We start from the raw sequence: 56,796 nt of genomic DNA, 5'->3' as shown, positions 1-56,796 counted from the left end.
GAAGTAGTAGTCCCGGCGAAGATGCTGCCCGGCAATGACTAGCGCCGGGCAGCCTCTCAGGAGTAGTGACCTTGACCACCATGGAACGGAGACCCTCTGGGGACCAGCGGCAGAGTCATGACGACCCGCTGCTGGACGGCCTCCTCATCCTCTGCAAGCTGCATGACTGTTCGGCCAGCCGCGCCAGCCTTACGGCCGGCCTGCCTCTGCCTGAACAGCGGCTGAGCGCCAACCTGCTGCCACGCGCAGCAGCACGCGCCGGATTGCAGGGGCGCATCCTGCGCCGCGAACTGGGCGCCATCTCGCCACTCAATCTGCCAGTCCTGCTGCTGCTCAAGGATGGTCGCAGTGCGGTGCTGCAGAAGATCGGCCCGAAGAACCAGATGCTGATCCTGCCCTGCGAGGCGGACGGCGGTGAGCAATGGGTGAACCCAGAGCATCTGGCCCTCGAGTACAGCGGCCAGGCGCTATTCGCCAAACCACAACATGAGCTGGAGGAAGCTCGCACACCGCTGGTACCGAGGGTCGAGGCCTGGTTCCGCGACACCCTCAAGCTGTCGCGCTGGCTCTACACCGACGCGGTGCTGGCCAGCCTGTTGATCAACCTGCTGGGCCTGATGGTGCCGCTGTTCGTCATGCAGACCTACGACCGCGTGGTGCCCAACCAGGCCACCTCGACCCTCTGGGTGCTGGTCATCGGCCTGTTCGTCGGCACCTGCTTCGACCTGTTGCTGCGCGTACTGCGCGCCTATCTGCTGGACGTAGCGGGCAAGAAGACCGACGTGGTCCTCTCCGCCACCCTGTTCGAACGCATCACCGGCATGTCGATGGCCGCGCGCCCGGCCACTGTCGGCGGCTTCGCCCAGAGCATTCACGATTTCCAGGGCCTGCGTGAGTTCCTCACAGCGGTAACCCTGACCAGCCTGATCGACCTGCCCTTCTCGCTGCTGATGATCGTGGTCATCGGTCTGCTCGGCGGCTGGTTGGTGATCATCCCGCTGCTGGCCTTCCCCATCACCGCCGTGTTCGCCCTGATCATCCAGGCGCGCCTGCGCGATACGGTGCAGAAGAGCCTGGCCCTGGGCGCCGAGCGCCAGGCCCTGCTGATTGAAACACTCAGCGGCCTGGAAACACTCAAATCCTGCAGCGCCGAGAGCGAACGCCAACACCGCTGGGAAAAGACCCACGGCGCCCTCACCCGCCTGGACAGCCACGCTCGCTTCCTCGCGGCCCTGGCCACCAACGGCACCATGTTCCTGCAACAGTTCGCCGGCATGGCCACCATAGTCGCCGGCGTCTACATCATCATCGCCGGCAAGCTCAGTGTCGGCGCGCTGGTAGCCAGCTACATGCTCGGCAGCCGGGTGCTGGCGCCGCTGGGGCAGATCGCCGGGCTGATCACCCGCTACCAGCAGGCACGCCTGACCATGACCAGCACCGACGCGCTGATGGGGCTGCCGCAGGAGCGCCAGGCCAAGCAACGACCGCTGGAGCGCACTCACCTCAAAGGTGCGCTGGACCTGCGTCAGGTCAGCTTCAGCTACCCGGGGCAAAGCTCGCCGGCACTGAACAAGGTCAATCTGAAAATGGCTGCCGGCGAGCGGATTGGCATCATCGGTCGAAGCGGCTCAGGCAAGAGCACCCTGGCCCGCCTGCTGATGAACTTCTACACGCCGAGCGAAGGCCAGATCCTCCTCGACAACCTCGATCTGCGTCAGCTGGACGTCGCCGACCTGCGCCACCAGATCGGCTATGTGGCCCACGACCTGCCGCTGCTCTCCGGCAGCCTGCGCGACAACCTGACCCTGGGCGCTCGCTATGTCAGCGACGCGCGCATGCTGGAGGTGGCCGAGCTGACCGGAGTGACCGAGCTGGCTCGCCAGCATCCGCAAGGCTTCGACCGCCCGGTGGGCGAGCGCGGCCAGCTGCTTTCCGGCGGCCAGCGCCAGGCGGTGCTGCTGGCTCGGGCACTGTTGCTGGACCCGCCGATCCTGCTGCTGGACGAACCGACCAGCGCCATGGACAACACCAGCGAAGACATCCTGCGCAACCGCCTGCAGACCTGGTCCCAGGGCAAGACCATGCTGCTGATCACTCACCGTACCTCGATGCTCAGCCTGGTCGATCGCCTCATCGTGCTGGACTACGGGCACGTGGTCGCCGACGGGCCGAAGGAAGCAGTGATCGACGCCCTGCGCCGTGGCCGTGTCGGCCCGGCGGCCAGCTAGCGGAGCCCCGACATGGAACTGAGCCAATCCCTGCGCGACTACTTCGGCAGCCTGAAGCGTGACAAGCAGGACACCGAGTTCATGCCCGAGGTGGACGGCGCCATCCTCGAAGACTCGCCCTGGCTGGCCCGCGCCACCGTCTGGGCGGTCAGCGCCTGCCTGATAGTGGCACTGATCTGGGCCAAGTTCGCCGTGCTGGAAGAAGTCACCACCGGCGAGGGCAAGGCGATTCCCTCCAGCAAGGTGCAGGTGATCCAGAACCTGGAGGGCGGCATCGTCACCGAGATATTCGCGCGCGAAGGCCAGGTGGTGAACAAGGGCGACGTGCTGCTGCGCTTGGATGCCACCCGCTTCATCTCCAACAAGGGCGAGACCGAGGCGGATCGTCTGGCCCTGGTAGCCCGCGTCGAGCGCCTGAGCGCCGAGGCCGAAGGCCGCCCGCTGGCCCTGCCGGAAGAGTTGGTGAAGGAAGCACCGCAACTGGCCGAGGATGAGATGGCCCTGTATCGCTCCCGCCAGCAACGCCTCGCCAGCGAGCAGAACACCCTCAAGGAACAGCTGCGGCAGAAGACCCAGGAGCTCGCCGAGTTCCGCGCCAAGGCCGGTCAGTACCGTTCCAGTCTCGGCCTGATCCAGCAGGAACTGAACATGTCGCAGCCGCTGGTCGGCACCGGCGCCATCTCCGAGGTGGAGATCCTGCGTCTGCGTCGCAGCGCGGTGGAAATGCGCGGCTCACTGGATGCCACCACCCTGGCCATCCCCAGGGCCGAGTCGGCCATGCAGGAAATCGAAAGCAAGCTCAACGAATCGACCCTCGCCTTCCGTACCGAGGCACTCAAGGAGCTCAACGAGGTGCGCACCGAGCTGACCAAGATCACCTCCACCAGCGTGGCCATTCAGGACAGAGTCAGCCGCACCACGGTGAGCTCGCCGGTGCACGGCGTGATCAAGCTGCTCAAGGTCAACACCATCGGAGGCGTGGTGCAGCCCGGTGACCCCATGGTGGAAGTAGTGCCGCTGGAGGACAACCTGCTGATCGAGGCACGCATCCGCCCGCAGGACGTGGCCTTCCTGCACCCCGGGCAGAAGGCCATGGTCAAGTTCACCGCCTATGACTACACCATCTACGGCGGACTCAAGGCCCAGCTGGAACTGATCGGCGCCGACACCATCACTGACGAGGAAGGCAACAGCTTCTACCTGATCCAGGTGCGCACCGACAAAAGCCACCTGGGCAGCGACGAGCACCCGCTGCTGATCATCCCCGGCATGGTCGCCACGGTGGACATCGTCACCGGCGAGAAGAGCGTGCTCGACTACCTGCTCAAGCCCGTGCTCAAGGCCCGCTCCGAGGCCATGCGCGAACGCTAGCCCGCAGTCATGCCTGCCAGTGCGCCCCCGGCCCCTGCTCTGCCAGTTGGTCGCCGGGGTTACGCAGCGGGCAGGCCTCCAGTGACAAGCAGCCACAACCGATACAACCGTCCAGCTGGTCGCGCAGCAGCTGCAACTTGGCGATTCGCTGCTCCAGATCCTCGCGCCAGCGCGCCGACAAAGCCGCCCAGTCCGCCGCGGTGGGATTGCGCCCTTGCGGCAGGCTGCTTAGCGCTTCGGCTATTTCCGCCAGCGGGATACCGACCCGCTGCGCCACCTTGATCACCGCCACCCGGCGCAGCGCCTCACGTGGATAGCGGCGCTGGTTGCCGGCGTTGCGCGCACTGACGATCAGGCCCTTGGCCTCGTAGAAGTGCAGCGCCGACACAGCCACTCCGCTACGCCGGGCCAGCTCGCCCACGCTCAGGTCCCGAACCATCTTCTCGTTATCGCTCACGGCGCTTGACCTCAAGTTATGTTGAGGTTTTACCCTGGCGCCGCATTCGAGTTCAAGACCGGGAGAGCCCCATGAACGAGGTTTCGCCACACGAGTCGGCCAGCTTCACCCTGCTGATCGCCATCGAATCCCGCCCGGATTGCCGCGCCGAGCTGGCGCGCCACCTGGGTGAATATCTGGAGCGGATACGCCAACACTTCGGCGAGAACCAGGGCTGCCTCGGCGCAGAGCTGAAGCTGGAGCCAGCACGCCTGATCGGTCGCCTGGACTGGCGCCGCAAGGAGGACTGGGAGACGGCCTGGGACTGCCGGCACAGTGGCGCCGAACTGCTCGGCGACAGCCTGATGCGCCTCGGCGCGCGCAGCATCCGCTTCGACAGCGCCTCGTCAGCGGCCTGAAGAGCTGCCGTGGTTGCGGCGGAAGGTGTCTTCGCCCATGGCGGCTATCTGCCCCTCGATCAGCGCATCGAAGGGCCTGAGCAGATCGTCGAAGCAGCTTTCCGGCTCCTGCAGCCGCAACGCATGGGCAATCGCCTCGATGGTCGCCAGGGCGCCCTCGCCCGGCGCCTTGCGCAGGCGATAGCGCGATTGCAGGCCCTCGGGCAGGCACACACGCGGCAACGCCGCCAACTGCGGGTTGAGATGCAGCAGCTTGCGCGCCTTGCGCCAGGTGCCGTCCGGCACCACCAACAGCATTGGCCGGCCATCGGCCTCGGGGGCCAGGGGTAGCGATTGTGCCGTCTCGCCGGGGAACAGCAGGCAGGCTCGGTAAGCAGGGTCCAGCTGCAGGTCGGTGAAGTCCTCACCCACTATTAGCTCGGCATTGGCCAGCCCCAGGGCTGCCAGGCGCGCCGTGTTCAGCGCATGGCCGACTTCATCCGGGTGCTGCAGGATCAGCACCCGGGTGCGGCTTTGCAGACGCGGGATCAGATGGCAGAGACAGTGGGTCTGCGGCCTGGCACAGCGCTCGCAGCGCGCTCGGGACATGGTGTTTTCCTCCGGCCGCGCAGTGTGCCACAGACAGCCGGAGTCTGATTCAGTGGCTGAGCTTCTGCAGCGCGCTGGCCAGGTCGCCGATGCGCTGCTTGGTCTCGTTGACCAGGCCGCCGATCTCGTGGGCCGAGTCCGCCGAGCGCTTGGCCAGGGTGCGCACCTCGTCGGCCACCACGGCGAACCCCCTGCCCTGCTCACCGGCGCGCGCCGCCTCGATAGCCGCATTCAGCGAAAGCAGGCCGGTCTGCGCCGCAATGCTGTCGATCACCGAGACGATCTGGCCAATGTGGTTGCTCGAGGTCAGCACCGCATCCATGGCCGTGTTGGTGGTGTCACGCGACTCGTGCATGGCACTGATGTCCTTGACGAACGCGGTGTAGGCGATCTTGCCTTCCAGGCGAATCTTCGCCAGCGCCAGGTTGCCCCACAACCGACCACCGTCCTTGCGCTCGATCTGCACATCGCGGCTGGTGCCGACGATCTTGTCGTGCCCGGTAGTGCGGTTGGCATTGACGTAGCCATCGTGGTTGGCCTGGATCATCTGCGGCACCAGCATCTTCACGTTCTGCCCCACCACTTCGCGGCGGTCATAGCCCCACAGGCGTTCGGCGGCGCTGTTGAAGAAGGTCACGCAGTTGTGTTCGTCGATGGTCACCACCGCGTCCAGCGCCTGCTCCAGGGTCTGGTCGATGATCTCGCGCGCTTCGTGCTCACGAGTGATGTCCTTGACGAAGGCGGTGTAGATGATCTTTTCGCCACTGCGCACCTTGGACAGCGACAGGCTGGCCCACACCCGGCCACCGTCGCGGCGCTCGATCTGTACCTCGCGGCTAGTGCCGACGATCTTGTCCGCACCGCCGTGGCGGTTGGCGTTGACGTAGTTGTCGTGGTTGGCCTGAATCATCTGCGGCACCAGCATCTTCACGTTGTGGCCAATCACCTCCTGGCGGCTGTAGCCCCACAGCCGCTCGGCGGCGGCATTGAAGAAGGTCACGTTATTGTTGTGGTCGATGGTCACCACCGCATCCAGCGCCTGCTCCAGGGTCTGGTTGATCGCCTCGCGGGTCTCGCGCTCGCGGGTGATGTCTTTGACGAAGGCGGTGTAGATGATCTTCTCGCCCAGGTGCACCTTGGACAGCGACAGGTTGCCCCACAGCTTGCTGCCGTCCTTGCGCTCGATCTGCACATCGCGGCTGGTGCCGACGATCTTGTCGCGCCCGGTAGTGCGGTTGGCGTTGACGTAGTTGTCGTGGTTGGCCTGGATCATCTGCGGCACCAGCATCTTCACATTGCGCCCCATCACCTCGTCCCGGGTGTAGCCCCAGAGCCGCTCGGCCGCCGTATTGAAGAAGGTCACGTTGTTGTGCTGGTCGATGGTCACCACCGCGTCCAGCGCCTGCTCCAGGGTCTGGTCGATGGCCTCGCGGGCCTCGTGCTCGCGCGTGATGTCCTTGACGAAGGCGGTGTAGAGCATTTTGCCGCCGACCTGCACCTTGGACAGCGACAGGCTGCCCCAGACGATGCCGCCATCCTTGCGCTCGACCTGCACCTCGCGGCTGGTGCCGACGATCTTGTCCGCACCACCATGACGATTGGCGTTGACGAAGCTGTCGTGCTGGGCCTGGATCATCTGCGGCACCAGCATCTTCACGTTGCGCCCGAGCACCTCCTCCGGGCGATAGCCCCAGAGGCGCTCGGCGGCGGCATTGAAGAAGGTCACGTTGTTGTGTTCGTCGATGCTGACCACCGCATCGATGGCCTGCTCCAGTATCTGGCGATACATCTGGGCCGAATGGCCACCCGCGAAAAAGCCCAGGAACCCTGCCTGCGTCCTCATTACCCTTCCCTCCGTGCGTCCCTACGGCGGTCGGGCGTCAGCCCGGCGGCAACGCTTTAACTCAACGGTTGAAACGCTCTGCCAGGCTATGCAGATAAGCGGCCATCTGCTCCAGCTCCTGGCTGATGCCTACACCCTGCTGGGCCTGCCCGGCGCTGTGATCGGAGAGCTGGGCAATGCGGGTGATTTGTCGGCTGATGTCTTCGGCCACGTGCGCCTGCTGCTCGGAAGCCGCGGCCATCTGCTGACTCATGCCGGTGATGCGGGTGACCGCCTGGCTGATGCCATCCAGCGCCTCGCGTACCGCCTCGACGCTGCGCATGCTGTCACGGGAAATGTCCTCGCCGCGGCTGGCGGTATTGACCGCCTTGTCCGCACCGTTGCGCAGCGAGGAGATGATCTGGTGGATCTGCTCGGTGGATTCGCGGGTGCGCCCGGCCAGTGCGCGCACCTCATCGGCCACCACGGCAAAGCCGCGGCCCTGCTCGCCCGCGCGCGCCGCCTCGATGGCCGCGTTGAGCGCGAGCAGATTGGTCTGCTCGGCAATCGAGGTGATCACGTCGGCCACACTGCCGATGGATTGCGTCGATTCGGCCAGCTCGTTCACCGCCTGGCCTATCTCCTGCACCGCGCCGGCCATCTGCTGCATGGCCTGCAGGCTGCCGCCGGCCAGGTCGCGCCCCTGCAGTGCCAGGCGGTCGGCCTCTTCGGCGGCGTGCGTGGTGCTCTGCACGTTGCTCGCCACCTCCTGAATGGTCGCCGCCATCTGGTTGATCGCGGTGGCCGACTGGTCCGTCTCGCTGCGCTGCTGCTCCAGCAGGTCGGCGCTGGAGCGCGACAGGTCGGCGGACTGGGCGGCGCGCTGGCGCACGTTCTCGCCGGCATCCTCCAGGCGCGTCAGGGCGGTCTGCAGGCGCGCCTCCTCGCTGATCATGGCCATGTCCAGCAGCCCCTGGGCGCCGCGGTTGTCGCTGTAGGTCAGCGCCACCAGGGCACTGGTGAAGGCGCGGGGATGTTCGGCCAGGGTGCGGCGAATCATCTGCCGCTTGTTGTACAGCTGGAAGGAGCCGAGGGCGAACATCACCAGCACGATCTGCGGAATCTGCAGTTTTTCCGGCAACAACAACGCGCCAGCCATGATGATCAGCGCGGCGAGTATCACCGGCCAGGAACGGATCAGGTCGTAGGTCCAGTACTCGAGCTTCGGCACCGGCGGCTTGCCGGCTCGCAGGCGCGCGTAGAGGGCTTCGGCGCGGCGCTTCTGCGCCTCATTCGGCAGAGAACGCACCGACTCATAGCCGGCCATCTTGCCATTCTCATAAACGGGTGTGACGTAGGCGCTGACCCAGTAGTAGTCGCCGTTCTTCGAGCGGTTCTTGACCACGCCCATCCACGGCTTGCCCTGCTTGATGGTGTCCCACATGTGGCCGAACACCGCCGGCGGCATGTCCGGGTGGCGCACCAGGTTGTGCGGCTGGCCGATCAACTCCTCGCGGGTGAAACCACTGATCTCGACGAAGGCGTCGTTGCAGTAAGTGATCTTGCTGTTCAGATCGGTGGTGGAGATCAGGCGCTCGTCAGCGGCAAAAGTGCGCTCGCGCTGATTCACAGGCAGGTTCTGACGCATAGGCATACCGTCCTTGGATGTTGGGAGGGGTTACTTCCTGGCCTTGATCATTTGGTCTAGCACATCCGTGCCAAACCGGCACATGGCCAGCACGCAACCCCAAAATCCCAGACGAACGGTAAGGCTTTACTCGCAGACGCCCGAATACTGCCGCCTTCAGACGATCAGGTCGGCCTTGCGCCGGTAGGGGAACACGTCGATCACCTTGCCGGCGCGAATCGCGTCCTGCAGCCCCTTCCAGTAGTCGGCCTCGTACAGATCGCCATGCAGCTGGCTGAACAGCCGGCGCTGGCTCAAATCGACGAACAGGAAGCGCGGGAACTCCTCGGGGAACACGTCGTTCGGCCCCACCGAATACCACGGCTCGCTGGACATCTCGTCCTCCTCGTAGCGTGGCGGCGGGATACGGCGGAAATTCACCTCGGTGAGGTAGCTGATCTCGTCATAGTCGTAGAACACCACGCGGCCGTGGCGGGTGACGCCGAAGTTCTTCAGCAGCATGTCGCCGGGGAAGATGTTGGCGGCGGCCAGCTGTTTGATGGCCAGGCCGTAGTCCTCCAGCGCCTCGCGCACCTGGGCCTCGTTGGCGTGCTCCAGGTAGATGTTCAGCGGGGTCATGCGCCGCTCGGTCCAGCAGTGGCGGATCAGCACGGTATCGCCGTTCTCGATCTCGACGGTGGACGGCGCCACCTCCAGCAGCTCGGCCAGGCACTCCGGGTCGAACTTGGACAGTGGGAAGCGGAAGTCGGAGAACTCCTGGGTATCGGCCATGCGCCCTACCCGGTCGACGCTCTTCACCAGGCGGTACTTCTCGATCACCGTGTTGTGGTCGACATTCTTCGACGGCGAGAAGCGATCCTTGATGATCTTGAACACGGTATTGAAGCCCGGCAGGGTGAACACGCTCATCACCATGCCGCGCACGCCGGGGGCCATGATGAACTTGTCGTCGGTGCCGGCCAGGTGGTTGATCAGGGAGCGGTAGAACTCCGACTTGCCGTGCTTGTAGAAGCCGATCGAGGTGTACAGCTCGGCGATGTGCTTGCCCGGCAGGATGCGCTTGAGGAAGCCGATGAACTCCGCCGGAATCTCCACCCGCACCATGAAATAGGAACGGGTGAAGGAGAAGATGATCGAGACCTCGGCCTCGTCGGTGATCAGGGTGTCGATCTGTACGCCCTGGCCCTCGCGGTGCAGCAGCGGGAACACCAGCGGCCACTGTTCGTCCGGGGTGTAGATGCGCCCGACCAGGTAGGCGCCCTTGTTGCGATACAGGGTCGAGGAGAACAGCTCGATGGTCAGCGCCTGGTCCTTGCACACCCAGTCCGGCAGGTTGGCGCGCAGCTGCTGCTCCAGCTTGGCCACGTCGCGGTCCAGGTCATCGAAGGCCACGGCGTAGCTGTAGTCGGTGAAGATCTGCCGCAGCGCCTGGTTGAGATCACCGCGCGGCTGGTAGCTGCGGGTCTGCGGCGTGCGCTCGTGGGGGCGCAGCGAGGGCCGGGTGGTGTGGATGAACATGCAGCCGTCGCTGATCTGGTCATGGCTGAACAGGCCGCAGAAGATCGAGTTGTACCAGGTCTCGGCCAGCTCATCGTCGTTGCGCAGGTCGATCAGGCCGATGTAGGCGCTCTTGGCCAGCGGCCACAGGTCGATGTCCAGCAGCTGCTCGTCGGCGAAGGCCTGACGCAGGCGGCCGGTGACTTCCGCCACCTTCTCCTCGTACAGGTTGATACGCGCGGCCGAGGCGCTCTGGGCCTCCTGCCACTGGGCCTGCTCGAAGCGGGCGCGGGCGCCGTTGGTGATCTCGCGGAAGTGGGCACGATAGTCATCGAAACCATCGAGGATCATTCGGGCGATATCGGCGGCAGGCCGTTGCTGCGACATGGGAGAGCCTCTGCTGCATGGGCGGAACCGCAGCTTAGCCAGACCCGGCGCCGAGGAAAAGACGAAGCGGCAATCAGTCCACCCGGTCAGAACGCGAACGGCGCTGGCAACCGCACTTTCTGCGGCGCAAAAAAAAGCCCGCCAGGGGGCGGGCCAGGAGAGACCGCTCGCGGGGCGAGCGGTAAACACGGAATCAGACGATCTCGGCGCTGGCCGGCAGCGGGTTCTTGCCGCCGCCATTGAGCTGGCGCTGCAGGGTGTCTTCGTCCAGCTGCTTGCACCACTTGGCGACCACGATGGTGGCCACGCCGTTACCGATCAGATTGGTCAGCGCACGGGCCTCGGACATGAAGCGGTCGATACCGAGGATCAGCGCCAGGCCGGCCACCGGCAGATGGCCTACGGCAGACAGGGTCGCGGCCAGCACGATGAAGCCCGAACCGGTGACGCCAGCGGCGCCCTTGGAGGCGATTAGCAGCACCGCCAGCAGCGTCAGCTGATGGGTGATGTCCATGGTGGTGTCGGTGGCCTGGGCGATGAACACGGCGGCCATGGTCAGGTAGATCGAGGTGCCGTCCAGGTTGAAGGAGTAGCCGGTGGGGATTACCAGGCCGACCACGTTCTTCTTCGCGCCGAGCTTCTCCATCTTGTCCAGCATGCGCGGCAGGGCCGACTCGGAGGACGAGGTGCCCAGCACGATCATCAGTTCCTCACGGATGTACTTGATGAACTTGAGGATGCTGAAGCCGTGGGCGCGGGCGATACCGCCCAGCACCACGAGGATGAAGAACACGCAGGTGATGTAGAAGCACAGCATCAGCTGGCCGAGCTGCACCAGCGAACCGACGCCGTACTGGCCGATGGTGAAGGCCATGGCACCGAAGGCACCGATCGGGGCGACCTTCATGATCATGTTGATGATGCCGAACATCACGTGGGCGATGCGGTCGATGAACTCCAGGATCGGCCGGCCGTAGTCACCCATGCGCTGCAGGGCGAAGGCGAAGATCACCGAGAAGAACAGCACTTGCAGGATGTCGCCATTGGCGAAGGCACCCACCACGGTGGCTGGAATCACGTTGAGCAGGAACGCCACGGTGCTCTGCGACTCACCGGCCTTTGCATAGGCGGCGATGCTGCTGGCATCCAGGGTGCTCGGGTCGACGTGCATGCCGACGCCCGGCTCGACGATGTTGACCACCACCAGGCCGATGATCAGGGCCACCGTGGAGACGATCTCGAAGTACAGCAGCGCGTAGCCGCCGGTCTTGCCCACGGCCTTCATGTCCTGCATGCCAGCGATACCGCTGACCACGGTGCAGAAGATGATGGGGGCGATGACCATTTTGATCAGTTTGACGAAACCGTCGCCGAGCGGCTTAAGCGCTACGCCGGTTTCCGGATAGAAGTGACCGAGCAGAATACCGACGGCGATGGCCACCAGTACCTGGACATACAGGCTCTTGTACAAGGGGGTGCGGGTCATGGCAGTTCCTCTTCGCGGCAAGCACCCGGAGTTCCTTCCGAGCATTGCGGCTATGGCGCTTGCCCCTCCTTTCTGGAGGGTCTTGTTGTTGAGTTACCCGCGAACGGGCTGCAGTCCCAATGGCAAGCGCTGTGCCAAACCCTAGAAACAGAAAATATCCTTATTTTTCATATACTTAAAATCACTCACCATTCATACCCACCACCAACAATGGCGGATTTCCGCCAACACCAGGGCGGAAAGCCGCCCGAATTTCAGTACACATCACGCAGATAGCGCTTCTGGTCCGCGAGCCTACGAATGTACTCGGCGGCTTTTTCATCGCTCAGACCTCCCTGGTCACGGGCCACTTCGCGCAGGGCCGTGTCGACGTCCTTGGCCATGCGACTGGCGTCGCCGCAGACATAGACCTGGGCGCCCTCCTCCAGCCAGCGCCACAGCTCGGCGCCCTGCTCGCGGATGCGATCCTGCACGTAGATCTTCTCGGCCTGGTCGCGGGAGAAGGCCAGGCTCATCTGGGTCAGCAGGCCATCGCGCTGCATCGCCTGCAGCTCGTCGCGGTAGTAGAAGTCGGTCGCCGCGTGCTGCTCGCCGAAGAACAGCCAGTTCTTGCCGGCGTCGCCACGGGCGCGGCGCTCGTGGAGGAAGCCGCGGAACGGCGCCACCCCGGTGCCGGGGCCGATCATGATCATTGGCACGTCACCGTCCTGCGGTACGCGGAAGTGCTTGCTGGTCTGCACGAACAGCGGCACCTCGCCGCCTTCGACGCGGTCGGCGAGGAAGGTCGAGGCCACGCCCTTGCGCTTGCCGTAGCGCACTGCCGAGACGGTCAGGTGCACCTCGCCGGCATGCGCCTTGGGGCTGGAGGAAATCGAGTACAGCCGCGGCTGCAGGCGCTTGAGGCTGCCCAGCAGTTCGCCGGCAGCGTGTTCGCCGGGGAACGCCTGCAGCACATCGGCCAGCTGGCGGCCCCACAGCCAGTCGCTCAGCTGCGCCTTGTTGCCCAGCAGGCCGCGCAGTTCCGCGCTGCCGCTACGTTCAGCGATCAGCGCCAGGGCCTCGTTGCTCGGCCGGGCGATCTCGTAGTGGCTGGCCAGCGCCTCGCGCAGCGGCAGCTCGCCGACCTTGGCCACGCTGACCGGCTGCTCGCCATCCAGGCGCGCCAGCTGCAGCACCTCCTCGACCAGCTCCGGGCAGTTGCGCGGCCACACGCCGAGGGCGTCGCCGGCCTCGTAGGTGAGGCCCGAGTCGCCAATGGCGAAACCAAATTGACGAGTGTCCTTGCTGGATTCAGCCGCGTTCAGGCGCAGGTTGATCACCTGGCGTGCGGCAGCCGGCTGCTCCTTGCTAACCGTCGCCGGCGGGGCGACAGGGGTGGGCGCGACTGTGGCCTGGCTGACCGTGTCGACCGGCCCCAGCAACGGCAGCAGCTCGCTGAGCCAGGCAGCGGCCGGCTCGTCGAAATCGGTGTCACAGTCCAGCCGCGCGCGCAGCGGCGTGGCGCCCAGCTCGGCCAGGCGGGTATCGAGGTTCTTGCCGTGCTGGCAGAACTGGTCGTAGTTGGGGTCGCCCAGGGCCAGCACCGCGTAGCGCAGGTTGTCCAGGCGCGCCTGGCTGCTGCGCAGGTCGTTCCAGAAGCCCTGGCCGCTGTCCGGTGCATCGCCGTCGCCAAAGGTGCTGCTGAGCAGCAGCAGGTTGCTCACGCCGGCCAGCTTGTCCATGGGGTAGCCGGCCATGGCCGCCAGCTCCACGGCGCAGCCAGCTTCCTTGAGCTGACCGGCGAAGCGTTCGGCCAATGCCTCGGCGTTGCCGGTCTGCGAGGCCCACAACAGGGTCACCGGGATCTTGGCGGCGGGCTCCGGCAGCGCCACCACAGCGGCACCGCCCAGGGGCAGCGGCGCGCGGTTGAACATGCCGGCCAGCAGGCCGTCCAGCCACAGGCGGGTCGGTTCGGCCAGCGGCGCCTGGGGCGGCAGGCTGGGTACGCCGCCGCCCGGGTTGGCGCGCAGGCCGCCGATAAAGCCGGCCATATAGGTGCGCTCACTGTCGCTCAATGGCGGTGGCGCGCCCTCGGGCACGCCGAGCAGGCGGGCGAATGCGTCGATATGCGACATATCGAGTTCCTCGGAAAAATGTTCAGAAAGGGTTTCGCAAGGGGGTGCGACGCTCGCCGCGGCGGGCGTCTGCAGGAACTGGTGGTCGATCAGCTCGACGCGGCGCAGGCTGACGGCGCAGAACTTGAATTCCGGCTGCTGCGAAATGGGGTCGACGGCGTCGCTGGTCAGGGCGTTGATCGCCAGGTTGTCGCCGTACAGGTCGTTCCAGTGGAACGGCGCGAAGCAGCCGCCGGGCAGCACGCGGTCGGTGACGACCACCGGCAGCACGGCGTGGCCACGGCGCGAGCGGATCTCCAGGTGATCCTTGTCGCGCACGCCGAGGTCTTCGGCGTCTTCCGGGTGCACCTCGACGAAGGGCCCGGGGTTGAGCTTGTTCAGGGTGGCGACCTTGCCGGTCTTGGTCAGCGTGTGCCACTGGTGCTGCAGGCGCCCGGTGTTGAGCACGAAGGGAAAATCCGCATCGGGCATCTCCGCCGGATCGAGGTGCGGGCGGGCGAAGAACTGCGCCTTGCCGCTGGGCGTGGCGAAGGCAATGGCCGGGGTGCTGCCGTCCTCAAAGAGCTTGAGCTTCTGGCTGATACCGTCATTGAGATAGCGAATGGGCGCGCGGTCATCGCCCTCGTCACTCGCACATGGCCACTGCAGCGGCGTCTGGCGCAGGCGCGCGTGGCTGGCGCCGCGCAGGTCGTAGCCGGTCTTGGGGTTGTGGAAGCGCTTGATCTCCTCGAACACCTCGCCCGCCGAGGCGTAGTCGAAGGCCTCGGCAAACCCCATCTCGCAGGCGACACGAGCGATGATCTGCCAGTCGGCCATCGCCTCGCCGGGCGGTTCCACCGCCTGCGGCATCAGGGTCAGGTTGCGCTCGGAGTTGATCATCACCCCGTCCGCTTCGGCCCACAGGGCACCGGGCAGAAGGATGTCGGCGTAGCGGTTGGTCTCGGTGTCGAGAAAGGCGTCCTGGGCGATCACCAGTTCGGCGACCTTGAGTCCCTCGATTACCTTGCCGCGGTTGGCCATGCTGGCCACCGGGTTGGTGCAGATGATCCAGCAGGCCTTGACCTTACCGGCGGCCATATCCTCGAACAGGCCGACGGTGCCACCGCCCAAGCGGGTATGCAGGGTGCCGGCCGGCACGCCCCAGGCGTTCTCGACAAAGGCGCGGTCGTCTTCGCTCAGCACAGTGCGCTGCCCCGGCAAGCCCGGGCCCATGTAGCCCATCTCGCGGCCGCCCATGGCGTTGGGCTGGCCGGTCAGGGAGAACGGCCCGCTGCCGGGACGGCAGATCTTGCCGGTGGCCAGGTGCAGGTTGCAGATGGCGTTGGTGTTCCAGGTGCCGTGGGTGCTCTGGTTGAGGCCCATGGTCCAGCAACTCATCCACTCCCCTGCTTCACCAATCCACTGCGCGGCCTGGCGGATGGCGGCCTCGGGCAGGCCGGTCAGTTCGGCAACCCTCTCTGGCGTGTATTCGGCGAGGAACTCGGGCATCACCTCCCAGCCTTCGGTGAAGCACTCGATAAAGGCCGGATTGCTATGGCCATTTATATGCAGCAGATGCAGCAAGCCATTGAGCAGCGCCAGGTCGGTGCCGGGTCTGATCTGCAGGAACAGGTCGGCCTTGTCCGCGGTGGCGCTGCGCCGGGGGTCGACCACGATCAGCCTGGCCCCCGCCTTGACCCGATCCATCATGCGCAGGAACAGGATCGGGTGGCAGTCAGCCATGTTGGCGCCGATGACGAAGAACAGATCCGCCTTGTCGAAATCCTGGTACGAGCCGGGCGGGCCATCGGCGCCCAGCGACAGCTTGTAGCCGCTGCCGGCGCTGGCCATGCACAGGCGCGAGTTGGACTCGATCTGGTTGCTGCCCAGGTAGCCCTTCACCAGCTTATTGGCCAGGTACTGGGCCTCCAGCGACAGCTGCCCGGAGACATAGAGAGCAATGGCGTCCGCGCCGTGTTCGTCGAGGATCGCGCGCAGGCGCCGGGCAGCGCTGGCGATGGCTTCAGCCATCGGCGTCTGCACCGGTTCGAGGGCGCGTTCCTCGCGCAGATAGGCATGCTGCATGCGACCGGACTCGGCCAGCGGCTGGTGGCAGGAGCTGCCCTTGGTGCACAGGCGGCCGAAGTTGCTCGGGTGCTGCTTGTCGCCCGTCACCTTGACCACCTTGCCATCGGCCACCTGCATGACGATGCCGCAGCCAACGCCGCAGTAGGGGCATACGCTCCGTATCGTCTTGTCTGCCATGCCCTGCCCGCCCACCAAAAGCAAAGGCGCCATGCCACCCTCCGCTGAAAGCGGGAGCAACACGGCGCCTTTGTCGTGAAGTGGCAATCCACATTGATTGCCTGTGGCAGAGCCATAGCAAGGCACGCGCCAGCCTCGGCGAACACGGCGCAAGTGCAGGCAGCATGCGGCCTACAGATGCCTTGCACGGGAAAACCACCGCGCACCAATGCGATTCACATTGGGGCAGAGCAGCTGCCGCGCGCCTCCTTTTGGGTCTCGAAAAGCTCCAGGGTCGAGTCCATTCGCCAGGCGCAAAGGCCCATGCAACAAGGGCTGCAGCAGCATTCGAAAAAACTGGCACAGCCACTGCATAGACCCCATCGAGCCCGCTGTATCCGGGCGGCCCAGTCGATCAATGGCGATCGAACACATGGGCGACAACGATGCCCCGCGATGGCATCGGACAGAACAGGCAAAGGCGCCTGAGACCGCAAGGTTTCAGGCGCCTTTTTTATTGCCGCGGAAAAACCTGATGAGCTTTGGCCGGGAAACGCTATGAACAGCACAGACGCTACCACTGACAAGCAACGACTGATCGTCGTCGGCAACGGCATGGTCGGCCACAACTGCATCGAGCAACTGCTCGCGGGCGGTGCCCTGGCGCACTACCGCATCGAGGTCTTCGGCGAAGAAGCGCAGCGCGCCTATGACCGCGTGCACCTGTCCGAGTACTTCGGCGGCCGCGACGCCGAGTCCCTGGCCATGAGCGCCGCCTCTCTCTATGAAGCGGAAGGCCTGACCCTGCACCTCAGCGCCCAGGTGCTGGAGATCGACCGCGCCAGGCGCGAAGTGGTCACCGCCAAGGGCCGCCTCGGCTACGACAAACTGGTGCTGGCCACCGGCTCCTACCCCTTCGTGCCGCCAATCGAAGGCGCCGAAGGTGATTCACGCCTGGTCTACCGCACCCTCGACGACCTCGACGGCATCCGCGCTGCCGCCAACGGCAAGCGCCGTGGCGTGGTGGTCGGCGGCGGCCTGCTCGGCCTGGAAGCGGCCAACGCGCTGAAATCCCTGGGCCTGGAAGCCCACGTGGTGGAATTCGCCCCGCGCCTGATGCCGGTACAGCTGGACGACTTCGGCGGCGCCGCACTGAAAGCCCGCATCGAGGACCTCGGCGTCGGCGTGCACCTATCCAAAGCCACCCAGAGCATCTGCGCCGGCAGCGAGTACCGCTACCGCATGAACTTCGCCGGCGACGACTTCCTCGAGACCGACCTGATCGTGTTCTCCGCCGGCATCCGCCCGCAGGACGCCCTGGCCCGCGCCTGCGGCCTGGAGCTGGGCGCTCGCGGCGGCATCAACATCAACGACCAGTGCCTGACCAGCGACGAGCACATCTTCGCCATCGGCGAGTGTGCGGCGTGGAACGGCAGCATCTTCGGCCTGGTCGCCCCCGGCTACCAGATGGCCCGCCTGGTGGCAGCCCAGCTGTGCGGCCAGGAGGGTCAGCCCTTCCTCGGCGCGGACATGTCGACCAAGCTCAAGCTGCTCGGCGTGGACGTCGGCTCCATCGGCGACGCCCACGGCGCGATGCCCGGCGCGAAGAGCTACCGCTACATCGACGAGGCCACTTCCAGCTACCGCCGTTTAGTCGTATCCGCCGACGGCAAGCAGGTGCTCGGCGCCGTGCTGGTCGGCGACAACAGCTACTACGACACCCTGCTGCAGTACGCGCAGAATGGCATCAAGCTGCCGGAAGACCCGGCCAGCCTGATCATGCCGGCCGGCGAAGGCGCCCCGGCGCTGGGCGCCGATGCCCTGCCGGACACTGCCACCATCTGCTCCTGCCACAACGTCAGCAAGGGTGCGATCTGCTCGGCCATCGACGGTGGCTGCAGCGACATCGCCGGGGTCAAGGCCTGCACCAAGGCGGCCACCGGCTGCGGCGGCTGCGCGGCGCTGCTCAAGCAGGTGGTCGAGCACGAGCTCACCGCCCGTGGCGTGGAAGTCGACAAGAGCCTGTGCGAGCACTTCGCCTACACCCGCCAGGAGCTCTACCACTTCGTCCGCGTGGAGAACATCGAGAGCTTCGAGGAGCTGCTGGCCAAGCACGGCAAGGGCCATGTCGGCTGCGACATCTGCAAGCCGGCCGTGGGCTCGATCCTCGCCTCCTGCTGGAACCGCCCGATCATGAACCCGGCGCTGGTGCCGCTGCAGGACACCAACGACACCTTCATGGCCAACATGCAGAAGAACGGCACCTACTCGGTGGTGCCGCGCATCCCCGGCGGTGAGATCACCCCGGACGGCCTGATCGCCATCGGCGCGGTGGCGAAGAAGTACGACCTCTACACCAAGATCACCGGCGGCCAGCGCATCGACCTGTTCGGTGCCCAGCTGCACGAACTGCCGGAAATCTGGGGCGAGCTGATCGCCGCCGGTTTCGAAACCGGCCACGCCTACGGCAAGTCGCTGCGTACGGTGAAGAGCTGCGTCGGCAGCACCTGGTGCCGCTATGGCGTGCAGGACAGCGTCGGCATGGCGCTGCTGCTGGAGGACCGCTACAAGGGCCTGCGCTCGCCGCACAAGATCAAGTTCGCCGTCTCCGGCTGCACCCGCGAATGCGCCGAAGCGCAGAGCAAGGACATCGGCGTGATCGCCACCGAGAACGGCTGGAACCTCTACGTCTGCGGCAACGGCGGCATGCGTCCACGCCATGCCGAGCTGTTCGCCACCGACCTGGATGACGCCACCCTGGTGCGCTACATCGACCGCGTGCTGATGTTCTACATCCGCACCGCCGACAAGCTGCAGCGCACCTCCGTATGGCGCGAATCGCTGGAAGGCGGCCTGGACTACCTCAAGGACGTGATCATCCACGACAGCCTGGGCCTGGGCGACGAGCTGGAAGCGCAGATGCAACTGGTGGTCGACCGCTACGAATGCGAATGGGCCAACGCGCTGAAGGACGAGGAGAAGCTCAAGCGCTTCCGCACCTTCGTCAACGAGCACGGCGGTGACCCGGACATCCACTTCGTCCGCGAACGCGGCCAGCGCCGCCCGGCGCGCGACAACGAACTCGAACTGATTCCCGTGACCATGGAGGCCGTCTGATGAGCGCAGCAACCCAACTCGAAAACGCCTGGCAGCCGCTGTGCAGCGCCGCCGATCTGGTGCCCAACTCCGGCGTCGTGGCCCTGCTCGGCGACCAGCAGGTAGCGCTGTTCTACCTGCCGGAAAGCGAGCAGCAGCTGTTCGCCATCGGCAACCGCGACCCCAAGTCCGGCGCCAACGTGATCGGCCGCGGGATCATCGGCCACCTGCAGGGTGAGATGGTCATCGCCTCGCCGCTGTACAAGCAGCACTTCCGCCTGAGCGACGGCGCCTGCCTGGAGTACCCGGAGCAGCAGCTGCCGGTATGGGCGGTGCGCCTCAACGGCGAGCACGTGGAAGTACGCGTCTGATGCAGCCGCAACGGCCGTTTCGCTCCCAACGGAGCGGCCGTTGAACAGATGCCGCACAAGACATCGCTTGTGCTCATCGGTAATTTTATTGACTTTAAAGTCAGCTTTTGGCCTCATGCGCATCTGACGCCTGATCCGCCATCGCGTTTTCCCAATCTTTTCAGCAACACCCAGGAAACCCGGGCCACCAGCGTTCGCCTATCGCTATATAGATTTATATACAGCGATATGTTGGGATGGCCTCGCTCTCACCAGGAATAACCACAAGCAACCTCGGAGCATCCACATGAACAGATCCACCCTGGCCCTCGCAGTCTCCCTGGCCGCCCTGGCCACGGAAGCAGGCGCCGCCGGCTTCATCGAAGACAGCAAGGCCACTCTCGGCCTGCGTAATTTCTATTACGACCTGAACACCAAGAACACCGCCGACAACCGCGGCGAGGCCAACGAGTGGGGCCAGGGCTTCCTCTTCAACTACAGCTCCGGTTTCACCGAGGGCACCGTCGGCTTCGGTCTGGATGCCGTGGGCCTGCTGGGCCTGAAACTGGATGCCGGCGGTGACGGCGATGTCAGCGACAGCCGCAAGCCAGGCCAGCTGTTCCCGCTGGACAGCGACGGCAAGGCGCGCGACGACTACAGCAAGGCCGGCGTGACCGCCAAGGTGCGTGTGTCGAAGACCGAAGGTCGCCTGGGTACCCTGCAGCCGAAGCTGCCGGTCGTGACCTTCAACGACGGTCGCCTGCTGCCACAGCTGTTCGACGGTGGCCAGGTCACCTCCAGCGAGATCGACAACCTGACCCTGACTGCCGGTCAGCTCGAGCACACCAAGACCCGCTCCTCCACCGACGACATCGGCCTGCGCATCGCCGCACCGACCGGCACCCCGGTAGTCGACAGCAACAAGTTCTACTTCGCCGGCGGTGACTACAAGATCACCAAGGACCTGCTCGCGCAGTACTACTACGGCAACCTGGAAGACTTCTACAAACAGCACTTCCTCGGCCTGACCCACAACTGGGCCATCGGCCCGGGCGCACTGAAGTCCGACCTGCGCTACTTCAACAGCAGCTCCGACGGCAAGAACTCCAGCGCCGCCGGCCGCGCCGAAGGCTACTTCAGCAACGGCTACTGGGAAGCTGGCGACAGCAACCGCGGCGAGGTCGACAACCAGACCTGGAGCGCCCTGTTCACCTACACCCTGGGCGGCCACGCGCTGAGCGGTGGCTACCAGCAGGTCTCCGGCGACAGCGCCTTCCCGTTCCTCAACCAGGGCGACGGTTCCACCGCCTACCTGATCACCGACCGCCAGATCGGCAAGTTCCTCTCCGCCGGCGAGCGCACCTGGCTGGCCGAATACGCCTACGACTTCACCAAGGTCGGCGTGCCGGGCCTGAAGGCCACCGTGACCTACCTGTCGGGCGACAACATCGACGCCGCCGGCGGCGACCGCAATGAATGGGAACGCGACTTCCGCCTCGACTACACCCTGCAGGAAGGCGCTCTGAAAGGTCTCGGTTTCTCCTGGCGTAACGCCTCGCTGCGTGGCAACACCAGCACCGCCGACCAGGACGAAAACCGCCTGATCGTCAGCTACACCCTGACGCTGCTGTAACCGCCATGACCCTCCTCGCCAGCCGCCACACCCTGGAGCAGGAAATCCTGCGTGGGCAGCCTGCCTGTACTGAGCTGCGCACAGCCTTGCGTGAGCTGCTGGCGAGGATCGAGCGCAACGGCCATGCGGTGAATCTCCACAGCCTCGCCACGCACCTCGCCCAGTTCACCCCCGAGCTGCCGCTGGAGCGCGCCGAGGAGTGGCAGGCGCGTGCCCAACAACGCTGGCTGGAAAGCACCAAGCCGGCGCTGATCGACTGCCTGGCCGACTATTTCATTCGCTGAACCCAACCCCTCACAACAAGGAATTCCCCATGATCAAGACCATGCAACGCAGCCTCCTGGCCCTGAGCCTGATGTTCGCCGGCAGCGCCCTCGCCGACCAGGTTCAGGTCGCCGTGGCTGCCAACTTCAGCGCGCCGATGCAGGCCATCGCCGCCGAGTTCGAGAAAAGCAGCGGACACAAGGTGGTGACCTCGGTCGGCGCCACTGGCCAGTTCTACGCCCAGATCAAGAACGGCGCGCCCTTCGAGGTATTCCTCGCCGCCGACGACACCACCCCGGCCAAGCTGGAAAGCGAAGGCGACAGCGTGCCCGGTTCGCGCTTCACCTACGCGGTTGGCTCCCTGGCGCTGTGGTCGCCCAAGGCCGGCTACGTCGACAGCGAAGGCGCGGTGCTCAAGGCCAACCAGTTCAAACACCTGTCCATCGCCAACCCGAAGACCGCCCCGTACGGCCTGGCCGCCACCCAGGTGCTGGAGAAGCTCGGCCTGACCCAAGCCGTGGCCGGCAAGCTGGTCGAAGGGCAGAACATCGCCCAGGCCCACCAGTTCGTCGCCAGCGGCAATGCCGAGCTGGGCTTCGTCGCGCTGTCGCAGGTGTACAAGGACGGCAAAATCAGCGAGGGTTCCGCCTGGCTGGTGCCGGCCGAGCTGCATGAGCCGATCCGCCAGGACGCCCTGCTGCTGAACAAGGGCAAGGACAACGCAGCGGCCAAGGCCCTGCTCGACTACCTGCGTGGCGAACAGGCCGCGACCATCATCCGCGCCTACGGTTACCAGCTGTGATAACGGGCCCCGGCCAACGCCGGGGCCTCCTACAAGGACTTCTCGCCCCATGCCCCTGAGCGGAGCCGACTTCGCCGCGATCTGGCTGACCCTGCAACTGGCCAGCCTGACCACCGTCCTGCTACTGGCCCTGGGTACGCCCATCGCCTGGTGGCTGGCGCATACCCGCTCCTGGCTGAAGGCACCGATCGGCGCACTGGTGGCCCTGCCGCTGGTGCTGCCGCCGACCGTGATCGGCTTCTACCTGCTGGTGGCCATGGGGCCTCATGGCCCGGTCGGGCAACTGACACAGAGCCTGGGCCTGGGCACCCTGCCCTTCACCTTTGCTGGCCTGGTGGTCGGCTCGCTGTTCTACTCCCTGCCCTTCGTGGTGCAGCCGCTGCAGAACGCCTTCGAAGCCATCGGCCGCCGCCCGCTCGAAGTCGCCGCCACTCTGCGCGCAAGCCCCTGGGACTGCTTCGTCAGCGTGGTGCTGCCGCTGGCCCGCCCCGGCTTCCTCACCGCCAGCGTGCTGGGCTTCGCCCACACCCTCGGCGAATTCGGCGTGGTGCTGATGATCGGCGGCAACATCCCGGACAAGACCCGCGTGGTCTCGGTACAGATCTTCAACCATGTCGAGGCCATGGAGTACGCCCAGGCGCACTGGCTGGCTGGCGGCATGCTGCTGTTCTCCTTCCTGATCCTGCTGGTGCTGCACTTCAAGGGCCGCCCACCGATGAAAGTGGCCTGAGCCAATGAGCCTGAAAATCGAGCTGGACCTGCCCTTCGCCGACTTCCACCTGCAGGTCGCGCTGGACCTGCCCGGACGTGGCATCACCGCACTGTTCGGCCCTTCGGGCTCGGGCAAGACCAGCCTGCTGCGCTGCGTCGCCGGCCTGGAACATGGTGCCCAGGGCCGCGTGATGATCGGCGACGAATGCTGGCAGGACAGCACGCGCGGGCACTTCCTCGCCCCGCACAAGCGCGCACTGGGCTATGTGTTCCAGGAGGCCAGCCTGTTCCCGCACCTGTCCGTGCGCGGCAACCTCGAATATGGGCAGAAGCGCATCGCACCCGCCGCGCGGCGCATCGATCTCGACCAGGCCGTGCAACTGCTGGGCATCGGCCATCTGCTCGAGCGCCACCCCGACACCTTGTCCGGCGGCGAGCGCCAGCGCGTCGGCATCGCCCGCGCCCTGCTCACCAGCCCGCGCCTGCTGCTGCTCGACGAGCCGCTGGCGGCGCTGGACAGCAAGCGCAAGCAGGAAATCCTGCCGTACCTGGAACGCCTGCACGACGAGCTGGACATCCCCATGCTCTACGTCAGCCACGCCGCCGACGAGGTGGCGCGCCTGGCCGACCATCTGGTGCTGCTGGACAGCGGCCGTGCGCTGGCCAGCGGCCCGCTCGACGAACTGTTGCCACGCCTCGATCTGCCGCTGGCGCAGAGCGACACCGCCAGCACCGTGCTGCATACCCGCGTATGCGGGCACGACAGCCACTACCAGTTACTGGAGCTGGAGCTGCCGAACAGCGAGCAACGCCTGCGCATACCGCATGCCGCCCTGCCTGCCGGACAGATGCTGCGCCTCAAGGTGCCGGCCCGCGACGTCAGCCTGAGCCTCGAGCCACCGGGCCCGAGCAGCATCCTCAACCGCCTGCCGGTACGCGTGCTCGACCTGGCCGAGGGCGAGTCGCCGGCCCAGGTTCTGGTGCGCCTGGAGCTGGCCGGCCAGCCGCTGCTGGCGCGCATCACCCGCTACTCGCACGACCAGCTCGGCCTGCATCCGGGCCAGGCGTTGTGGGCGCAGTTCAAGGCGGTGGCGCTGCTCGGCTGAACCACACGGCTTGTCTCGGACAAAGGCCACCGCCTAACATCCGCCCAGCCTTAGGACGAGCCCGAGCATGCGCGAACGCACCATCGCCAGCCATTTCATCCGCGCCGCCCTGCGCGGTGCCCAGCGCCAGAACTGCGACTACCTGCCCCTGCTGCGCGAGGTCGGCATCCAGCCGGCGCTGCTCGAGGAGCCGCGCGCACGCCTCGCCCCCGAGCAGTTCACGCGCCTGCTGCAGGGCCTGTGGGCGCTGCTCGACGACGAGTACATGGGCTTCGGCGCCATTCCCAGCAAGCGCGGCACCTTCGCCATGATGTGCCACGCCATCATCCACTGCCACAGCCTGGAGAAGGCCCTGGTCCGCGGCATGCTGTTCTACGGGCTGTTCCCGGATGCACCGCGCGTACAGCTGCAGCGCGACGGTGAACACGTTCGTCTGACCCTGGACAGCTCGATCCTGTGGGACCCGGACCATTTCCTCACCGAGAGCCTGCTGGTGATCTGGCACCGCCTCGGCAGCTGGCTGATCGGCCAGCGCATTCGCCTGGACGAGGCCAGCTTCACCTACCCCGAACCGGCTCACAGCGGCGAATACGACCTGCTCTACCCCTGCCCCCGGCGCTTCGATGCCGAGAGCACCAGCCTGCTGTTCCACAGCCGCTACCTGGCCATGCCGCTGTTGCAGGACGAGCGCACGCTCAAGCAGTTCCTCGAACACTCGCCGGCCGACCTGCTGGCCCGCCCGGACGGTGGCGACAGCCTGACCAGCCGCATCCGCCGCCTGCTCGGCCGCGACTGCGCGCACTGGCCGGACCTGGAAAGCGTCGCCGCCCAGCTACACATCAGCCCGCAGACCCTGCGCCGCCACCTTCGCGAGGAAGGCAGCAGCTTCCAGGAGCTCAAGGACCACCTGCGCCGCGACCTGGCCATCTACCACCTGGGCCGCGACGAACTGTCGATCCAGGACCTGGCCGAACAGCTCGGCTTCTCCGAACCCTCGGCTTTCCACCGCGCGTTCAAGAAGTGGACCGGGCTGACCCCGGGCGCCTATCGGGCCCAGGAAAATTGAGCCAGCACCTGCAGATCGACCGCAGCAACGGGCACCTACGTGTCGGTGGCACGCTCATCACACCGGCCACCACGCCTGCGGAACTCGACGCGACCTTCCGCATCGGCGAAACGAGCCAGGTACAGGTCATGGACCGGCAGGTGCCCTGCCGCTTCGCCTACCTCCAACTGCAGGACCGTCATCTAGGCGTCGCACTGAGCCTGCGCTTCGAGTCGGAGATACTGGTAAGCCTGTTCATCGAACTGAGCGACCCGCAGATTCCGACCGACTTCGACGATGACTTCTACTCATCCATCCCCAAGCGCGAACAACTGCATCGCCAATGGCTGACCGCTCAACTGGGCGAGCAGAACGACTTCCCCTGGGGAACCGCCGGCGTTGCCCGCGACAAGAGCGAGAACGTCTTCATCTACCTGCATAATCGCAACAACGGTTGGGTGTTCGGCGGCTGAAGCCCCCTGCCCTGATGCAGGCACAGCAGCCGGGGCTGAAGGAAGATGCTCCGCCTCGACCCGGCTCATTAGTGGGTTCAGCACATTAGGTGGAATCGCCATGCGCATCGAATGCACTCGCCATGTGGACGCCAGCGAGCCGAATGAAGACGGAGCGTACGACTACCACTACGAGTACGACATCTACCGTTTCAGTAGCGAGGCCCTGCGTCTGGTTGCGCGTAGCTATGTCGACGAAGCGGACGAGGCGCACTTTCTCAATGTCGAGGACAACGGCAGCACGAGGCTGCTGCGCGATGCCGATCTGAACCATCAGTTGTTCGTAGAGGCGGCGGCTCATCTGCGAGCCGCCGGCAAGCTGCGCCTGCGCTGGCTCAGCGGTCGGGGCGACGGCTACGAGCCGGTGCCCTGACGAGCCTGCGCGCAGGCTCGTCCAGGATCACAATTACTTCGGCGCCTTGGCCGTACGCAGGTACGGCAGCTTGATGTCGAGGGCGCCGTACTTCTCGCGCGCCTGCTCGTCGTTGAGCGCCAAAGCGACTATCACGTCCTGGCCGGCAGCCCAGTTGGCCGGGGTGGCCAGGGGCACGTTGTAGGTCAGCTGCAACGCATCAAGAGCGCGCAGGACTTCGGCGAAGTTGCGGCCGACCGACATCGGGTAGGTCATGGACAGCTTGAGCTTCTTGTCCGGGCCGATGATGAACACCGAGCGCACGGTGGCGGTATCGGCCGGGGTGCGGCCTTCAGGCAGGTAGGCCTCGGCCGGCAGCATGTCGAAGGCCTTGGACACGGCCAGGCCCTCGTCGGCGATGATCGGGAACTGCGCCGCCGTGCCGCAGACGGCCTCGATGTCGCCCTTCCAGCGCTTGTGCGACTCGGCGCCATCGACCGAGACACCGATCACCTTGGTGCCGCGTTTGCGCCATTCTTCGGCCAGCTGGGCGACGACGCCGAACTCGGTGGTGCACACCGGGGTGAAGTCCTTGGGATGGGAGAACAGGATGGCCCAGTCGGAGCCGATCCAGTCGTGGAACTTGATCGGGCCCTGGTCGGTTTCGGCGCTGAAGTCCGGTACGAAATCATTGATACGTAAAGCCACTTGGTGTTCTCCAGAATGTGGGGGATGGGGCCTTGCCTGGCCGGCTCGTACGCAGGCAGTCGCTGCCGCGCCCACAGGCGCCCGGCATCGCAGCGCAGGGAGTATAGGCAGCCGTTTTCCCACAAGCCGGCAGCCGTTCGACTCTGGCGCAGATCATGCACTACGGTTGTTACATTCACATCGCCCCGCCAGGGGGCAGCATAGGGACCTGCCATGACCTCCATCGCCCTGCAGCGCTTCATCGACGAGGCCGACGCACGCAGCCACCTGCACGGCATTCCGGCCGATTGCGTGCTGGCCCTGGCACCACTGATGCTGGAGCTGATCGAGCACGCCGGCAGTTTTCTCGAGCCCGAGCACTACCGCAGCAGCCCCGAGGGCTATACCCGCAACCTGATCTACGCCGCGCCGGACCAGAGCCTGTCGCTCTACGCCCTGGTCTGGCTGCCCGGCCAGTGGACGCCGGTACACGATCACGGCAGCTGGGGCGTGGTCGGCGTGGTCGAGGGCGTGCTGGAGGAACGCAGCTACGTGCGCCTGTCGCCGGATCGTGGCGCCGACGAGGACATCCAGCTGGCCCGTGGCGGCACCATCTTGCTGAACCACGGCGCGGTCACCAGCTTCGTGCCCAATCCGGACCATATCCACATCACCGGCGTGCCCCATGAGCGGCCCCGCGCGGTGAGCCTGCACCTCTACGGGCGGGCGATGAACGACTTCAACATCTACGACGTGCAGGCTGGCAGCCGCCAGCGCATCAGCGTCGCGCACAACAAGAGCTAACCGGGCAGGCGTATGCGGAAGCAGGCGCCACCCAGCGCAGAATCCTCCAGCAGCAGCTGGCCGTCGTAGCTGTCGAGGATGTCGACCACCACCGCCGTGCCGATGCCTTGCCCCGGATGCTGGCTGTCCAGACGCTCGCCGCGCTTGAGGATGCGTTCGCGCTGGCTGGCCGGCACGCCGGGACCGTCGTCCTCCACCACCAGCTCATAGCCGCCCTCGTCCTGCCGGGCGCTGACGCGGATCTGCTCCAGGCACAGGCGATAGGCGTTCTCCAGCAGGTTGCCGAGCAGCTCCAGCAGCGCGTCACGCTCCATCGGTACCTGCAGGTTGGCGGGCAGGTCGCGGATCACCTGCACGCGCTTGTCGCGGTAGACCTTGTCCAGCGCGCCGCACAGGGTATCCAGCGCCGCAGCCAGGGGTTCGCGGTGGCGCACCAGGCCGCTCTTGCGCAGGCTGGCGCGCTGCAACTGGTAGCTCACCTGCTGGCTCATGCGCTCGACCTGGTTGCCCAGCACCTGGGCCTGTTCACGATTGCCCGGATTCATCGCCAGCGTCTCGCCGACGCCCTGCAGCACGGCCAGCGGCGTCTTCAGGCTGTGCGCCAGATCGCCGAGTGAATCGCGATAGCGCTCGCGCTGGCGGCGCTCGCCTTCGAGCAGGTGGTTGAGCGAGTCGGTCAGGCGCAGCAGTTCGAGCGGGTGCTCGCGGGTCAGGTGGTCGCGCTTGCCACTCTCCACCTCGTCCAGCTCGCGACTGAGCCCGCGCAGGCTACCGAAGCCCCAGGTCAGCCCCAGCCAAAGCAGGCCGAGCAGCACGAGCAGCGCGCCGCCCAGCCACAGCCAGAGACGTCGGTCGAGGTCGTTAAGCAGAGCCTGGTAGTCACTGGCCGGCTGCATGGTGACGATGCTGAAAGCCGCGGCCTGGCCGCGCAGCAGGTCGACCTCGAGGTCGTAGACGAAGTACTCGATGCCCTGCCCGTTGCGATGCCGAAGGAACTCGTGCCCCTCGCCGTCATAGCGCGGCAAATAGTCCGTCGGCTGGTCGCCGCTGGAGGGCGAGCGCCACACCAGGTTGCCGTCGCGGTCGAAGATCAGGCCGATCAGTTTGGAGTCGAGCAGGTTGAACTCCTCGTCCGGCAACTGCTCGGGCATCGCCAGGCGCTCGCCATCGACCTGGGCGGCGGAGATCAGGGTCGCCGCATCGGCGCCGAGGCGCTGTTCGATGACATTCTCCAGGGCCGTACGAAAGGTGCTCTGCAGCACCGGCAGCAGGGCCAGCATGAACACCACGGCGAGCGCCGTGGCGCCGAGCATCAGGCGCACGCGCAGGGAGCGAATCATCGGCAACGCTCGGTGAACATGTAGCCCTGGCCGCGTACCGTATCGATCGGTTTCAGCGCACAGGCGCCCTCGATCTTGCGGCGCAGGCGGCCGACCAGGACCTCGACGACATTGGGGTCGCGCTCGTCGTCGCCTTCGTACAACTGCTCCATCAGGCGATCCTTGGACACCACCTGCTGCGGGTGCAGCATCAGGTATTCGAGGATGCGGTATTCGTAGGCGGTCAGCGGCAGCGGCTGCTCGTCGACCAGGGCCTGCTTGCGGTTGAGGTCGAGCTGCAGCGGACCGGCCGCGACGCTGGACTGCACCAGCCCCACGGAGCGACGCAGCAGCGCATGCAGGCGCGCCTCCAGTTCCTCGAACTGGAACGGCTTGACCAGGTAATCGTCGCCACCGGCAGCCAGGCCCTCGACCTTGTCCTGCCAGTTGCCACGCGCGGTGAGGATCAGGATCGGCAGGCCGTTGCCCTGCGCCCGCACCTCGCGAATCAGGTCCATGCCGCTCATGCCAGGCAGGCCCAGGTCGACGATGGCGATGTCGTGATTGAATTCGCGCACGCGGTACAGCGCCTCTTCCGCGTCGCCCACCGCATCCACCACGAAACCTCGTTCACCGAGGCGGGTATGCAGGTGGTGGCGCAGCAGCGCCTCGTCCTCGACCAGCAGAATCTTCATGACTGTTCCCCCTTACGGCAGGCCGGGCTGGCGCCCGGCCTTCTCCCTGGTTGGTCAGAACTTGTAGTTGGCGCCGAGGTAGACCTGGCTGGTGCGGTCCAGATCGAGCGAGCCTACCTTGCTGCCGCCATGCTGTGCCATCTCGGTGCTGGCGTTGGTTTTCATGTAACGGTAGCCGGCTTCCACCGAGGCATTCTTGCCCACGTCCTGCAGGATGCCGGCCTGCAGACCGGCAGCCAGGCCGATGTCGCTGTCGCGTTTGTAGCCGCGGCTCTCCTGCTCCAGTTTCACCGCACCGACGGTGGCACCGCCGAACAGCTTGGTGCCGCTGTCATTCAGTGGCAGGAAGGCGTCGTAGCTACCCAGCAGATGCTGCTGACGCAGCTTGTAGCCCTGCGAGTCGTCCGAGACGTTCTCGTAGGTCATGTAGTAGCGGCCGTCCTGGGTTTCCTGGCCGACGCGGATACCCCAGGTGCCGCTGCCGTCGATCACCCGATCCAGGTCAGGATGGCCCAGGTTGCGGTTGAGCGAGCCGGAATTCTCGATGCGGCTGTCGCTCTGTCCCCAGGTCCCACCGACGAAGGTATCGGCAGCCTGGGCCGACATGGCCGCGACGGAAATGGCGGTTACCAGGGCGAGTTTGCTAGCGATGTTTTTCATGGTTTTTTCTCCGAGTTGGGAAAGTTGCTGAACTCGGGGCCTAGGTTGCCCGGCAGCCACTGAACCGCTCCTGAACCCTTGCTGAACCAACACTGAACGAGACTGCGATGCCCGCACTGCCCAACGTCACCGCTTTGCCATAGCCTTGGCAGGCACTCGCCAGGGATTCCCACCATGTTCAAGAACGGCTTCAACTCCATCCTCACCACCTGGCTGGCCGGCCTGCTGGCCCTGCTGCCACTGGCGCTCTCGCTGGCCCTGCTGGGCTGGGTGGTGAGCCTGCTGAACGGCCTGATCGGCCCCTCCAGCACCATCGGCAAGCTGTTCGCCGGGCTCGGCCAGCCCTTCGTCAGCAGCCAGGAGCTGGCCTGGCTGCTCGGCACCCTGGGCCTGATCGTGGCGCTCTACCCTCTCGGCCTGGCCGTGCAGCTGGGCCTCAAGGGCCCGCTGAGCCGCCTGTTCGACCGCACCCTGCGACGCATTCCCCTGCTCGGCAATCTGTATGGGCTGGCCGACCGCTTCGTCGGCCTGCTGGACCAGAAGGACAACGCCGACCTGGGCGCCATGAGCCCGGTGTGGTGCTTCTTCGGCGGCGACGGCACCGCCGTGCTGGCCCTGCTGCCCAACCCGCAGCCGCTGGAGATCGACGGCCGCGCCTACCACGCCATCCTCGTGCCGACCGCACCGGTGCCGGTGGGCGGCGGCCTGCTCTATGTGCCGGTGGAATGGGTCAAGCCGGCGGAGATGGGCATGGAGCGCTTCACCAGCATCTACGTCTCCATGGGCATCACGCCGCCCAAGCCACCGCTGTAGACAGAGCACAGGGATGCAAGTGACGGCAGGCGCATTCGGCTATCGTGGCTACTTCCGCCCAAGGATCAGGAGAACCGTCATGCGCCACGCCCTCTTCGCCCTGCTCTGCCTCGCTGGCCTGGCTGGCACTGCCCAGGCCGCCATCCAGACCCAGGAAATCCCCTACACCAGCGCCGACGGCAAGCGCCTGATCGCCTACCACGCCTGGGACGACGCCATCGCCGGCAAGCGCCCCGGCGTGCTGGTGGTGCATGAGTGGTGGGGCCTGAACGACTACGCCAAACGCCGCGCCCGCGACCTCGCTGCCCTCGGCTACAGCGCCCTGGCCGTGGACATGTATGGCGACGGCAAGAACACCCAGCACCCGCAGGACGCCGGCGCCTTCATGCAGGCCACCCTGTCCGATCCGGCCGTGCCCAAGGCGCGCTTCCTCGCCGGGCTGGAACTGCTCAAGGCGCAGCCACAGACCGACACCACGCGGATCGCCGCCATCGGCTACTGCTTCGGTGGCCGCATCGTGCTGGACATGGCGCGCCAGGGCCTGCCGCTGGCCGCGGTGGTGAGTTTCCACGGCGCGCTGGTCACCGATACCCCGGCCACGCCGGGCAGCGTCAAGGCCAAGGTGCTGGTCGAGCACGGCGCCGCCGACAGCTTCATCACCGCCGAGCAGGTCACCGCCTTCAAGACCGAGATGGACAAGGCCGGCGCCGACTACCGCTTCGTCGAACTGGCCGGCGCCAAGCACGGCTTCAGCAACCCGGACGCCGACGCACACAAGGGCCACGGCCTCGACCTCGGTTACCAGAAGGAAGCCGACGAACGCTCCTGGGCCGACATGCAGGCGCTGTTCAAGCAGGTGTTCTGAGGGCAAAAAAAACGGGAGTCCAGCTGGACTCCCGTACTCGATCAGTAGAGCAAAGCCACGTGGCGACCCGCCTGCGTGACTACAACCTCACCAGCGCCCCAATGGAACGCCTGGCCCATTGTTAACCTAAACCAAGCGTTTGCTCTGTAGCGCTTCGTTGTCGCCGTGCAAAGAAATGTAAACGGCTGGCCCGCCCTAACCGGGCACGGCAGAATGCCGGGCATGACCGTGCATATCCCACCCTTCTGCCGCCTGCACCCCGAGCCCGCGCCGCTGCACCTGCCCGGCACCCAGCTGGTACGCGCCAGTTTCGATGCGACGCAACTGCTGGCCGAAGACTTCCAGTGCAGCGCCATCGAACCGGTGCGCGGCGTGGCCAAGCGCCAGGGCGAGTACCTGGCCGGCCGCCTGTGCGCTCGTGAGGCCCTGCGCCAGTTCTGTGGCCAAGCACTGGTGCCGGGGCGCGACGAGGATGGCGTGCCGATCTGGCCGCATGGCAGCGTCGGCTCCATCACCCACGGCGCCGGCCAGGCTGCTGCCATCGTCGGCAGCGCCGGGCAATGGCGTGGCCTGGGGCTGGATCTGGAGAAGCAGCTGAGCGCCGAACGTGCCGCTAAGCTGGCCGGGGAAATTCTTACCCCTGCCGAGCTGCAGCGCGCCGCCGGGCTGGACGCGCAGGCCTTCGCCCAACGCGTGACCCTGACCTTCTCGCTCAAGGAGAGCCTGTTCAAGGCTCTCTACCCGCTGGTGCTCAAGCGCTTCTACTTCCACGACGCCGAACTGCTCGAGCACGACGCAACCAGTGCACGCCTGCGCCTGCTGCTCGACCTGCACGGCGAATGGCCGGCCGGCAGCGAGCTGCACGGCCACTTCGCCGAGTTCGACGGCTACCTGCTCAGCCTGGTGGCGATTCCCGCGCGCTAGACGAACGCCTGCTCGCCAAAGCCACGCGGCAGACGCTGGCGCCCCGGCAGCGCAGTGAGCCGCGCCTCCCAGGAAGTACGCCAGTCGTTGGCGCCACGGGCGTTCTTCTCGCGGCGCGCCGCCCGCCGTGCAGCATTGCGGGCAGTGCGGCGGGCCTCGGTGAAGGCCTCGGTCTTGCGGCAGTTGCGGCACTTCACCTTGTTCAGCTCAGTGGTGGACGGCAGCTTCGTGCCATGGCTGCCGCAGGCCAGGTGGCCGGCAGTCTTGTAGTGCATGACCATTGCATCGTCTCCTGCTTGTGGGCCTCATGGCCCTACAAGCATTCCGACTCCCCGCGCTGCGCTGGGGTTCAGGACAAAAGATCCCCGGCGCGCCACTCAGGCCAGCTCGGCACGCAACTGCCGCGCGGCCGCCACCATGTTGACCAGCGCCGCCTCGGTCTCCACCCAGCCACGGGTCTTCAGGCCGCAGTCCGGGTTGACCCACAGCCGCTCGGCCGGCACGCGCTGCGCGGCCTTGCGCATCAGGCGAACCATCTCGGCGCTGTCCGGCACCCGTGGCGAGTGGATGTCGTACACGCCCGGACCGATCTCGTTGGGGTACTCGAAGCGCTCGAAGGCATCCAGCAGCTCCATGTCCGAGCGCGAGGTCTCGATGGTGATCACGTCGGCGTCCATGGCGGCGATGGACTCGATCACGTCGTTGAACTCGCTGTAGCACATGTGGGTGTGGATCTGCGTCTCGTCACGCACGCCAGAGGCGGTGAGGCGGAAGGCTTCGGTGGCCCAGTCGAGATAACCCTGCCACTGCGCGCGGCGCAGCGGCAGGCCCTCGCGGAAGGCCGCCTCGTCGATCTGGATGACCTTGATGCCGGCGGCTTCCAGGTCGACCACCTCGTCGCGGATGGCCAGGGCCAGCTGGCGCGCCTGCTGCTTGCGGGAAATGTCGTCACGCGGGAAGGACCACATCAGCATGGTCACCGGGCCGGTCAGCATGCCCTTCATCACCTTGTCGGTGCAGCGCTGGGCGTACTCGATCCAGGACACGGTCATGGCCTGCGGGCGCGACAGGTCGCCATAGATCAGTGCCGGCTTCACGCAGCGCGAACCGTAGCTCTGCACCCAGCCGAAGCGGGTGAAGGCGTAGCCGTCGAGCTGTTCGGCGAAGTACTCGACCATGTCGTTGCGCTCGGCCTCGCCGTGCACCAGCACGTCCAGGCCCAGTTGCTCCTGGATGCTCACCGCATGGCGGATCTCACTGTGCATGGCCTCGGTGTATTCGGCGGTGGACAGCTTGCCGGCCTTGAACGACTGGCGCGCCAGGCGGATCGCCGAGGTCTGCGGGAAGGAGCCGATGGTGGTGGTGGGGAACGGCGGCAGGTCGAGCAACGCGCGCTGCTTGGCGATGCGCTCGGCAAACGGCGACTGGCGCTGGCTGTCGACGGCAGTGATAGCGGCCAGACGCGCCTGCACGGCCGGTTTGTGGATACGCGGCGACTGCGCCCGACTGGCCTGCACCGCGCTGCTCGCAGCCAACGCGGCCTGCACCTCGGCGGACTGCGGCTCGCGCAGGGCCTGGGCCAGCACGGCGACCTCCTGGCACTTCTGCACGGCGAAGGCCAGCCAGCTCTTCAGCTCGCTATCCAGTTTATCTTCGCGACCCAGATCGACCGGGCTGTGCAGCAGCGAGCAGGATGGCGCCACCCACAGACGTGACCCCAGGCGCTCATGGGCCTGCTGCAACACGGCCAAGGCGGCCTGCAGATCGGTGCGCCAGATATTGCGGCCGTTGACCACGCCCAGCGACAGCACCTTGTAGGAAGGCAGACGATCGAGAATGGCGGGGAACTGCTCCGGCGCGCGCACCAGGTCGATATGCAGGCCATCCACCGGCAGGCTGGCAGCCAGGCCGAGGTTGTCCTCCAGGCCGGCGAAGTAGGTGGCGATGAGTTTCTTGCCCGGCTCCTTCTGCAGCAGGTTGTAGGCGCGCTCGAAGGCGTTCTTCCAGTCCTGCGGCAGGTCGAGGGCGAGGATCGGCTCGTCGATCTGCACCCACTCGATACCCTGGGCAGACAGGCGCTGGAGGATCTCACCGTAGACCGGCAGCAGGCGTTCGAGCAGGTCGAGACGATTGAAGTCTCCCCCTTTCTCCTTGCCCAGCCACAGGTAGGTCAGCGGGCCGATCAGCACCGGCTTGAGGTTGTGACCCAGCGCCTTGCCCTCCTCCACTTCCTCGAACAGCTGTTCCCAGCTCAGGGCGAACTGCTGATCGGCGCTGAATTCGGGGACCAGGTAGTGGTAGTTGGTATCGAACCACTTGGTCATCTCCTGCGCATGCGCGCCGCCGCAACAGGTGTTGTGGCTGACGCCACGCGCCATGCCGAACAGGGTGTCCAGGGTCGGCTTGGCGCCATGGTTGTGGAAGCGCGCGGGGATCACGCCGAAGGTCAGCGAGTGGCTCAGCACCTGGTCGTACCAGGCGAAGTCGCCGACCGGCAGCAGTTCGATGCCGGCGTCCTTCTGCAGCTGCCAGTGCGCGGCGCGCAGCTCGCGGCCCACGGCGCGCAGGCCGGCCTCGTCGAGCTCGCCTTTCCAGTAGGCCTCCAGGGCCTTCTTCAGTTCGCGGTCACGGCCGATGCGGGGGAAGCCGAGGTTGTGTGCGAGTGCCATTGATCTGTCTCCGATGTTCGTGAATGGCGCACATTCTCGACAGCCGGCACGTCATGAGACAAACTCAACATATTCTTGATCATCACAAGTTTTATTCATTGAGATTCGCTCATGTTGGAACTCCGCCACCTCAAGACCCTGCATGCCTTGCGTGAGACCGACAGCCTGGTGGAGGCCGCCGAGCGCCTGCACCTGACCCAGTCGGCGCTGTCGCACCAGTTCAAGGAGCTCGAAGAGCGCCTGGGCATGCAGCTGTTCGTGCGCAAGACCAAGCCGGTGCGCTTCACCAGCGCCGGCCTGCGCCTGCTGCAACTGGCCGACAGCCTGTTGCCGCAGATGCGCGCGGCGGAGCGCGACCTGGCGCGCCTGGCCGGCGGCACCGCTGGCCGCCTGCACATGGCCATCGAATGCCACAGCTGCTTCCAGTGGCTGATGCCGACCATCGACCAGTTCCGCGATGCCTGGCCGGAGGTGGAGCTGGACCTGGCCTCGGGCTTCTCCTTCGCCCCGCTGCCGGCGCTGTCGCGCGGTGACCTGGACCTGGTGGTGACCTCGGACCCGGTGGAGATGAGCGGCATCACCTACGTGCCGCTGTTCACCTACGAGGCGCTGCTGTCGGTGGCCAACCAGCATGCGCTGGCCAACCGCCCCTACGTGCTGCCCGAGGACCTGGAGCGCGAGACGCTGATCACCTACCCGATCGACCGCGACCGCCTGGACATCTTCACCCGCTTCCTCGAGCCGGCCGACATCGAGCCGGCGCAGGTGCGTACCTCGGAGCTGACGGTGATGATGATGCAGCTGGTGGCCAGCGGTCGCGGCGTGTGCAGCCTGCCCAACTGGGCACTGCACGAGTACAGCTCGCGCGGCTACGTCACCGCCAAGCGCCTCGGCGAGAAGGGCCTGTACTGCACGCTGTTCGCCGCCATCCGCGCCGACATGCTCGACGCGCCGTTCATGCGCGACTTCCTGCTGACCGCCAAGGACACGTCCTTCGCCACCCTCGAAGGCGTCAGCGCCGCTCGTTGAGACAGGCCTCGCGCAGGCGCATGAACTGGGCGAACTCGCTGTCGCCCTGGCGCTGGCGGGGGCGCTCGTCACCGGCATCCTGCAGATGCGCAGCGGGCCTGGCGGATGGTTCCGGCAGGCCCTGCTTTCTTTTGCTCGAGATGTAATAAAACATCAGTTGTCCCGGCAGCCGCCGCCCAGCGCCAGGTAGCTCAGGCTATGGCGCTCGCCCTGGTGATCCTCGTACACCATCACCGAGCGGGCCAGGCCGCAGATGGCCGAGGTATCGGTGGTGGAAATCACCCTGGCCACGTCCAGATCCATACCGTACTGGTACTGCTCCACGTCGGAGCGCTGTGCAGGGCCCTCGACAGTATTGGCGAAGGCGAAGGACGACAGACTGGCCATGGCCAGAACAACGAATGCTTTCATGATTGCACCTCTCGGGGCTGGCTGATTCCGGCGCCACCTGCAGACCAGCGACGCGCTACGGAATGAATTCTGCGGGCCGTCAGAACGCCGAAACAGCCGCGTTTGCAGGAAGCTTTATTACGCCTTCGGCAATAATTGGCCGACTACGAGCTACCACTCCCCCATGAACGACGATGCCCGGCACTGGCCGGGCATCCGTGAGCGTCAGGCAGATTCAGCCGTCGATGCAGCCGCCGCCGATGACCAGGTATTCCAGGCGATGCCGACGGCCCTGGTGATCCTCATAGGTCATGATCGAGGGAGTCACGCCGCAGATCTGCGACACGTCGGTGGTGGAAATCACATGGGCCACGTCCAGCTCCATGTCGTAGGTGTAGACCTCGACGGCCGGTTGGTTGTCGGCGGTGGCGACCTCTTCTGGCGCCGCGAAGGCGAACGGAGACAGGCCGGCCAGGGCCAGCAGGGTTAAAGCTCTCATGGGGCAGTGTTCCTGAAGACAGGGAAAGGGGCTTCGGCCGTGCCGGTATGCAGCGGCCGAAGTCGCAGCCAGGGCCCGGTAGAGGGAAGCCTTGGCTGCTGTGCCTCATCGTGGGAGGCGGGACCATTCTAGGCAGGCACCCTGCGGCGATATACGCGCGAAGTGCGCATGCACTATTGCCGTCCCGGAAACAATCCTGCGACCTCCTCACCACCCTCTTCAACCACCACGGTGCAGGTCATGCCGGCGGCCAGCTGCAGCCCCTCGGGCAGCGCGTCGAGGCGGATGCGCACCGGCACGCGCTGGGCCAGGCGCACCCAGTTGAAGGTCGGGTTGACGTCGGCGGTCAGCTCGCGGCTCTGCGGGTTGTCACGCTCGTAGATGCCGCGGGCGATGCTGTCGACCCGGCCGCGCAGGCGCTGGCCGTTCATCAGGCGCATCTCCACCGGCGCGCCGATGCGCACGTGTGCCAGGCGGGTCTCCTCGAAGTAGCCGTTGACGTAGAACGAGGCGATGTCGACCAGGGCCATGCTGGCCTCGCCGGTCTGCACGTAGTCGCCCTCGAACACGCTGAGGTTGGTGATGTAGCCGTCCGCCGTGGCACGCACCTCGGTGCGCTGCAGCCTGAGGCGGGCCAGATCGAGCTGGGCCAGGGCGGCCTGGTAATCGGCCACGGCGACTTGCGACAGGTGCCCGGCGTCCTCGCGGCTCTCGCGCGACACCACCAGGTCGTCCATCTCCGCGCGGCGCTGGGCGTTCACCGCGCGCATCGCCAGGGCCGCCTTGCGCGCCGCCACCCGTGCCTCAGCCTGGCGCACGGCCAGCTGGTAATGGCTGGGGTCGATGCGCAGCAACAGGTCGCCCCTGGCCACGCGCTGGTTATCGCGCACCGCGACTTCCACCACCAGCCCCGCCACGTCCGGGGCGATGTTGATGATGTCGGCGCGCACCCGGCCGTCGCGGGTCCAGGGCGAATCCATGTAGTGCAGCCACAGGGTACGCACCAGCAGCGCGGCCGCAGCGCAGATGAGCAGGGTCGCGCAGACACTGACGAGACGTTTCAGGGACATGGTTGGGCTCGATGGAGGGTCAACGGTAGATGGTCAGCGCCAGGGCGCAGTACAGGCAGGTGAACAGGCCCACGCGCAGCAGCGTCGGGTGCCAGGCATGGCGATACAGGCCGGCGCGGGCGAACAGGCGGTCGAGCCCCCAGGCCAGCAGTAAGGTGAGCAGAAACAGCAGGGTCAGGCTCGGCAGGTACACGCCGTGCAGGGTGATCTCACGCGGCATGGGCGGCCCTCGGATAATGGCCGGTGGGCTCGGGCGCGCGCAGCGGCGACAGCGGGTCGAGCAGCGAGCTGCGGATAAAGTGCAGGTAGCTGAGCATGCGCCGCAGCGGCGAGCTGTCGAACTGCGGCGCGCAGGGCTCGGCGGTGCCACGCAGGGTGTCGATGGCCTGCTCCACCGCCAGCAACGCGCGCTGGCGGTTGGCCTCGCCGGGCCGCACGAACAGGCGGATCAGCGCCCGGCCCATGGCGCGGATGGCGTGCCGCCAGGGCATCGCCTCGGCGTAGCAGTCCAGTGCCGGCAGGCGCATCTGTTCCAGGCGCAGCTCGATCACCGCGTGGCCGACCTCCTGCACGGCGAAGGTCCAGCGCAGCAGCTGGCGCTGTACATCGGCGCGCCCGCTGGCCACGCCGTAGGCCTGGCTGAGCAGGTCGCGCGTGCCGCTCTCGAACGCGCCGACCAGCCCGGCCAGGCGCCCGCTCACTGCCTGCACCACGCACATGCGCAGGTCATGCTCCAGGCGCCGCCACAACCAGGGCCGGTTGGGCGGCAGGATGATCAGCGCCGCCACCGTGGCCACGCCCATGGCCAGCAGCGCCGCCAGGTATTCGTTGAGCAGGCGCTGCGGGTCGTAGAGGGTCAGGTTGGCCGGCAGCGAGATCATGCAGAACCACATAAGCAGGCCCAGGCCATGACCGGCGTTTGCCGGGCGCGCGCACAACCAGGCGCCGAAGGCGAACACCGGCGCCAGGGCGCAGCAGAGCAAGGCGAAGCCATCCAGCCAGGGCAGCACCCAGAAGTTCAGAACGAAGCCCAGGCAGGCGCCGCCGAACGCGCCCAGGCCGATCTGTGCAGACAGCCGCCCGGGGCTCGACGAGGTCGACGCCAGCGCCGCGACCATGCCCGCGGTGAGGGCAAAGGTGCCGCCGCTGGGCCAGGCGGTGGCCATCCAGAACATTCCGAGCAGGAGCATCAGCAACGCGCTGCGCCCTCCCGCCACCGCGGCCGCCGCGAGGTTGGCGCGCGGGCGGAAACTGTCGCGCCAGTCTTCGCGAACATGCTGGTGATCGAGCAGCGAGGCGTGGGTGCGGGCGTAGTCGAGCAGGTCGCCGGTGAAGCGGTAGAGCAGCTCGGCGGCGGTATCGTAGTCCAGTTGTTGCGCCTCTTGCGGGCGGGCTATGGCCAGCCACAGGCGCCCCTGGCGAATGTTCTCCATCAGCTGCGGCCGGGCGCTCTCCAGGCTAGCGCGCAGCCACTCGGCATCGGCCTCGTTGCAGGGGCGTTGCTGCAGAGCGGCGAGCAGCGTGGCGAGCTCAGCCAGGCTCGGCTGCAGGGCTTCGCGCACCCGGCGTCCGCTCTCGCCGGCCAGGCGCTGGAGCAGCTGATGCAGGGCGTGGAAGCGCGTGGACAGCACCAGGAATTCGCTGTTGAGCCGGCCGAGTCGGCCATGCCGCAGGCGCATGTGCGGGTCCTCGAAGGCGCTGGCGCTGCGCAGGTTCTCCAGGCTCACTGCGGCGGCGGCGAAACGCACGTTGCAGTCCTCGAAATGCGCCTCTCCGAGACCGCCGTGCAGCCCCAAGCTGGCGAACCCGGCGAACTCGCGCAGGCGTGCCTGTAGGCGCAGTTGCAGGTCGTCGCTGCTGCGCTGCGGCAGCACCAGACCGTGGACCAGACCGGTACAGAGGATGCCCAGGCTGATCTCCAGCACCCGCCATAGCGCCTGCATGAAGGCACCCTCCGGCGCCTGGGTGGCCGGCAGGCCGATCATCAGCGCGGTATAGCCGGCCAGCACGCAGGCATAGCCGCGAAAGTCGCGATAGCGCGAGGCGCCGGCCGTGCACAGGCCGATCCACAACGCCAGGCTGAGCATGAACAGGCCGCGCTCCTGGTTGAACAGCGCGATCAGCAGCACCATCACCGCCAGCCCGAGCAGCGTGCCGAGCAGGCGATAGAAACTCTTGGCCAGCACCTGGCCGCTCTGCGTCTGCATGACGATGAACACGGTGGCCAGCACCGTGCTCGGCTGCGGCAGTTCCAGGCGATAGGCCAGCCACAGCGCCAGGAAGGCGCTGAGCAGGCCCTTGGCGATGAAGGCCCAGATCAGACCGTCGCTGCGCGCCCAGGCACTCAGGGCGAGTTTGAGGGAGTTCGACATGGCAGTTCTCAGGGGCGGGAAAGCAGGCGCAGGCGCGGCTCGTGCGGCATCAGGCTGGCGTCATTCGCGTCCGCCTCCGGCGGCTGTAGGCCGCCGCCCAGCGCCAGCAGCAGGTCGGCCTGGGCGCTGAGCCGGGCGGCCAGCACCCGCTGTTGAGTCAGCTGGCGCTCGAGCAGCGCAGGCCGCGCCTGCAGCACTTCGTCGTAGCCGGTCAGGCCGCGCTGTTGCGCCAGCGCCGCCAGGTCGCAGCTGCGCTGCGCCACGGCCACCGCGTCGGTGGCCAGCTGCGCCTGCTGCTGCAGCGACTGCTGGCGCACCAGGCCGTCGGCCACCTGCTGCAGAGCCTGCAGCAGGCTCTGGTTGTACTGCTCCACTGCCAGGTCGTAGTCGGCGCTGGCCACGCCCAGCTGGCCGCGCCGGCGACCTCCGTCGTACAGCGGCAGGTTGAGCGCGGGGCCGACGTTGTAGGCCAGCTTGTCGTAGTGCAGGAAATCCAGCAGGCCGCCCTGGGTCGCGTTGCTGCCCAGCCCGGCCAGCAGGTCGACATTGGGATAGAAGTCGGCCTTGGCCACCTCGATGCCACGCGCGGCGGCCGTCACTTGCCAGCGCCGCGCCTGCAGGTCTGGACGCTGGCCGAGCAGCTGCAGCGGCAGCTGCGTGGGCAGGCCGATGCTGCGCTGCAGGTTCAGCTTCGGCCGGCGCAACCGCTCGCCCGCGCCCGGCCCCTGCCCGGCCAGCGCGGCGAGCTGATGCTGGGTGATGACGCGGGCCTCGTGCAGGGCATCCAGGTGCCGGTGGCTCTCGGCCAGCGGTTCCTGCAGGCGGTTGACCTCCTGGCGCGTGCCGATGCCATCGCGCAGGCGGCTCTCGGCCAGTTGCACACGCGCCTGTTGCTGGGTCAGCAGGGCCTGGGCGATATCCGTCTCGGCATACAGCAGGGCCAGCTGGATGTAGCTGCGCAGCAGGTTGCCCTGCAACTCCAGCGCCGCCACCCGCGCCTCGGCCACCTGTTGGCGGACCCGGTCGACGGCCGCATGGCTGCGGCTGCGTTCGCGGCCCCAGAGGTCGAGGTCATAACGAAAGCCGAGCTGGCTGCTGTTGTTCCAGCTGCTGCTACGCCCGAGCACGCCGGGGCCGTAGAAGTAGTCGGCCGGCCAGCGCTTGCGCTGCACGCTGGCATCGAGCCCCACCTGCGGCGCCTCGGCCGACTCCACCACGCCGGCCATGGCGCTGGCCCGGCGCACACGGGCCGCCGCCTGGGCCAGGCTCGGGCTGTTCGCCAGCGCCTGCTCCATCCATTCATCCAGCTGCGCATCGCCATAGGCCCGCCACCAATGCGCGTGCGGCCAGGCAGCCTCGCGCTCGGCCTGGCGCACGGCGGCGCCGGGGTCGAGGCGGTCGGCGTGGAGTAGCTCGGTATGGGGGAAGATGCCCTGGCCGTCGATACAACCGGCGAGCGGGAAAATCAGGGTCAACAGACTGGCGCGCACGAGGCGCGACCAAGAGATGCGAAGCATCTGCGCTACATCCTGGGAAACATGCAAAGCCGAAGCGGCGGCAGATTCTAGAAGGCCACCAGGCGGCGGATAAGCGCGCAGTTAGATGATGGATTGTGTACTGAAATAGCAGTAATCCCGACTAGACTGCGGTGACAGAATTCGCCTCCCTGCCTCGCCGGAATCCTCCATGGACACCCTCTTCAACATGCGCGCCTTCGTTTGTGTGGCGGAAACCGGCAGCTTCACCGCCGCTGCCCAGCGCATGTCGCTCACCACCTCCTACGTCTCGCGCGCCGTGGCCACCCTGGAAACCCACCTGCGCACCCGCCTGCTGCACCGCACCACGCGGCGCCTGGCCCTGACCGAGGCCGGCCAGCGCTACCTGCTGCGCTGCGAGCAGATCCTCAACTACATCGACGAGGCCGAAGCCGAGGCCGGCGAGGCTAACGCCCACCCGGTCGGCGTGCTCAAGGTGCATGCCATGACCGGCATCGGCCAGCACTACCTGATCAAGGCCATCGCCGAGTACAACAAGATCTACCCCGACGTCAGCTTCGACCTGACCCTGGCCAACCGCAGCCCCGACCTGCTCGACGAGGGCTACGACGTGTCCATGGTCATCGCCAGCGAGCTGCCGGACTCGGGCTTCATCTCCAAGCACCTGGGCAGCACCTACAGCGTGCTGTGCGCCTCGCCGGAATACCTGGCGCGCCGCGGTACGCCACGCCAGGTCAGCGACCTCGGCGGCCACCACTGCCTGCGCCTGATCAACAACGTCATGGGCCTGGACAAGTGGCTGCTCGACGGCCCGGACGGCCAGGAGCAGGTGCTGATCAAGCAGACGCCGTTCCAGGTCAATACTGCCGACGCCATGACCGAGGCGATCAAGGCCGGCATCGGCATCGGCGCGCTGCCACTCTACTCCGCCGTCGGCGGCCTGGGCGACGGCAGCCTGGTGCGCGTGCTGCCCAACCATCGCCTGTTCTCGCTGGGCATCTACGCGCTGTACCCGTCGCGCCAGTTCCTCGATGCCAAGACCCGCACCTGGGTCGAGTTCGTGCGCAACTTCCTGCCGGCGCTGCTGCGCGCCAACGACGAGGCGGTGGCCGCCGCCAGCCGGCAGCTGTCCGCCCGCTGAAGTAGCAGCGGCAAAAGAGCCGTACCTGGCGGAAGCTGTTTTACCCAACGAGCAACAATTGCCTCGGTTCAGGCTGCTAACCTGAAGCGAACCGCCAGCGTCTGCCGCTCTGCCCCGGCCCTTAGAGGCACATAGAAGCAAGCGCAGACGCCCCGCCCGAGGAGACTCCATGAGCCTGTCGTTGCTGAACCGCTACGCCTTCTTCGCCTTCTGTGTCCTGCTCACCCTCGCCAGCCTGCCGTTCCTCGGCGCGCACGAGTGGCTGTGGCTGCTGACCGTGCTCGGTGGGCTGCTCAGCCTGGTCGGCATCAACGACCTGCTGCAGACGCGCCACGCGGTGCGGCGCAACTACCCGATCCTCGGCAATATCCGCTACCTGGTGGAAGCCATCCGCCCGGAGATCCGCCAGTACCTGCTGGAGGGTGACCGCGAGGCGCTGCCCTTCTCCCGCGCCCAGCGCGGGCTGGTCTACGCGCGTGCCAAGAACGAGGGCGCCGACAAGGCCTTCGGTACCCTCAGCGATGTGTACCAGAGCGGCTTCGAGTTCATCGGCCACTCCATGCTGCCGGCCGATCACTGCGATCCCAGCACCTTCCGCGTCAACGTCGGTGGGCCGCAGTGCACGCAGCCGTACTCGGCCTCGGTGTTCAACATCTCGGCGATGAGCTTCGGCTCGCTCAGCGCCAACGCCATCCGCGCGCTGAACAAGGGCGCCTGGCTCGGCGGCTTCTACCACGACACCGGCGAGGGCAGCATCAGCCCCTACCACCGCGAGAACGGCGGCGATCTGGTGTGGGAGCTGGGCAGCGGCTACTTCGGCTGCCGCGACGAACAGGGCCGCTTCGACCCGCAGCGCTTCGCCGAGCAGGCCGCCAGCGCGCAGGTGAAGATGATCGAGATCAAGCTCAGCCAGGGCGCCAAACCGGGCCACGGCGGCATCCTGCCCAAGCACAAGGTGACCGAGGAAATCTCCCTGACCCGCGGCGTGCCGATGGGCCAGGACTGCATCTCGCCATCGCGCCACAGCGCCTTCTCCACGCCCGGCGGGCTGCTGCAGTTCATTGCCCAGCTACGCGAGTTGTCCGGCGGCAAGCCGGTTGGCTTCAAGCTGTGCCTGGGCCATCCGTGGGAATTCATGGGCATCGCCAAGGCCATGCTGGAGACCGGCATCCTGCCCGACTTCATCGTCATCGACGGCAAGGAAGGCGGCACCGGCGCCGCGCCGCTGGAGTTCACCGACCACATCGGCGTGCCGCTGCGTGAGGGCCTGCTGTTCGTCCACAACACCCTGGTCGGCCTCAATCTGCGCGACAAGATCCGCCTCGGCGCCAGCGGCAAGATCGTCAGCGCCTTCGACATCGCCAGCGTCATGGCCCTGGGGGCGGACTGGGCCAACTCGGCGCGCGGCTTCATGTTCGCCATCGGCTGCATCCAGTCGCAGTCCTGCCATACCAACAAGTGCCCGACCGGCGTGGCCACCCAGGACAAGCTGCGCCAGCGCGCGCTGGTGGTGACGGACAAGGCCCAGCGCGTGCACAACTTCCACCGCAACACCATGCGCGGCCTGGCCGAGATGATCGCCGCCGCCGGCCTCACCCATCCCTCGCAGATCGAAGCCAAGCACCTGGTGCGGCGCATGTCGGCCAGCGAGATCAAGCTGTACTCGCAGCTGCACGTGTTCCTCAAGCCTGGCGAGCTGCTCGATGGCGAGATCTCCGGCGAGTTCTACCGGCGCATGTGGGCCATGGCCCGCTCCGACAGCTTCGACCCGCAGCTGCTGGAGGAAACCGCCTAGCCCGCGCATGACGGGCGTTGCCGGCGGCGCATGACCGCTGGTCATTCAAGCGCATCAAGCGGCACCACACGGGGGTCACAGGCTTATCGACCGTGCGGGTGGAACGGTTCCACCCGCCCCAAGTGAGCATGCCGCCATGACGCAGACCGGCCGTGATTTGCGCATCGACTTCTTCCGTGGGTTGGCCCTGGTTTTCATCTTCTGGGATCACATCCCCGGCAACCCCCTGGCGCAGGTCACCCCGCGCAACATCGGCCTGAGCGACGCGGCGGAGATCTTCGTGTTCCTCGCCGGCTACGCGGCGGTGCTGGCCTACGGCAAGCTGCTGCAGCGCGACGGCTACCTGGTCGCCTGCCTGCGCATCCTGCGCCGGGTGTGGGTGCTCTACGTGGCGCACATCTTCCTGCTGGCGGTGCTGATGGGCATCGTGTTCTTCACCAACAACCACGTCGAGCAGAAGGACTTCGTTGGCGCCATGGGCCTCGACTACTTCCTCAGCCACCCGCAGCAGGCCGTGACCGACGAGCTGTTGCTGCGCTTCAAGCCCAACCTGATGGACCCGCTGCCGCTGTACATCGTGCTGCTGGGCGCGCTGCCGGTGTGCCTGCCGCTACTGCTGCGCTGGCCGGTGGCACTGCTCGGCGGCTCCTGCCTGCTGTACCTGCTGGCACCGCTGCCGGACATGAACCTGGCCGGGCCGCAGGGCGGCGAATGGTTCTTCAATCCGCTGGCCTGGCAGTTCCTGTTCTTCCTCGGTGGTGCCGCCGCGCTCTATTCGCAGCGCCGCCCGGCCGATGCGCCACGGCCGACGCCGACCGGCCCGCTGTTCATCGCCAGCGCCCTGTACCTGGCGGCGAGCGCCGCGCTGGCGCTGTCGTGGAAATTCCAGCTGCCAGACGACTGGATGCCGAAGTTGATGAGCGACCTGATCTACCCGATCGACAAGACCGACCTGTCGCCACCGCGCCTGCTGCACTTCCTCGCTCTGGCCTACTGCATCGCGGTGATCCTGCCGCGTGGCGACTGGCTGCAGCGCTGGCCGGCGCGGGAGATGTGCCGCATGGGCCAGTACTCGCTGGAAGTGTTCTGCCTGGGCGTGCTGCTGGCACCGCTGGCCGATGCCGCCAACAACCTGCTCGACGAACATTGGCTGGTGCGCCTGGCCACCGCCATGGCCGGCCTTGCGCTGATGATGGCGCTGGCGCTGTGGCTGGATTTCATCAAACACTTCGGCCAGCGCCGCACCCAGCCGGCGCCGCGCGACCCGCCGCCGCAACTGCTACACGGCGCGCGCTGAGCGAAGCCGGCGACCAGCCTGGGCAATGGCACCGACCGCTCGGCGCCGACATAAAGCGCTCGTGCCTGCCCGGCGCCGACTAAGCTTGAGTACAAGCAAAGCTTTCTGATCAGCCAGGCCATCGATCATGGGCGTACTTTGGCAATCGGATGCACCCCAGGCTGCGCTCCCCGCGAGCGAACCGGAAGCGCTTTTTACCCAGAATCCCCCGCCACGCCGACGCAAGCTGAAGCTGCTGGTCTGGCTGGGCCTTCTGCTGGTCCTGCTGGCCCTCGCCCTCGGCGTGTATCGCGAGCTGCAGACGGCGCGCTTCCAGGCTCGCGAGTTCAGCCGCTACGCCGCCGAGCTGAGCTACAGCCTGCAGCCCGGCCCCAGCGCCGACATCGCCTTCCCCAGCGACGGTCCCTTCGATAAGCGCCAGGGCTACGCTCACCTGCCACTGCTGCTGGAGCGCCTGCAGCAGCGGCACTTCCTGATCGCCGCGCAGGTGCGCCAGTCGCCCGCCCTGCTCGGCTACGCCGAACACGGCTTCTTCCCACCCTTCAGTGAAAAGACCCAGTCCGGCCTGGCCATCGCCGATTGCCGTGGCGAGCCGCTGTACCTGTTCCACTACCCGCAGCAGCTGTATACCGGCTTCAACGACATCCCGCCGCTGGTGGTCAACAGCCTGCTGTTCATCGAGAACCGTCACCTGCTCGACCTCGACCAACCGCTGGCCAACCCGGCGGTGGACTGGCCGCGCTTCCTCAAGGCGGCGCTGAGCCAGGTGGGCAAGAATTTCGCCATCCAGGAGCAGTCTGCCGGCGGCAGCACCCTGGCCACCCAGCTGGAGAAGTACCGTCACTCGCCGGACGGCCTGACCCTGTCGGCCATGGAGAAACTGCGGCAGATGATCTCCGCCAGCGTGCGCGCCTACCGCGCCGGGCCAGAGACCCTCGCCGCCCGCCAGCGCATCGTGCGTGACTACCTGAACAGCGTGCCGCTCTCCGCCGCGCCGGGACATGGCGAGGTGCACGGCCTGGCCGATGGCCTGCGGGTGTGGTTCGGCGCCGATTTCGCCCGGATCAATGCCCTGCTCGACCCGGCGCGCACGCCCCAGGCCAGACGCGCCGAGCGCGGCCTGGCGTTGCGCCAGGTGCTGGCGCTGATGATCGCCCAGCGCCGCCCCTCCTATTACCTGGCCCAGGGCCGCAAGGAGCTGGAAACACTGACCGACAGCCACATCCGCGTGCTGGCCAGCGGCGGCGTGATCGACCCCGCCCTGCGCGACGCGGCGCTGGGGCAGAAGCTGAGTTTCCGCGATCTGGAACAGTACCCGGCGATCCAGCCGGTGCAGGGCAACAAGGGCATCAGCGTGGCCCGCTCGCGGCTGTCCGCGCTGCTCAACATGCCGCTGTACGACCTCGACCGCCTCGACCTCGCCGCCACCAGCACGCTCAACGACGAGCTGCAGCAGAAGGTCAGCAGCTATCTGCGCCAACTGGCCGACCCCGAATTCGCCGGCCAGGTCGGCCTGTATGGCGAGCGCCTGCTGTCGCCGGAGAAGACCGCCGAGGTGCGCTACAGCTTCACCCTCTTCGAGCGCAGCCCGGACGGCGCGCGGGTACGGGTGCAGACCGACAGCACCGACCAGCCGTTCGATATCAACGAGGGCAGCAAGCTGGAACTGGGTTCCACCGCCAAGCTGCGCGTGCTGACCACCTACCTGGAGGTGATCGCCGAGCTGCACCAGCGCTATGCCGGGCAGAGCCCCGAAGAACTGCGCAAGGTCGAGGTGGCACCGCAGGACCACCTGAGCCGCTGGGTGCTCGACCAGTTGATCGCCAAGCCCGACCTCGGCCTGCGCGACACCCTCGAGGCCGCGCTGGAGCGCAAGTACTCGGCCAGTCCCTACGAGACCTTCTTCACCGGCGGCGGCGCGCACACCTTCAGCAACTTCAAGCGCGAGGACAACGCGCGCATCCCGACCCTGCGCGTGGCCCTGCAGGAGTCGATCAACCTGCCCTTCATCCGCCTGCTGCGCGACCTGGTGCGCTACAGCACCTACCACGGCGCCAGCAACAGCGCGGCCTTGCTGCAGGACGACAAACACCCGCTGCGCGAGGGCTACCTCAAGCGCTTCGCCGACCGCGAGGGCACCACCTTCCTCCTGCGCTTCTGGCGCAAGTACCAGGAGCAAAGCGCCCAGGAGCGCCTGGACACCTTCCTCGAAGGCCTGCGCCCCACCGCCGTGCGCCTGGCCGCCGTGCACCGCTACCTGATGCCAGAGGTGGACGAGGCGACCTTCGCCGCCTTCATCCGCGCCCATGCCAACGTCAAGGCCGAGAAGCTCACCGATAAGAAGATCCACAGCCTGTACCTGGACTACGGCCCCGGCGCCTGGAGCCTGCCGGACCAGGGCTACATCGCCCGCGTACACCCGCTGGAGCTGTGGTTGCTGGGCTACCTGATCGAGAACCCGCAGGCCAGCTTCAAGGACGCCGTGGCGGCCAGCGCCGAGGAGCGCCAGGAGGTCTACGGCTGGCTGTTCAAGACCCGCCACAAGAGCGCCCGCGACAGTCGCATCCGCACCCTGCTGGAGGTCGAGGCCTTCCTCGACATCCACCAGCGCTGGCAGCGCCTGGGCTACCCCTTCGAGCACCTGGTGCCGTCGCTGGCCACCGCCATCGGCAGCTCCGGCGACCGCCCGGCGGCACTGGCCGAACTGATGGGCATCATCCAGAACGACGGCATCCGCCAACCCAGCGTGCGCATCGATGAGCTGCACTTCGCGGCCAATACGCCCTACGAAACGCTGCTGCGCCACGACAACCAGCGCGGCGAGCGGGTGCTGCCCACAGAGGTGGCGGCGGCGCTGCGTGGCGCGCTGTCCCAGGTAGTGGAAGCTGGTACGGCGCGACGCCTGCACGGCAGCTTCCAGCTGGCCGACGGCACGCCCCTGGTGCTCGGCGGCAAGACCGGTACCGGCGACAACCGCATCGAGAGCACCACCCGCGGCGGCCATGTGCTCAGCTCGAAGGCCATCAACCGCACCGCCACCTTCGTCTTCTACCTGGGGCCGCGCCACTTCGGCACCCTCACCGCCTTCGTCCCGGGCCAGGCGGCGGAAGGCTTCCGCTTCACCTCGGCGCTGCCGGTACAGGTACTCAAGGGCATGGCGCCGATCCTTACGCCCTACCTGGAAGCAGCCGGGCAGACTGGCTGCGGCCTGCCGCCGGCGCCATCGCGGGTGCGCCTGCTGTAAATCCTGCGGGCACAAAAAAGCCGATGCAGAGGCATCGGCTTCTTCTAACGCGCTTCGGCTTACTCGGCCTTGGCCTTCTCGGCGGCGTCCTTGATCAGGGTCTGCAGCTCACCCTTCTCGAACATCTCGGTCATGATGTCGCTGCCACCGACCAGCTCACCGCCGACCCACAGCTGCGGGAAGGTCGGCCAGTTGGCGTACTTCGGCAGGTTGGCGCGGATTTCCGGATTCTGCAGGATGTCCACATAGGCGAACTTCTCGCCACAGGCCATCACCACCTGCGCGGCGCGCGACGAGAAACCGCACTGCGGCGCGTTCGGCGAGCCTTTCATGTACAGCAGGATGGTGTTGTTGGCGATCTGCTCTTTGATGGTATCGATAATATCCACGACTCACCTCATCTGAACTTTCCCGGACCAGCGCCGGGCGGGATGAGGCGATTGTACACGAAAGACCCAGCGGCAGGCTCGGGGATGGCGCTTGGCTTACCCGGCCAGCCGACGACTAGACTGCAGAAAGACCGCAGCAGGAATCGGAGACGGTGCATGAAGTGGCTGAGCAGAACGGCGAGTAGCTTCTATTTCTGCATCCTTGCCCAGGGCGCCGGTGCGGCGACCTTCGAGGTGGGCTTCTACGACTATCCGCCGATGATGATCGAGGACGGCCGGCGCGGCATCTACCAGGACATCCTCGACGAACTGGCGAAGATCACCGGCGATCGCTTCAGCGTGCAGTACTACCCCTACCCACGCATCGGCCTGCTGTTCAACGAGCGGCAACTGGACATCGAACCCGGCGTCTATCCCGGCTGGGTGAAGACGCAGCCGAACCCCGGCCTGTTCTCCGTGCCCTTCGGCAAGGTGGTCGACGTGCTGGTATTCGCCCCGCACCGGGCCTTCCCGGTCAAGCAGCCCGAGGATTTGCGCGGCAAGTCGGTGGGCATGGTGCGCGGCTACGCCTACCCCGAGCTGCTGCCGATGATCGCCTCGGGGCAGCTGGACCGGCGTAACGCCCTCAACGAGCAGCAGCTGCTGGACATGCTGTCCCGCTCGCGCTTCGACCAGGTCATCGCCAACAAGGCGGTCGCCCAGTACAACCTGCTGCAGATCCCTGACTACCGGCACCTGGAGATCGGCGACGTGATCAGCTCATACGACGTCAGCATGCGCGTGCAGCCCAAGCACGCCGAGTGGCTGGACAAGCTGGACGCGGCAATCATCCAGCTCAAGCAGCAGGGCATCATCGACAAGATCTACGCCCGCTACGGCGTACATCTATAGCCGCATCAGGCCGCCTGGACGCGTACCGGCACACCGTTCAGCGCGGCGTTGCCAGACACCGCATCCAGCTGGCGATCATCGGTCAGGTCGTTGGCGCTGGCGCCCGGCTGGGCGCTGGCGATGCCCATCTGCACACCCGGGCGGGCATGCCCCCAGCCATGCGGCAGGCTGACCACGCCGGGCATCATCTCGTCGCTGGCCACCGCCTCCACCTCGATCTCGCCAACCCGCGACTGCACGCGCACGCGCTGACCATCGGCCAGGCCGCGCCCGGCCATGTCCTGCGGGTGCATCAGTAGTTGATGGCGCGGCTTGCCCTTCACCAGGCGCTGGTAGTTGTGCATCCAGGAGTTGTTGCTGCGCACATGGCGGCGACCGATCAGCACCAGCTCGCCTTCGGCCGGCAACGGTTCGGCGGCGAAGCGCGCCAGGTCCGCCACCAGCAGCTCCGGCGCGGCCTCGATGGCCTTCGATTCAGTCTTCAGCCGCGAAGCCAGATTCGGCTGCAGCGGTCCTAGGTCAATGCCATGCGGCGCCTCACGCAGCGTCGCCAGGCTGATCTTGTGTTCGGACTTGTCGCCATAGGGGCCGAAACGCAGGCCCATGTCGATCATCTGCGCCGGCGGCATGGTCGGCTTGAGTTCGGTGCCCTGCCTGGCGGCGAAGGACTTGGCCAGGCCGACGAAGATCTCCCAGTCGTCCAGCGCGCCTTCCGGCTTGGCCAGCACTGGCTCGTTGAAGCGGGTGACGTTGCGCACGGCGAACACGTTGAAAGTGGTGTCGTAGTGATCGTGTTCCAGCGGCGCGGTGGGCGGCAGGATCAGATCGGCGTGGCGGGTGGTCTCGTTGATGTAGAGGTCGACCGAGACCATGAAGTCCAGACCGTCCAGCGCCTGTTCCAGCTGGCGGCCATTGGGCGTGGACAGCACCGGGTTGCCGGCCACGGTGACCAGCGCGCGAATCTGCCCCTCGCCGGGGGTGAGCATTTCCTCGGCCAGCGCCGCCACCGGCAGCTCACCGCCGTATTCCGGCAGGCCGGAGACGCGGCTCTGCCAGACATTGAAGTGGCCGCCAGAAGTGGTCGCCACCAGGTCCAGAGCCGGGCTGGTGCACAGCGCGCCGCCAGCGCGGTCGAGGTTGCCGGTGACCAGGTTGATCAGCTGGATCAGCCAGTGGCACAGGCTGCCGAAGGCCTGGGTGGAGACGCCCATGCGTCCATAACACACGGCCGACTCGGCAGCGGCGAAGTCGCGAGCCAGCTGGCGGATCTCCTGCGCCGGCACGCCGCAGCGGCCACTCATGGCTTCGGCGGTGAATGGCGCGATGGCCTCCTTTACCTGATCCAGGCCATTGACCGGCAGCGCACTGGCGCGGGTCAGGCCCTCGTTGAACAGGGTGTTGAGCAGGCCAAGCAGCAGCGCCGCGTCGTTACCTGGGCGCACGAACAGGTGCTGGTCGGCCATGGCCGCCGTCTCGCTGCGCCGCGGGTCTACCACCACCAGTTTGCCGCCACGAGCCTTGAGCGCCTTGAGGCGTTTCTCCACGTCCGGCACGGTCATGATGCTGCCGTTGGATGCTAGCGGGTTGCCACCGAGGATCAGCATGAACTGGGTGTGGTCGATGTCCGGGATCGGCAGCAGCAGGCCGTGGCCATACATCAGGTAGCTGGTCAGGTGATGTGGCAGCTGGTCCACCGAGGTGGCGGAGAAGCGGTTGCGCGTCTTCAGCTGGCCAAGGAAGTAGTTGCTGTGGGTCATCAGCCCATAGTTATGCACGCTGGGGTTGCCCTGGTACACGGCCACGGCGTTCTTGCCGTGCTCGGCCTGGATCGCCGCGAAGCGCTCGGCGACCAGCTCGAAGGCCTCGTCCCAGGCGATCGGCTGCCACTGACCAGCGACCTTGCGCAGCGGCTGGCGCACGCGGTCCGGGTCGTTCTGGATGTCCTGCAGCGCCACAGCCTTGGGGCAGATATGGCCACGGCTGAAGCTGTCCTGGGCGTCGCCCTTGATCGACAGGATATGGCGGCCGTCGTCGCGGTCTTCGGTTTCGATGGTCAGGCCGCAGATGGCCTCACACAGGTGACAGGCACGGTGATGGAGGGTCTTGGTCATGGCCTAGCCTCTATTGTTCTGATCGAGACGACCGGTCTAGTCGCCCATTCCGCGACTATGGCGCCAGACACCGGGCTTGGCCAGCGGCCTTCGGCGCGTGAATCGGCGGCCATCATGGCCACCGATGCATCCGGCGATGCCCGATACATCCGGAAAAGCCTGGTGGCCGGGGGCCATTTGCTCCAATGCGTCTTTTCCTTATAAGATCCCGCCTCCCCCAATCGTCGCCTCCAAGCGGCTCCAGCCGCCGTGTGGGCTGCTATTCCCCGGAAAAACCGGGCCGCGACAGTGGTCGAATTAAGGTAGTAATCAAGATGAGCGCCAGGCACTTTCTCTCGTTGATGGACTTCAGCCCTCAGGAACTGAGCGGCCTGATCCGTCGAGCCATCGAGCTGAAGGACCTGCGCCATCGAGGCGTGCTGTTCGAGCCGCTGAAGAGCCGGGTGTTGGGCATGATCTTCGAGAAAGCCTCCACCCGTACCCGCCTGTCCTTCGAGGCCGGCATGATCCAGCTCGGCGGCCAGGCCATCTTCCTCTCCCCGCGCGACACCCAGCTGGGCCGCGGCGAGCCGATCGGCGACACCGCCATCGTCATGTCCAGCATGCTCGACGTGGTGATGATCCGTACCTACGCCCACAGCAACCTCACCGAGTTCGCCGCCAACAGCACGGTGCCGGTGATCAACGGCCTGTCCGACGACCTGCACCCCTGCCAGCTGCTGGCCGACATGCAGACCTTCGAGGAGGCGCGCGGCAGCATCAAGGGCAAGACCGTGGCCTGGATCGGCGACGGCAACAACATGTGCAACAGCTACCTGGAAGCCGCCGTGCAGTTCGACTTCCAACTGCGCATCGCCTGCCCCGAGGGCTACGAGCCGAAGGCCGAGTTCCTCGCAGCCGCCGGCGACCGCGCCAAGATCGTTCGCGATCCGAAGCAAGCCGTGGCCGGCGCCCATCTGGTCAGCACCGACGTGTGGACCTCCATGGGCCAGGAAGAGGAAAGCGCCAAGCGCCTCGAGCTGTTCGCTCCTTACCAGGTCAACCGCGCCCTGCTGGATGCCGCCGACCCGAGCGTGATCTTCCTGCACTGCCTGCCGGCCCACCGTGGCGAGGAGATCAGCGAAGACCTGCTCGACGACCCGCGCTCGCTGGCCTGGCAGCAGGCCGAGAACCGCCTGCACGCGCAGAAGGCGCTGATGGAAATGCTCGTCGCCCCAGGATGCCGCCCCGCATGAGCCAACTACTGCTGTCCCTGCGCGAGCTGGCTTGCGGCTACAGCGAGCAGCGCATCGTGCAGACCCTCAACCTGCACCTGAACGCCGGTGACATCGGCTGTCTGCTCGGCCCCTCGGGCTGCGGCAAGACCACCACCCTGCGCGCCATCGCCGGTTTCGAGCCGGTGCAGGAAGGCGAGATCGAGCTGGGCGGCGAAGTGATCTCGCGCCCCGGTTTCACCCTGGCACCGGAGAAACGCCGCATCGGCATGGTGTTCCAGGACTACGCCCTGTTCCCCCACCTGACCGTGGCGGAGAACGTGGCCTTCGGCATTCGCAAGCATCCGCAGCGCGACAAGGTGGTGGCCGAGCTGCTGGAGCTGGTCAAGCTGGGCAACCTCGGCAAGCGCTACCCGCACGAGCTGTCCGGCGGCCAGCAACAGCGCGTCTCGCTGGCCCGCGCCCTGGCACCGGAGCCGCAACTGCTGCTGCTCGACGAGCCCTTCTCCAACCTCGACGGCGAGCTGCGCCGCCGCCTCAGCCATGAGGTGCGCGACATCCTCAAGGCCCGCGGCACCAGCGCCATTCTGGTCACCCATGACCAGGAAGAAGCCTTCGCCGTCAGCGACCAGGTCGGCGTGTTCAACAAGGGCCGCCTGGAGCAGTGGGACACACCCTACAACCTGTACCACGAGCCGGCCACGCCCTTCGTCGCCAGCTTCGTCGGCCAGGGCTACTTCATCCGTGGCCAGCTGCAGAGCCCGGACACGGTGCAGACCGAACTGGGCCTGATCCGCGGCAACCGCGCCTACCACTGGCCGGAAGGCAGCGCGGTAGACGTGCTGCTGCGCCCGGACGACATCGTGCCGGCGGCGGACAGCGGCCTGCAGGCCCAGGTGGTCGGCAAGACCTTCCTCGGCGCTGCCACCCTGTATCGCCTGCAACTGCCGACCGGCACCCAGCTGGAAGCCATCTTCCCCAGCCATGCCGACCACCAGCCAGGCCAGCAGGTCGGCATCCGCGTCGCCGCCGATCACCTGGTGGTGTTCGCCGCCCAGGGCAGCGTGGCCGCCCAGCTCAAGCTCGGCGACTCCGGCGTACGCCGCTACAGCAACGGCTGAGCCCGTGACGAGGTGCACGCGCCGGAGCGGCGCGGCACCTCTGCCCTCCTCTTACAGATAGAGCTTGCCGCCGGCGACCAGCACGGCCTGGCCGGCGATCTTCACCCGCGCGCCTTCCAGCCGGCAGTGCAACTCGCCGCCACGCGCGGAACACTGGAAGGCACTCAGCTCGGTCTTGTCCAGGCGCTCCGCCCAGTAGGGCGCCAGGATGCAATGGGCAGAGCCGGTCACCGGGTCTTCGTCGATGCCGATGCCCGGGGCGAAGTAGCGCGAGACGAAGTCGTGCTGCACGCCCTGCGCGGTGACGATCACGCCGAGGCCCGGCAGCTTCGCCAGTGCCGCCATGTCCGGCTTGCACTCACGCACCGCCTGCTCCGACTCCAGCACCGCCAGCAGCTCCTTGCCAACCTGCACGGCCTGCACTCGCTGGCCGAGAATCGCGCCGACCTCAGCCGCCATCTCCGCCGGCGCCAGACGTATGGCCGGGAAATCCAGCACCAGTCGCCCGCTCTCGCGGCTCACCGCCAGGGCGCCGGACATGCAGCTGAACTCCAGGCGCTCGCCTGGCGCGCCATACAGCTCGAACAGCGCGTGGGCGGTGGCCAGGGTGGCGTGGCCGCACAGCGGCACCTCGCAGGCCGGGGTGAACCAGCGAATGCGCCAACCATCGCCCTCACGCACGGTGAAGGCGGTCTCGGCCTGGTTGTGCTCGGCGGCAATGCGCTGCATCAGCTCGTCCTCCAGCCAGGCGTCGAGCCGATAGACCACGGCCGGGTTGCCGTGAAACGGTCGGTCGGTGAAAGCATCGATCTGGTGGAATTCGAGTTGCATGCTGCGCTCCCTGGCAGTTGATCTTGGACCACCAGCATGCCGTGGCGCCCGCCCAGCAGACCAGTACAGTCGCCAGCGATTGCGCCGTTACAGCTGTCTGTTGCGACCGCGGCCGTGGATGGCCTAGCGCTCGCTGACGCCGTAGCTGTCGAGCAGCACCTGCAAGCGGCCATCGGCACGGTAACGCTGCAGGCCACGCTCGAAGATCTCGACGTAGCGCGCACTGTCTTCACGCGCCGGCGAGAAGGCCAGGTAGATCGGCACGTCCGGCTCGCGGCAGCCCGCCTCGCGCAGCGAGCCGGCGCGACCGAGATCGGCCAGGCGCGACTGGATCACCCAGCTGTTCTCGATCAGCGCATCGATGCGCCCGTGATCGAGCT

49 protein-coding genes and 2 pseudogenes (2 of these 51 only partly in view) are annotated in these 56,796 nt (G+C 66.7%); 26 read left to right on the top strand and 25 right to left on the bottom strand.

Features of this window, described 5'->3' with window-relative positions:
* From PTT45_RS08975 to PTT45_RS08965, 3 genes are all read left to right on the top strand, one after another.
* Positions 1-7, top strand: the 3' portion of a protein-coding gene (locus PTT45_RS08975; protein ID WP_273812779.1) for a TolC family outer membrane protein. The gene continues 1,349 nt to the left of window position 1, outside the view; 7 of the gene's 1,356 nt are visible here — the last part of the coding sequence; its start codon lies beyond the left edge, outside the window; it ends in the stop codon at positions 5-7.
* 73 nt (positions 8-80) lie between these two features.
* Positions 81-2,228, top strand: coding sequence for a type I secretion system permease/ATPase (locus PTT45_RS08970; protein ID WP_443218165.1), 2,148 nt, complete (start codon positions 81-83; stop codon positions 2,226-2,228).
* 12 nt (positions 2,229-2,240) lie between these two features.
* Positions 2,241-3,599: an HlyD family type I secretion periplasmic adaptor subunit gene (locus tag PTT45_RS08965; RefSeq protein WP_273812777.1), complete on the top strand. Its 1,359-nt coding sequence runs from the start codon at positions 2,241-2,243 to the stop codon at positions 3,597-3,599.
* A gap of 7 nt (positions 3,600-3,606) precedes the next feature.
* Here PTT45_RS08965 and soxR read toward each other — a convergent pair whose 3' ends face one another.
* Positions 3,607-4,038 carry a redox-sensitive transcriptional activator SoxR gene (gene soxR / locus PTT45_RS08960; RefSeq protein ID WP_273812810.1) on the bottom strand — a complete coding sequence of 144 codons (432 nt, stop codon included), beginning with the start codon at positions 4,036-4,038 and terminating at the stop codon, positions 3,607-3,609.
* Between the two features lie 89 nt (positions 4,039-4,127).
* Between soxR and PTT45_RS08955 the strand changes: the two genes are divergently transcribed.
* Positions 4,128-4,454 carry an antibiotic biosynthesis monooxygenase gene (locus PTT45_RS08955; protein ID WP_273812776.1) on the top strand — a complete coding sequence of 109 codons (327 nt, stop codon included), beginning with the start codon at positions 4,128-4,130 and terminating at the stop codon, positions 4,452-4,454.
* On the opposite strand, the gene PTT45_RS08950 is transcribed toward PTT45_RS08955, so the two are convergent.
* From PTT45_RS08950 to PTT45_RS08925, 7 genes and pseudogenes are all read right to left on the bottom strand, one after another.
* Positions 4,443-5,042, bottom strand: coding sequence for a tRNA-uridine aminocarboxypropyltransferase (locus PTT45_RS08950; protein WP_273812775.1), 600 nt, complete (start codon positions 5,040-5,042; stop codon positions 4,443-4,445). The two genes, PTT45_RS08955 and PTT45_RS08950, sit on opposite strands and share 12 nt — an antisense overlap.
* Positions 5,043-5,091: 49 nt before the next feature.
* Positions 5,092-6,831 (bottom strand): PAS domain S-box protein, encoded by a 1,740-nt coding sequence (locus PTT45_RS08945; RefSeq protein ID WP_273812774.1) that lies wholly within the window; start codon positions 6,829-6,831, stop codon positions 5,092-5,094.
* A gap of 115 nt (positions 6,832-6,946) precedes the next feature.
* A pseudogene (locus PTT45_RS22315) lies at positions 6,947-7,921 on the bottom strand (methyl-accepting chemotaxis protein); the annotation flags it as partial.
* Between the two features lie 312 nt (positions 7,922-8,233).
* A pseudogene (locus PTT45_RS22310) lies at positions 8,234-8,512 on the bottom strand (PAS domain-containing protein); the annotation flags it as partial.
* Positions 8,513-8,668: 156 nt separating this feature from the next.
* Positions 8,669-10,396 carry a bifunctional isocitrate dehydrogenase kinase/phosphatase gene (gene aceK, locus PTT45_RS08935; RefSeq protein WP_273812770.1) on the bottom strand — a complete coding sequence of 576 codons (1,728 nt, stop codon included), beginning with the start codon at positions 10,394-10,396 and terminating at the stop codon, positions 8,669-8,671.
* A 193-nt stretch (positions 10,397-10,589) separates the two neighbouring features.
* Positions 10,590-11,882 (bottom strand): dicarboxylate/amino acid:cation symporter, encoded by a 1,293-nt coding sequence (locus PTT45_RS08930; RefSeq protein WP_273812769.1) that lies wholly within the window; start codon positions 11,880-11,882, stop codon positions 10,590-10,592.
* Between the two features lie 254 nt (positions 11,883-12,136).
* The gene (locus PTT45_RS08925; protein WP_273812809.1) at positions 12,137-16,240 is read right to left on the bottom strand and encodes a bifunctional nitrate reductase/sulfite reductase flavoprotein subunit alpha; all 4,104 of its coding nucleotides are present in this window, start codon (positions 16,238-16,240) and stop codon (positions 12,137-12,139) included.
* 537 nt (positions 16,241-16,777) lie between these two features.
* On the opposite strand from PTT45_RS08925, the gene nirB reads away from it, so the two are divergent.
* From nirB to PTT45_RS08875, 10 genes are all read left to right on the top strand, one after another.
* Positions 16,778-19,336 carry a nitrite reductase large subunit NirB gene (nirB, locus tag PTT45_RS08920; protein ID WP_273812767.1) on the top strand — a complete coding sequence of 853 codons (2,559 nt, stop codon included), beginning with the start codon at positions 16,778-16,780 and terminating at the stop codon, positions 19,334-19,336.
* Positions 19,336-19,686 carry a nitrite reductase small subunit NirD gene (gene nirD / locus PTT45_RS08915; protein WP_273812765.1) on the top strand — a complete coding sequence of 117 codons (351 nt, stop codon included), beginning with the start codon at positions 19,336-19,338 and terminating at the stop codon, positions 19,684-19,686. The genes nirB and nirD overlap by 1 nt, the downstream gene beginning before the upstream one ends.
* Before the next feature lie 286 nt (positions 19,687-19,972).
* Positions 19,973-21,298 carry an OprD family porin gene (locus tag PTT45_RS08910; protein ID WP_273812763.1) on the top strand — a complete coding sequence of 442 codons (1,326 nt, stop codon included), beginning with the start codon at positions 19,973-19,975 and terminating at the stop codon, positions 21,296-21,298.
* Positions 21,299-21,303: 5 nt separating this feature from the next.
* The gene (locus PTT45_RS08905) at positions 21,304-21,582 is read left to right on the top strand and encodes a hypothetical protein (RefSeq protein ID WP_273812761.1); all 279 of its coding nucleotides are present in this window, start codon (positions 21,304-21,306) and stop codon (positions 21,580-21,582) included.
* A gap of 29 nt (positions 21,583-21,611) precedes the next feature.
* On the top strand, positions 21,612-22,364 hold the full coding sequence (gene modA / locus PTT45_RS08900; RefSeq protein ID WP_273812759.1) for a molybdate ABC transporter substrate-binding protein: 753 nt from the start codon (positions 21,612-21,614) through the stop codon (positions 22,362-22,364).
* Positions 22,365-22,413: 49 nt separating this feature from the next.
* A complete protein-coding gene (gene modB, locus PTT45_RS08895) occupies positions 22,414-23,094 on the top strand; it encodes a molybdate ABC transporter permease subunit (protein WP_273812757.1) in 681 nt (226 codons plus the stop codon).
* 4 nt (positions 23,095-23,098) lie between these two features.
* Positions 23,099-24,181, top strand: a complete 1,083-nt coding sequence (gene modC / locus PTT45_RS08890; protein WP_273812755.1) for a molybdenum ABC transporter ATP-binding protein — start codon at positions 23,099-23,101, stop codon at positions 24,179-24,181.
* A gap of 67 nt (positions 24,182-24,248) precedes the next feature.
* The gene (locus PTT45_RS08885; RefSeq protein WP_273812753.1) at positions 24,249-25,247 is read left to right on the top strand and encodes an AraC family transcriptional regulator; all 999 of its coding nucleotides are present in this window, start codon (positions 24,249-24,251) and stop codon (positions 25,245-25,247) included.
* On the top strand, positions 25,244-25,699 hold the full coding sequence (locus PTT45_RS08880) for a hypothetical protein (protein ID WP_273812752.1): 456 nt from the start codon (positions 25,244-25,246) through the stop codon (positions 25,697-25,699). The genes PTT45_RS08885 and PTT45_RS08880 overlap by 4 nt, the downstream gene beginning before the upstream one ends.
* Positions 25,700-25,799: 100 nt before the next feature.
* On the top strand, positions 25,800-26,111 hold the full coding sequence (locus PTT45_RS08875) for a hypothetical protein (protein WP_273812750.1): 312 nt from the start codon (positions 25,800-25,802) through the stop codon (positions 26,109-26,111).
* 33 nt (positions 26,112-26,144) lie between these two features.
* On the opposite strand, the gene PTT45_RS08870 is transcribed toward PTT45_RS08875, so the two are convergent.
* Entirely contained in the window at positions 26,145-26,798 is a 654-nt protein-coding gene (locus PTT45_RS08870) for a peroxiredoxin (RefSeq protein WP_273812749.1), read from the bottom strand.
* 213 nt (positions 26,799-27,011) lie between these two features.
* Between PTT45_RS08870 and PTT45_RS08865 the strand changes: the two genes are divergently transcribed.
* The gene (locus PTT45_RS08865) at positions 27,012-27,581 is read left to right on the top strand and encodes a cysteine dioxygenase (RefSeq protein WP_273812748.1); all 570 of its coding nucleotides are present in this window, start codon (positions 27,012-27,014) and stop codon (positions 27,579-27,581) included.
* Here the strand turns inward: PTT45_RS08865 and PTT45_RS08860 are convergent.
* The 3 genes from PTT45_RS08860 to PTT45_RS08850 are packed head-to-tail and all read right to left on the bottom strand — an operon-like array spanning position 27,578 to position 30,255.
* Positions 27,578-28,921 carry an ATP-binding protein gene (locus PTT45_RS08860; protein WP_273812747.1) on the bottom strand — a complete coding sequence of 448 codons (1,344 nt, stop codon included), beginning with the start codon at positions 28,919-28,921 and terminating at the stop codon, positions 27,578-27,580. The genes PTT45_RS08865 and PTT45_RS08860 overlap by 4 nt on opposite strands.
* Positions 28,918-29,595, bottom strand: coding sequence for a response regulator (locus PTT45_RS08855; protein WP_273812746.1), 678 nt, complete (start codon positions 29,593-29,595; stop codon positions 28,918-28,920). The genes PTT45_RS08860 and PTT45_RS08855 overlap by 4 nt, the downstream gene beginning before the upstream one ends.
* Positions 29,596-29,649: 54 nt before the next feature.
* On the bottom strand, positions 29,650-30,255 hold the full coding sequence (locus tag PTT45_RS08850; protein WP_273812745.1) for an outer membrane beta-barrel protein: 606 nt from the start codon (positions 30,253-30,255) through the stop codon (positions 29,650-29,652).
* Positions 30,256-30,429: 174 nt separating this feature from the next.
* Between PTT45_RS08850 and PTT45_RS08845 the strand changes: the two genes are divergently transcribed.
* The 3 genes from PTT45_RS08845 to PTT45_RS08835 all read left to right on the top strand — a co-directional run bounded on the left by PTT45_RS08845 (position 30,430) and on the right by PTT45_RS08835 (position 32,857).
* Positions 30,430-31,068 carry a DUF502 domain-containing protein gene (locus tag PTT45_RS08845; protein ID WP_273812743.1) on the top strand — a complete coding sequence of 213 codons (639 nt, stop codon included), beginning with the start codon at positions 30,430-30,432 and terminating at the stop codon, positions 31,066-31,068.
* Between the two features lie 79 nt (positions 31,069-31,147).
* A complete protein-coding gene (locus PTT45_RS08840; protein WP_273812742.1) occupies positions 31,148-31,933 on the top strand; it encodes a dienelactone hydrolase family protein in 786 nt (261 codons plus the stop codon).
* A gap of 222 nt (positions 31,934-32,155) precedes the next feature.
* On the top strand, positions 32,156-32,857 hold the full coding sequence (locus tag PTT45_RS08835) for a 4'-phosphopantetheinyl transferase family protein (RefSeq protein WP_273812740.1): 702 nt from the start codon (positions 32,156-32,158) through the stop codon (positions 32,855-32,857).
* On the opposite strand, the gene PTT45_RS08830 is transcribed toward PTT45_RS08835, so the two are convergent.
* Both PTT45_RS08830 and metE read right to left on the bottom strand, forming a co-directional pair.
* Complete coding sequence (locus tag PTT45_RS08830; RefSeq protein ID WP_273812739.1) at positions 32,854-33,138, bottom strand: hypothetical protein; 285 nt, start codon at positions 33,136-33,138, stop codon at positions 32,854-32,856. The genes PTT45_RS08835 and PTT45_RS08830 overlap by 4 nt on opposite strands.
* 96 nt (positions 33,139-33,234) lie before the next feature.
* On the bottom strand, positions 33,235-35,526 hold the full coding sequence (gene metE, locus PTT45_RS08825; protein WP_273812738.1) for a 5-methyltetrahydropteroyltriglutamate--homocysteine S-methyltransferase: 2,292 nt from the start codon (positions 35,524-35,526) through the stop codon (positions 33,235-33,237).
* 111 nt (positions 35,527-35,637) lie between these two features.
* Here metE and metR point away from each other — a divergent pair, with 111 nt between their 5' ends.
* Positions 35,638-36,555 (top strand): transcriptional regulator MetR, encoded by a 918-nt coding sequence (gene metR, locus PTT45_RS08820; protein ID WP_273812737.1) that lies wholly within the window; start codon positions 35,638-35,640, stop codon positions 36,553-36,555.
* Here the strand turns inward: metR and PTT45_RS08815 are convergent.
* The 7 genes from PTT45_RS08815 to PTT45_RS08785 form a co-directional block, all read right to left on the bottom strand.
* A complete protein-coding gene (locus PTT45_RS08815; protein WP_273812736.1) occupies positions 36,539-36,709 on the bottom strand; it encodes a hypothetical protein in 171 nt (56 codons plus the stop codon). The two genes, metR and PTT45_RS08815, sit on opposite strands and share 17 nt — an antisense overlap.
* Positions 36,709-36,966, bottom strand: a complete 258-nt coding sequence (locus PTT45_RS08810; RefSeq protein ID WP_273812735.1) for a DUF2790 domain-containing protein — start codon at positions 36,964-36,966, stop codon at positions 36,709-36,711. The genes PTT45_RS08815 and PTT45_RS08810 overlap by 1 nt, the downstream gene beginning before the upstream one ends.
* A gap of 214 nt (positions 36,967-37,180) precedes the next feature.
* On the bottom strand, positions 37,181-37,444 hold the full coding sequence (locus tag PTT45_RS08805) for a DUF2790 domain-containing protein (protein WP_273812734.1): 264 nt from the start codon (positions 37,442-37,444) through the stop codon (positions 37,181-37,183).
* A gap of 173 nt (positions 37,445-37,617) precedes the next feature.
* On the bottom strand, positions 37,618-38,514 hold the full coding sequence (locus PTT45_RS08800) for an efflux RND transporter periplasmic adaptor subunit (RefSeq protein WP_273812732.1): 897 nt from the start codon (positions 38,512-38,514) through the stop codon (positions 37,618-37,620).
* 19 nt (positions 38,515-38,533) lie between these two features.
* A complete protein-coding gene (locus tag PTT45_RS08795) occupies positions 38,534-38,734 on the bottom strand; it encodes a DUF1656 domain-containing protein (RefSeq protein WP_273812731.1) in 201 nt (66 codons plus the stop codon).
* On the bottom strand, positions 38,724-40,886 hold the full coding sequence (locus PTT45_RS08790; protein WP_273812730.1) for an FUSC family protein: 2,163 nt from the start codon (positions 40,884-40,886) through the stop codon (positions 38,724-38,726). Before PTT45_RS08790 ends, PTT45_RS08795 begins: the two co-directional genes overlap by 11 nt.
* A gap of 8 nt (positions 40,887-40,894) precedes the next feature.
* A complete protein-coding gene (locus PTT45_RS08785) occupies positions 40,895-42,403 on the bottom strand; it encodes an efflux transporter outer membrane subunit (protein WP_273812729.1) in 1,509 nt (502 codons plus the stop codon).
* A 169-nt stretch (positions 42,404-42,572) separates the two neighbouring features.
* On the opposite strand from PTT45_RS08785, the gene PTT45_RS08780 reads away from it, so the two are divergent.
* The 4 genes from PTT45_RS08780 (at position 42,573) to PTT45_RS08765 (ending at position 49,859) form a co-directional block, all read left to right on the top strand.
* Positions 42,573-43,523, top strand: a complete 951-nt coding sequence (locus PTT45_RS08780) for a LysR family transcriptional regulator (RefSeq protein ID WP_273812728.1) — start codon at positions 42,573-42,575, stop codon at positions 43,521-43,523.
* 169 nt (positions 43,524-43,692) lie between these two features.
* Positions 43,693-45,318 carry an FMN-binding glutamate synthase family protein gene (locus PTT45_RS08775; RefSeq protein ID WP_273812727.1) on the top strand — a complete coding sequence of 542 codons (1,626 nt, stop codon included), beginning with the start codon at positions 43,693-43,695 and terminating at the stop codon, positions 45,316-45,318.
* Positions 45,319-45,454: 136 nt separating this feature from the next.
* On the top strand, positions 45,455-46,615 hold the full coding sequence (locus tag PTT45_RS08770; protein ID WP_273812726.1) for an OpgC family protein: 1,161 nt from the start codon (positions 45,455-45,457) through the stop codon (positions 46,613-46,615).
* 127 nt (positions 46,616-46,742) lie between these two features.
* Positions 46,743-49,859: a transglycosylase domain-containing protein gene (locus PTT45_RS08765; protein ID WP_273812724.1), complete on the top strand. Its 3,117-nt coding sequence runs from the start codon at positions 46,743-46,745 to the stop codon at positions 49,857-49,859.
* Between the two features lie 59 nt (positions 49,860-49,918).
* Here PTT45_RS08765 and grxD read toward each other — a convergent pair whose 3' ends face one another.
* Entirely contained in the window at positions 49,919-50,248 is a 330-nt protein-coding gene (gene grxD / locus PTT45_RS08760; protein ID WP_043309270.1) for a Grx4 family monothiol glutaredoxin, read from the bottom strand.
* Positions 50,249-50,404: 156 nt separating this feature from the next.
* Between grxD and PTT45_RS08755 the strand changes: the two genes are divergently transcribed.
* Positions 50,405-51,139 carry a substrate-binding periplasmic protein gene (locus PTT45_RS08755; RefSeq protein WP_273812722.1) on the top strand — a complete coding sequence of 245 codons (735 nt, stop codon included), beginning with the start codon at positions 50,405-50,407 and terminating at the stop codon, positions 51,137-51,139.
* 5 nt (positions 51,140-51,144) lie between these two features.
* Here the strand turns inward: PTT45_RS08755 and PTT45_RS08750 are convergent, their stop codons facing one another.
* A complete protein-coding gene (locus PTT45_RS08750; RefSeq protein WP_273812721.1) occupies positions 51,145-53,250 on the bottom strand; it encodes a molybdopterin oxidoreductase family protein in 2,106 nt (701 codons plus the stop codon).
* A 314-nt stretch (positions 53,251-53,564) separates the two neighbouring features.
* Between PTT45_RS08750 and argF the strand changes: the two genes are divergently transcribed.
* Both argF and PTT45_RS08740 read left to right on the top strand, forming a co-directional pair.
* The gene (gene argF / locus PTT45_RS08745; RefSeq protein ID WP_273812720.1) at positions 53,565-54,485 is read left to right on the top strand and encodes an ornithine carbamoyltransferase; all 921 of its coding nucleotides are present in this window, start codon (positions 53,565-53,567) and stop codon (positions 54,483-54,485) included.
* The gene (locus tag PTT45_RS08740; protein ID WP_273812719.1) at positions 54,482-55,585 is read left to right on the top strand and encodes an ABC transporter ATP-binding protein; all 1,104 of its coding nucleotides are present in this window, start codon (positions 54,482-54,484) and stop codon (positions 55,583-55,585) included. Before argF ends, PTT45_RS08740 begins: the two co-directional genes overlap by 4 nt.
* A 51-nt stretch (positions 55,586-55,636) precedes the next feature.
* On the opposite strand, the gene PTT45_RS08735 is transcribed toward PTT45_RS08740, so the two are convergent.
* Together PTT45_RS08735 and PTT45_RS08730 are read right to left on the bottom strand one after the other, a co-directional pair.
* Positions 55,637-56,416 (bottom strand): PhzF family phenazine biosynthesis protein, encoded by a 780-nt coding sequence (locus PTT45_RS08735; protein ID WP_273812718.1) that lies wholly within the window; start codon positions 56,414-56,416, stop codon positions 55,637-55,639.
* Between the two features lie 123 nt (positions 56,417-56,539).
* Positions 56,540-56,796, bottom strand: the 3' end of a protein-coding gene (locus tag PTT45_RS08730) for a substrate-binding periplasmic protein (RefSeq protein WP_273812717.1). It continues 523 nt past the right edge of the window; only the last 257 of its 780 coding nucleotides appear in the window; the start codon falls outside the window, past its right edge; the stop codon is at positions 56,540-56,542.

This window comes from Pseudomonas sp. Gutcm_11s, assembly GCF_028649395.1.
Taxonomy (GTDB): domain Bacteria; phylum Pseudomonadota; class Gammaproteobacteria; order Pseudomonadales; family Pseudomonadaceae; genus Aquipseudomonas.
The sequence above is the reverse complement of the archived record's forward strand: the minus strand, read 5'-3'. Positions and strand labels throughout refer to the sequence as shown.

Coding starts and splice junctions, on each gene's coding strand:
- PTT45_RS08970 (WP_443218165.1), top strand. CDS start 81: ATGGAACGGAGACCCTCTGGGGACCAGCGGCAGAGTCATGACGACCCG.
- PTT45_RS08965 (WP_273812777.1), top strand. CDS start 2,241: ATGGAACTGAGCCAATCCCTGCGCGACTACTTCGGCAGCCTGAAGCGT.
- soxR (WP_273812810.1), bottom strand. CDS start 4,038: ATGGTTCGGGACCTGAGCGTGGGCGAGCTGGCCCGGCGTAGCGGAGTG.
- PTT45_RS08955 (WP_273812776.1), top strand. CDS start 4,128: ATGAACGAGGTTTCGCCACACGAGTCGGCCAGCTTCACCCTGCTGATC.
- PTT45_RS08950 (WP_273812775.1), bottom strand. CDS start 5,042: ATGTCCCGAGCGCGCTGCGAGCGCTGTGCCAGGCCGCAGACCCACTGT.
- PTT45_RS08945 (WP_273812774.1), bottom strand. CDS start 6,831: ATGTATCGCCAGATACTGGAGCAGGCCATCGATGCGGTGGTCAGCATC.
- aceK (WP_273812770.1), bottom strand. CDS start 10,396: ATGTCGCAGCAACGGCCTGCCGCCGATATCGCCCGAATGATCCTCGAT.
- PTT45_RS08930 (WP_273812769.1), bottom strand. CDS start 11,882: ATGACCCGCACCCCCTTGTACAAGAGCCTGTATGTCCAGGTACTGGTG.
- PTT45_RS08925 (WP_273812809.1), bottom strand. CDS start 16,240: ATGGCAGACAAGACGATACGGAGCGTATGCCCCTACTGCGGCGTTGGC.
- nirB (WP_273812767.1), top strand. CDS start 16,778: ATGAACAGCACAGACGCTACCACTGACAAGCAACGACTGATCGTCGTC.
- nirD (WP_273812765.1), top strand. CDS start 19,336: ATGAGCGCAGCAACCCAACTCGAAAACGCCTGGCAGCCGCTGTGCAGC.
- PTT45_RS08910 (WP_273812763.1), top strand. CDS start 19,973: ATGAACAGATCCACCCTGGCCCTCGCAGTCTCCCTGGCCGCCCTGGCC.
- PTT45_RS08905 (WP_273812761.1), top strand. CDS start 21,304: ATGACCCTCCTCGCCAGCCGCCACACCCTGGAGCAGGAAATCCTGCGT.
- modA (WP_273812759.1), top strand. CDS start 21,612: ATGATCAAGACCATGCAACGCAGCCTCCTGGCCCTGAGCCTGATGTTC.
- modB (WP_273812757.1), top strand. CDS start 22,414: ATGCCCCTGAGCGGAGCCGACTTCGCCGCGATCTGGCTGACCCTGCAA.
- modC (WP_273812755.1), top strand. CDS start 23,099: ATGAGCCTGAAAATCGAGCTGGACCTGCCCTTCGCCGACTTCCACCTG.
- PTT45_RS08885 (WP_273812753.1), top strand. CDS start 24,249: ATGCGCGAACGCACCATCGCCAGCCATTTCATCCGCGCCGCCCTGCGC.
- PTT45_RS08875 (WP_273812750.1), top strand. CDS start 25,800: ATGCGCATCGAATGCACTCGCCATGTGGACGCCAGCGAGCCGAATGAA.
- PTT45_RS08865 (WP_273812748.1), top strand. CDS start 27,012: ATGACCTCCATCGCCCTGCAGCGCTTCATCGACGAGGCCGACGCACGC.
- PTT45_RS08860 (WP_273812747.1), bottom strand. CDS start 28,921: ATGATTCGCTCCCTGCGCGTGCGCCTGATGCTCGGCGCCACGGCGCTC.
- PTT45_RS08855 (WP_273812746.1), bottom strand. CDS start 29,595: ATGAAGATTCTGCTGGTCGAGGACGAGGCGCTGCTGCGCCACCACCTG.
- PTT45_RS08850 (WP_273812745.1), bottom strand. CDS start 30,255: ATGAAAAACATCGCTAGCAAACTCGCCCTGGTAACCGCCATTTCCGTC.
- PTT45_RS08845 (WP_273812743.1), top strand. CDS start 30,430: ATGTTCAAGAACGGCTTCAACTCCATCCTCACCACCTGGCTGGCCGGC.
- PTT45_RS08840 (WP_273812742.1), top strand. CDS start 31,148: ATGCGCCACGCCCTCTTCGCCCTGCTCTGCCTCGCTGGCCTGGCTGGC.
- PTT45_RS08835 (WP_273812740.1), top strand. CDS start 32,156: ATGACCGTGCATATCCCACCCTTCTGCCGCCTGCACCCCGAGCCCGCG.
- PTT45_RS08830 (WP_273812739.1), bottom strand. CDS start 33,138: ATGGTCATGCACTACAAGACTGCCGGCCACCTGGCCTGCGGCAGCCAT.
- metE (WP_273812738.1), bottom strand. CDS start 35,526: ATGGCACTCGCACACAACCTCGGCTTCCCCCGCATCGGCCGTGACCGC.
- metR (WP_273812737.1), top strand. CDS start 35,638: ATGTTGGAACTCCGCCACCTCAAGACCCTGCATGCCTTGCGTGAGACC.
- PTT45_RS08815 (WP_273812736.1), bottom strand. CDS start 36,709: ATGTTTTATTACATCTCGAGCAAAAGAAAGCAGGGCCTGCCGGAACCA.
- PTT45_RS08810 (WP_273812735.1), bottom strand. CDS start 36,966: ATGAAAGCATTCGTTGTTCTGGCCATGGCCAGTCTGTCGTCCTTCGCC.
- PTT45_RS08805 (WP_273812734.1), bottom strand. CDS start 37,444: ATGAGAGCTTTAACCCTGCTGGCCCTGGCCGGCCTGTCTCCGTTCGCC.
- PTT45_RS08800 (WP_273812732.1), bottom strand. CDS start 38,514: ATGTCCCTGAAACGTCTCGTCAGTGTCTGCGCGACCCTGCTCATCTGC.
- PTT45_RS08795 (WP_273812731.1), bottom strand. CDS start 38,734: ATGCCGCGTGAGATCACCCTGCACGGCGTGTACCTGCCGAGCCTGACC.
- PTT45_RS08790 (WP_273812730.1), bottom strand. CDS start 40,886: ATGTCGAACTCCCTCAAACTCGCCCTGAGTGCCTGGGCGCGCAGCGAC.
- PTT45_RS08785 (WP_273812729.1), bottom strand. CDS start 42,403: ATGCTTCGCATCTCTTGGTCGCGCCTCGTGCGCGCCAGTCTGTTGACC.
- PTT45_RS08780 (WP_273812728.1), top strand. CDS start 42,573: ATGGACACCCTCTTCAACATGCGCGCCTTCGTTTGTGTGGCGGAAACC.
- PTT45_RS08775 (WP_273812727.1), top strand. CDS start 43,693: ATGAGCCTGTCGTTGCTGAACCGCTACGCCTTCTTCGCCTTCTGTGTC.
- PTT45_RS08770 (WP_273812726.1), top strand. CDS start 45,455: ATGACGCAGACCGGCCGTGATTTGCGCATCGACTTCTTCCGTGGGTTG.
- PTT45_RS08765 (WP_273812724.1), top strand. CDS start 46,743: ATGGGCGTACTTTGGCAATCGGATGCACCCCAGGCTGCGCTCCCCGCG.
- PTT45_RS08755 (WP_273812722.1), top strand. CDS start 50,405: ATGAAGTGGCTGAGCAGAACGGCGAGTAGCTTCTATTTCTGCATCCTT.
- PTT45_RS08750 (WP_273812721.1), bottom strand. CDS start 53,250: ATGACCAAGACCCTCCATCACCGTGCCTGTCACCTGTGTGAGGCCATC.
- argF (WP_273812720.1), top strand. CDS start 53,565: ATGAGCGCCAGGCACTTTCTCTCGTTGATGGACTTCAGCCCTCAGGAA.
- PTT45_RS08740 (WP_273812719.1), top strand. CDS start 54,482: ATGAGCCAACTACTGCTGTCCCTGCGCGAGCTGGCTTGCGGCTACAGC.
- PTT45_RS08735 (WP_273812718.1), bottom strand. CDS start 56,416: ATGCAACTCGAATTCCACCAGATCGATGCTTTCACCGACCGACCGTTT.